The organism is Actinomycetota bacterium (genome assembly GCA_013152275.1).
Taxonomy (GTDB): domain Bacteria; phylum Actinomycetota; class Acidimicrobiia; order Spongiisociales; family UBA4744; genus BMS3Bbin01.
Genome location: JAADGS010000046.1, coordinates 1 through 41,265 on the forward strand (window position 1 = coordinate 1; position 41,265 = coordinate 41,265).

Here is a 41,265-nt window from a genome sequence, read left to right on the forward strand (position 1 = left end):
TGATCACGGTCACCTGGCTCGTATTGATCGTCAACGGAGTCTTGCTCTCCCTCGTGTTCCGCAGTCGTCTCCGGGACGACACCGCTCCCTGGACCGGACACCATCGAGTCCTTCCGTGATGATCCACGGGTGCTCAGGGTGGCTTCCCGCGCAGATGCAGTTGAGGGCACTCGTGAGCTGGTGTCCGAGCTGGCCGGTCTCATCGATGTGCTGCCGGCGATCAGCCTTGGCGTCGGGGCACTGTTCCTCGTGTCGGCCAACACCCTCGCCTGCCTCGACCGTGAGTCGGAGTTCGCTACGCTGCGCGCCATCGGCTACGGGCGCCGTCACGTGGCCACGATCGTGGGTATCGAGTCGCTGGGTAGGCCGTGATCGCCGTCGTGCTGTCGGGTCCAGCCGGTCTTCTGTTTGCTTGGCCCCTCCTGTGGAGGATCGGTCAAGCCTGGTTCCACGCTGCAATGGCGGCGAGCGCGTCGGATCATGCGCTCGTGGTCCCGGCACTCTTGCCGGCCGCCCTCGTCGAGGCCTTTTCGGCCCGTCGACTGCTTGGCGTCAACATCGCAGGTGTGGTGCGCGCCCGGTTCATCGGCTGACGGGGTCGTCGCGATCGGATCGCACTTCCCGCCAGGGCACGTCGATTCGATCCCGAAGGTGACGAGAAGGGCGCGCACCGTCGGTGACGAATGCGCCCTACGTGCTGTGACCGATGGATTCGTCGAGGTCGCCGCACCGCTGTCGTGAGCGAATGCGGTGTCGCACTCGACACAAGCCACGCAAGAGGTTGATCGACATGGAAGGCTTTCGGTCTGCGCTGAGTGGACGGCGATGGACACTCACGGATACCGGTTGGAGATCTGCGGATCTTGGGGTTCGAGTCCCTCCGGGCGTGCTGGCGAAACCCTGCTCCTGCGGGGGTTTCGCATGAGAGAGGCTCCTTGACCGTTTGACGTTTGGGAGTCGTGTTGTGGACGTCGGCGTCGGTTCGTCTGGCCCACGCTCAGCCTTGGTCGGCGAACCGGACGCGTTCTCTGAGCCACGATGCAGTCCAGGTCTCGTCGACCTCTCCGGCGGCGATGGCCAGCATCGCTTCCTCGGCCTGGTCCGATGACGGGTGGGTCGGGGTCCCAGGTGCCGTGGTTGAGGTCGATGAACTGGCCGGCGTCGCCCAAGCCGCCTGCTTGTTCCCGTCGGGGAGGGGATGGTTCCACGTCAGCCGACATACCAACACGGCGGCCGTGTCGTAGATATCTGGATAGAACTCCACGTCTCCGGACCCGGCCTGGGGGGCGTGCAACGCCGAGTCGGTCATATCGGAACGCGATCCTTTGGTGAGGGTGTCGGCGTCAACGCCCGTGACTTGTTCGGCCAGCCAGAAGTACTCGGCCAGTTGACGTATCGGGTCACCGGGCGAGGCGTTCCAACAGCTCTCGGTCGCGTTCAAGGAGCCGCTTGGCGCGGCTGGTGAAGTCCTCGTCTTGGCAGACCCGTTCGATCTCGGCTTTGAGGGCGTCGATGATCAAGGCGTTGACGCTGGTGCCCTTGACTCGGGCGACAGCTTCGGCATCGTCGGCGAGTTCTTCGGGGAGGCGGACGGTGGTTTGCTTGGCCATGACATCGCAATATCGCAATATCGCAACAATGCAACTGTGCAGACACCGGCGTCGCCGAAGAGGTATCGCTCATCAGCTCGCGCTCTCGATACGGCCCACCGCCGTGGTGCCGCGGTCGCTCTGGACGAGAGAGGGAGGACGAACTGGGAACATGGATGCGGGCTTCTTGGGAGCCATTCGCTGTGGACTGCTGCGGATGTGCGCGGACGTCAGAGGACATCAAGCCCTGGTAGGTGATGCTGCACGGACGGCTGTGGACGCCTGTGGACACCGCTTGGAGATCTACGGATCAGAAAGCTTGGGCCCGAACTCGGAGAGTTCGCCGAGTCCCGCCGGGCGTGGCACAGAAACCTCTGCGGTAGAGGCTGTCGCATGAGCGGCGTCAAGCACAATGTCCGGCATAGCGGGCCGCTATCAATGGTGTTCGATGTCGGGCCCAGATAGCGGTGCGTCGGTGGCGGTGGTTCTTGAACGTGCTGTGGACGAACGAGATGAGCTGCCATTGACCGGTGACGTCCTCGTAGTCTCGTCATAGGCACCGTCGGTATCCAAGCTTGTGTTCGATCCGGCCGAGGACCGGGCGGATGCTTCTCCCCGTTCCACCGTCACGATCAGCGAGCGCACGGCAGGCTCCCGCACCGCAACGCTGAGCCGCTATGCGGGAGCTTTCGCCCGGAGCTGTGTGACCAGCTTGTCGAGGAACTTCGATCGCAGCGGTTCGACCGCCATCGCCGCTTTCCACGGAGTCATCTGCTCGATCACCGACAGCGCATGAGAGACGGTTCGGCCCAGGCTGCTGCCGATGTTGTCGTACAGCAGATCGCCGAGCTTCCCCCGCTCGATCGCCATCATCGCGATCCGCTCCATCATGTCGGTCGGGATGTACGGTCGCTCTTTTCGTGGTTCCATGCCACGGGCCTCCCATCGACATGCGTCGTAGCAGACACCGCACCCGAGGCACCGATCCGGATCGACCACCGACCAGTTCCTCCTCAAGCCCTTGCCATGGGTGAGCACCACGTCGATGGCGTCGACCGGGCAGGCCTTGGCGCAGAGTCCACATCCACGGCACTTCGTGTGATCGACGGTCGCGAGCCAGTTCGACGGCACGATGCCGTCGTAGATGTTGTAGCGCTTGATCGAGCGCATCATCCCGCAGCAGCATCCGCAGCAGTTGCACAGGTACGAGATCTCTTCGCGAACGTTGTCGCCGGTCTGGGCGAGTCCCATCGCCTTGGCCTCATTGAGGATCTCTATCCCCTCATCGTTTGTGATGGGCTCCGCGATCCCGGCCCTGATCATGATCCGGGCCGAGTTGCCGAACGTCATGCATGTGCGGGTCGGAGCATCGCACGCCTCGCCGCGCAATCCGGCGTCGGTCCGGCACGGGCAGAGGCTCACGGCCACCGTCTCGGCGGTTCGCACTACCTCGGTGGCCCGCTCCCAATCGAGGATCTCGGTCCCCCCTTCGGGAAGGATCTCCTCGCGGACCAGGGATCGGCCGATCTGGGTGGTCTCCGTGAAGACACTTCGGACGAAATCCTCATCTTCGAAGAGAGCGTTGAACGCCTCGGCGTACTCCTCCATGGGTGCGTCGGGGCGCGGCCGCATGAAGGTGAACTCGTAGAAGCCGATCACCACCGGAGTCGCCACCACATAGCGCGTACCGTCTCGCTCGAAGTCGAGCAGGAGCCCACGTTCGGCCATCGACGTGATGTGACTACCGAGCTGTTCCGGGTCGGTTTCGAGCTTCTCGGCGAGTGTTGGCAGGCCGACCAGTTGGGGCAACTGCCGGGCGACGTGGGCATCTTCCGGTGTGAACAGGAGACGCAGAACGCGAAGCATCGCGTCGGAGCCGGGGGCACCGGTGACGTTGCGGTTGAGCCGTTCCTGCAACAGCCGGTACTCCTCGTCGACCGCGGCTTCCGAAATCGGCACCGCTTGGGCCACGAGCAGCCTCCGTCCTTGGTGGCACTCTCCTTCGAGCGTACACGGCGAGGGTCGTTGGCGCCAGACCTGGGCATCTCCGGCGATCATCCCGATCGATCACGAGATCCCGACTACCGTTCTCGGGGGACCTCGTCGTTCAGGACCGAGAGCACTCCCTGCGCTTGGCACATGGAAGGTTCATCGTGCGCTCCCTGAACCGGTGCTTCCGCGAGCATCGTGCGAGGTTGCTGAAGGCGAGCATCACCTCGTTACGTTTCTTCGCTCCGATGGTGCCGTCGCAAGAGCATCTGGCTTCTCGGCCGCGGTGGGAGCCAAGTTGGGAGCCTTTCGCTGTGGACTGCTGCGTACGCCCGTGGACACGGCTTGGAGATCTACGGATCAGAAGGTTGGGGGTTCGAGTCCCTCCGGGCATGCCACTGGGACCCTTGTGCGAGCGGGGATTTCGCTGTGAGCGGTTGATCGACGTTTGCCGGCGGGATGCGGTCCTGGAAGCCGTTGGCCCGTAGTCGGGAGCTCTCGGATCATCACAGCAAGGGAACTCCACCGCCCGCATCCGTCGATGACCGATCGGCCCGCCACCGGTTGTCAGGGAGCAATGATCTAGGCTTGGTTGCTCGCCCCCCGGAGAGGAGCAGGCGCGTGGCGGGCTGGCAGCCATCACCCGAGATTCAGGCTCTCTATGCGGATCATGTCGAGAGTCGGGCCGCGCTCGGCGTCGAGCGTGCGATTCACTACACGGAGTATTGGAAGAGCAAGGCAGGCAAACAAAGCTCCTCGTGCCTCCGGAACGCCGAAGCGCTGGCCTACCACCTGGAACGACGTTCGATCCGGATCTACCCGGGTGAGCTGATCGTCGGTTCCCATACGGAGCATCGGGTCGGCGCCATTTGTCACATCGAGAAGGCCGGCTTGTTCATGCTGGGGGATCTCTTCCGTTTCGAGAAGCGAGCGGTGAATCCACTCCGTTTGGAGCCGGGCGCCAAGAGAGCGCTCCTTCGCTCTCCGATTCCCTACTGGCTCAATCGCAATGTGGCCATGCGCTCCTTCCCGCTTCGCGAGAGGCTTGCGTACGCCAAAGACCAGCTCCGTGCCACGTCTTTCGTCATCAACGAGGCCGGAGGCGTGGCCCACTTCCTGCCCGACTACGAACAGCTCATCCGGCTCGGCACCGACGGCCTGCGGGCGAAGGTGCAGGAACGAATCGATCGGGGAGGGCTCGGTGCGGACGGGCTCGACTACCTCGAGGCAAGCCTCGTCGCCCTGACGGCAGTCGAACACTTCGCCGATCGGTACCGGGATGAGGCCCGGCACCAGGGACGAGACGACATCGTCGAGGTGCTCTCCCACGTCCCGCGCCGGCCGGCCCGGACCCTTCGGGAAGCGCTGCAATTGATCTGGTTGTTCCAACTGTTGATCCAGGTCGAGTCCCTCGATCAGGGCATCAGCCTCGGGCGCATGGACCAGTACCTGTATCCGCTCTTGTGTGAGGACAAGAAGGACCCCGGCTTCGACCCGGATCGGGTTCGTGACCTGTTTGCAGCCTTCTGCATCAAACTGTCGGAGATCGTCCCGCTCTTCTCCGAGCGCGTCACCGAGTACTTCGCCGGCCTGCCCACCGGGCAGGTCGTCACCGTCGGCGGTCTCGATGCCGATGGCAACGACTGCACCAACGAACTCACCTACCTGCTGCTGGATGTCATGGAGGGATTCAAGACCCGGCAACCCAACTGGCACGCCCGTATCGGCGCTCGGTCGGATGAAGCGTATGTGAAACGGGTTGTCGAAGTGGTGGCCGGTGGTGGGGGATCTCCGGCGCTCTACAACGACGACGCGATCATGCCCGCAATGGTCGAACGGGGAGTGGACGCTTCCAAAGTATGGAACTATGCGACGGTGGGTTGCGTGGAGCCGGCGCTGCAGGGAGAGAGTTTCACCTCCTCCGACGCGGCCATCTTCAACCTGGCGATCGGCCTCGAGCTTCTGCTGGGTGGCGGGCGTCGGCTGAAGCGGGGAGAGGTCCGTGAACGCCCCTGGTTACGCCAGATCCGATCCACGGCCGAGCTGCTGAAACAACTGGAAGAGCAGACCGACGAGCGAATCCTCGGGATGAAGCACTCGCTCGACGCCATCGAGAGGACCAACGCACGGTTCTTCCCAACTCCGCTGTCCTCGCTGACCGTCGGTGGGTGCATCGAGAACGCCACCGACTCCACTCGCGGCGGTGCCTGGTACAACGCCTCGGGGATCCAGGGGGTGGGCGTGGCCGACTTGGCGAACTCGCTCGCAGTAATCGAGAAGCTCGTCTTCCAGGATGAGAAGTGCACCTTGGAGGATCTCGCCAACGCCTGTGCGACAGACTTCGACGGCCAGGAGGCGTTGCGCGCCCGTGCCCTCAAGATCGCCGCCTTCGGCAACGACGACCCGCTGGTCGATGACCTGGCGAACGAAGTTGTCTCGATGTTCGATCGTTGCATCTCGCGGCACACCAACACACGCGGCGGACGCTGGATGCCGGGCTTCTACTCCATGACCTGCCACCAGGGTTTCGGCAAGCAGACGGCAGCTCTCCCGTCGGGCCGTCTCTCGGGACGTCCTCTGGCCGACGGTCTCGCACCGGTGGATGGCTCGGACCGGCTCGGCCCCACCGCCTCGCTCAACTCCGTGGCCAGGCTCGACCAGCGGCGCTTCGGCAACGGGATCAATCTCAATATCAAGTTCGACTCGGCAATGGTGGTGGGACGGAAAGGCCGCGTCGCCCTCGAAGCCCTGATCCGTGGCTACTTCGCCCAGGGCGGCATGCAACTCCAGATCAACGTACTCGATGTGGACATTCTGGAGCAGGCCATGCGGGATCCCGATAGCCACCGCAATCTGCTCGTGCGGATCTCGGGCTACTGCGCGTACTTCGTGGACCTCACCCCGGGCATGCAGCAGGAGTTGATCGACCGTACGCGACATCGGACGTGACGGAACCAACGGCCCCGGTCTTCGACGTTCAGCGTTTCTCGCTCCACGACGGCCCCGGTATCCGATCCCTGGTCTTCCTCAAGGGCTGTGCCCTGCACTGCCCCTGGTGCCAGAATCCGGAATCGCAGGCGGCCCAACCGGTCATTGCCTTTTATGAAGATCGCTGTGAGGAGAGCTTCGAGTGCGCCGCGGTCTGTCCCAACGGGTCGATCCGGCTCGAAGGTTTCCGGGTCGACTACGGGCGCTGCGACCGGTGTGCGCTCTGCGTCGACGCCTGTGCGTACGGCGCGCTCCGGTTGATCGGTGAGACCCTCACGCCGCAACAGCTCATGGCACGGCTACTGGCGGATCGGCCCTACTACGAGAGCTCCGGCGGCGGGGTCACCTTCACCGGTGGTGAGCCGACACTTCACCACCGCTTCATGAAGCGCGTGCTCGAGCTCTGTAAGGGGGCCGGGGTTCATACGAATCTCGAGACCGCCGGGACCTTCTCGTGGGAGACGTGGGAGGAGACGCTTCGCTTACTGGATCTGATCTACTTCGATCTCAAGATCCTCGATTCGCAACTCCACGAACGGCAACTCGGCGGCGGTTTCGACAGGATCATGGAGAACGCCGTGAAGCTCGTCGCCGACGGGTTTCCGGTGGAGTTCCGGATGGCGCTGATCCCGGGTTTCACGGATACGCAGGCCAACATCGAAGCCGTCGTCGAACTCCTTCACGTGTTGGGACGGAAAACCATCCACCTGCTCGCCTACCACAACATGGGGGAGGCGAAGATCGACATCATCCGGGGAAGGCAACCCAAGCTCGGTCTTGCGCGCTACTCCGACGAACGTTGGCACGAGTTACGGAAGACCTTCGAGCTGCGCGGCGTCGAGGTGCCGGGAGTTCACTGAGCAACGCAGTCTCGCCTCTCGACGGCGAGGTATCACCGCCCGATGCGATATCGGCTCTGCCGTCGCGACACGAGGAGTGGCGACACCTCATCCCGTTCGAGTGTTCTTCACTTCCGATGGTTCTGTCGCACGGGATCGAGCTTGCCTGCCACCAGCCTGGTCGTGGAGCGGTGCTCGGGGGCCGTCTCGGCACAGGCTCCGCTGGTGCGTACGGCATGCAGGCAGCGGTGAGGGCAGCAGCTTCGGCGACCGGAGATCCATCCCTCGATACCCGTACCTACACCGCTGGTGACCCGCGTCGACACCGTCGAGAGCAGCCTCTTCGAAGAGCACGGCTAGAGTATCCTCGAATTCCCGAGCCTCCAGGTTCGGGCGTCCTCGACAGAGCGAAGTCCGGTGTGAATCCGGCGCTGTCCCGCAACTGTGATGCCTCCTCGTGAGGATAAGCCAGGACGCCTCTCTCGATGGCGATGTGCCGAGTCCTCGGAGGAGGGACGACGCCATGGACCAAAGATTGACTCCTCCGACAACAAGGAGGAGTTATGAAACTGATCCGTTCGGTGGCGCTCTTCGGCGTGCTGATGCTGCTTGTCGCCGCATGCGCCGGTCCGACCACCGCCACCGCCCCGTCGCCTACGACGGTTCCTGAAACCACGACAACGACCGCGGCACCGACCACGTCGACCACGTCGACCACGGAACCGGCCACCACCACGACGACGGTGTTGCCGGAGGCTTTCCCGGTGACGATATCGGCCGCCAACGGGGAAGTGACCGTCGAGTCGATGCCGAAGCACATCGTGTCACTGTCGCCAACGGGCACGGAGATGCTCTTCGCGATCGGTGCAGGTGACCAGGTGACGGCGGTCGACAGCTATTCGTACTATCCGGCGGAAGCGCCGGTCACCGAACTGTCGGCGTTTCAACCGGACGTCGAGGCGGTGGTGTCCTACGGACCCGATCTGGTCGTCGTATCTCACGATCCGGATGGATTCGTAGCTGGCATGGAGGCTGTGGGCGTGACGGTGCTCATGCTGCCTGCTGCAGAGACACTGGATGACACGTACACCCAGATCGAGCAGCTGGGGGCGGCCACAGGGCATGTGGGCGAGGCGGCGCTCTTGGTGGCAGATATGCAGACAGAGATCGACGAGATCGTCTCCGGTGTACCCGAGTTCGACGAGCCGCCGACCTATTTCCACGAGCTGAGTTCGTCGCTGTATTCGGCGTCGTCGGGAACCTTCATCGGTCAGGTATACGGCCTGTTGGGATTGGAGAACATTGCCGACGCGGCAGAAGGAGGGGGCCTCTATCCGCAACTGTCGGCGGAGTACATCATCGAGCAGGATCCGGACTTCATCTTCCTGGCCGATGCCGCCTGTTGTGGCGAATCGGCAGAGACGGTGGCGGCTCGGCCGGGATGGGGAGAGATGTCGGCGGTGACCGGAGGAAGAGTGGTGGAACTCGACACGGACGTGGCATCGCGGTGGGGACCGCGCATCGTCGAGTTCCTCAAGACGGTCGCCGGAGCGGTGAGTAAGGCATCGGTGCCGACCGGGTGAACACGAAGCTCGAAGCGACGCGACTCCCGGCCGGCTGGCTCGTGTTGGCCGGAGTCGCCGTCGCCGGGGCAGTGATCGTAGGGGTGTCGTTCGGTGCCGCCGATCTGTCGCTGGGGTCGATCTTGACCGAGTTCGTCAATCGGGTTCCCGGGATCCAACTCCACTCCGGTATGGGATCTGCGGAAGCAGCGGTCTTGTGGAAGATCCGGCTACCGCGAGTCGTGTTGGGCCTCTTGGTGGGAGGGATGCTGGCGGTCGCAGGCAGTGCCTACCAAGGCGTGTTTCGGAATCCGTTGGCGGACCCTTATCTGCTTGGGGTGGCGGCGGGTGCCGGCTTGGGAGCAACGTTGGCCTTTGTGTACGGGGCGGGTTCGGGTGGTTTCCACGCGACGCTGCTGCCGGTGGCAGCGTTCGCGGGATCGATGATCGCTGTATCGGTCACCTACATGACCGGTTCGGGCGGCCGTGGCGGAACGTCGACGGCCTCTTTGATCCTTTCGGGGGTGGCAGTGGCCGCGATGTTGACCGCTGCCCAAACGTATCTTCAGCTCCGCCACACCGAGGTGCTGCGTGACGTTCTGTCGTGGGTGCTGGGGCGACTGTCGACGGCAGGCTGGCGCGAGGTGATCATCCTTCTCCCCTATGTCGTGGTCAGTGCGGGAGCTCTCGTATTGTCGCGCCGGGCACTCGATGTGCTGGCGCTCGGCGTCGAGGAGGCGTCGGCGCTGGGAGTCAATGTTCGGCAAGTCCGCATCGCAGTGTTGCTCTTCGCCAGTCTCGGTACGGCCGCGGCAGTTTCGGTGAGCGGGCTCATCGGGTTTGTGGGCATCATCGTGCCTCACGCGGTCAGGATGGCTGTCGGTACGAGCTACCGCCGCATCATTCCACTTTCGTTGTTCGCGGGTGCTGCCTTTCTGGTGCTCGCGGACGTCATCGCACGATCGTTGATGTCTCCCGCGGAACTGCCGATCGGGGTGGTCACCGCGTTCGTGGGCGGCCCGTTCTTCTTGGTCGTGTTGCGTTCAACCCGGAAGGCGCTGTTGTGACCGCCCTGTCCGTGGAGTCTCTCTCGGTTGCGTTTGGGGACGCGATCGTGCTGGACGATGTCTCCTTCGAAGTCGGGCCGGGCGAGTGGCTGACGGTGATCGGCCCCAATGGCGCCGGCAAATCAACGTTGCTGCTGGCGATCATGGGCTTGGTGAGCCATGGCGGGAAGGTGACCGTCGACGGTCACCATCGCTCGGATCTCAGGGGGAGGGAACTGGCAGGGAGGGTGGCATTCGTACCACAGCATCCGATGCGGCCCTCCGGTATGCGCGTATTCGACTACGTCCTGTTGGGCCGGACACCACATCATTCGCTCTTCGCCACAGAATCGGAGAACGACCTCGATGCAACCCGCGAGGCTCTGGTCTTGCTCGATCTCGAGTCGCTGGCCGATCGGGACGTGTCGTCCCTGTCGGGCGGAGAGGCGCAACGGGCTGCTCTCGCCAGGGCGGTGGCGCAGCGGGCGCCGCTCGTGATCCTCGACGAGCCGAACAGTGCCCTCGACATCGGAAGGCAGCAGGAGGTGATGGGCATCATCGATGACATCCGGCACCTTCAGGGCCTGACGGTGATCTCGACGTTTCACGACCTGGCTTTGGCCGGGCAATTCTCGGATCGCCTCGTGCTCCTGGACGACGGTCGAATCGTCGCGAGTGGCGACGCCCACGACGTCTTGACCGAACCGATCATCGAGTCTGCCTATGGCGCGTCCGTGCGGGTGGTTTCGGAAACCGATGGGACGATCAGTGTCACTCCGCTGCGACGACCTCGAATCGCAGAGGTGCGCCGATGAGTGTGATTGTCGCCGGGATTGTGGACTGGTGGCTGGGTGAGGCACCGGCCGGCTGGCATCCCGTCCGGTGGATGGGCAGATACTTGGAGAGAACCGGTTCCTGGATTCAACGCCCGGCGACCGACCGGGGAAAGCTGGTGGCAGGGGGAGCGGCTTGGCTGGGAGGGCTGACCGGGGTGGCCGTTGCTGCGCTTGGAATCGACCGGTTCATCACTCGGCGGCTCCCCCCGGGCATGCAGGTGCTGATTCGAGGTCTGATCCTCAAGCAGATGCTGTCGCTTCGCCTGCTGCTGTTCGAGGTCCAGTCGGTCGAGACCGCTCTCGACGTCTCGGAGGAAGAAGGGCGTCGGCAGGTGAGACGGATCGTGAGTCGTGACACTGCACGATTGACGTCTGTCGAGGTGCGAGAGTCGGCGCTGGAGAGCCTGGCAGAGAACCTGGCGGACTCGGTGGTGGCCCCGATCTGGTGGTACCTCGTGGCGGGATTGCCCGGCGCGATGGCCTTTCGGTATGTGAACACCGCGGATGCGATGTGGGGCTACCGCGGGGAGATGGAATGGCCCGGAAAAGTGGCGGCCGTCGCCGACGACATCGCCAACTTCGTTCCGGCGCGGATCACCGGGGTCCTCATCGGAGCCCCATCGGTCGGGCCGGGTCGGATCGGAGCGGAAGCGACCAAAGCGACGTCTCCCAACGGGGGATGGCCGATGGCCGCACTGGCTCTGCGGCTTGGCGTGCGCCTCTCGAAACCCGGTACCTACGTTCTGAATCCGGCCGGGCGTCCCCCGACACCCGGAGATACCCGAAGCGCGCTACGTATGGCCGCCGGGCGTTCGGCAGCCTGTCTGATGGCAGCCGCCTTGATGGAAGAGGCCGGCCGACGTGATCGGTGACACTCACGGCGGAACCGACCTCGGGCCCGCGCCCCGGCTCGACTTCTCGACGAACGCCAATCCACTTGGACCGGATCCGCACGTGATGGCCGCCCTCCGAGACGTGAACGTCTCGGCGTATCCGGAACCGAGCTACACGGCGGTTCGTGGTCGCCTCGGTGCCTTCCACGAAGTCGACCCCGCGTGCGTCGTGGTGGGCGCAGGCGCTTCGGAGCTGATCCGCCGCCTGGTGACGTGGTGGTCCGGCCCGATCGTCGTCACGGATCCCACCTTCGGTGAATACGCCGCGGCTGCATTTGCGGTAGGACGCCGAGTCATTACCGCGGGAGATGATGGTGACTTCCTTGCTGCGCTGGGCGGAGGTGCCCTCGGTTTCCTCTGCGTTCCCAACAATCCCGATGGCCGTCTGCCGCTCGAGGGGTTCGTCGAACAGGCCGCCGGGACCGCCGGCGCCTCGGGCGGCCTTCTCGTGATCGATGCCGCCTACGCGCCCTTCTGTTCACCTTGGCCGGTGTTGTCCTCCTCGGCGGTCGTGCTCCATGCACCGAACAAGGTCCACGGATGCACGGGGCTGCGCGCCGGCTACGCGGTCGTCCCTTCTCGGGAGATGGCGATCGAGCTGAGAAGGGTCGCTCCCTCGTGGGTCGTCGGCAACCACGGAGCATCGTTCCTGGCGGCATCGGTGACGTCCCAGGCCCAGGAGTGGGTGAACGAGACAACCGGGACGCTGCGGACGTGGCGGGCCGATCTGGCAGACGGATTCCGGGTGCGAGGGTTTGCCGTGATCGAAGGGCCGGCGAACTTCCTGCTCGTCGATGTGGGGCACGCCGACACCGTGACCGAGACGCTGCGCGCCGACGGTCTCCGGGTGAGGTCATGCGTGTCGTTTGGCTTGCCCCGTCATGTGCGAATCGCCGCGCTTGCGCCCGAAGCCAACACCGAGCTGCTGGCCTCGGTCGATCGATCGGTACCTGGGGGAGTCACATCGTGAGGGCGCTCATGGTCCAGGGATGCACCAGTTCGGCGGGCAAGAGCCTCCTGGTGACGGCGCTCGCCCGCATCTACCGGCGCCGGGGCTTCTCCGTCGCACCATTCAAGGCGCAGAACATGTCGAACAACGCCCGGGTGGTCGCCGGCGGTGAGATCGGTGTTGCCCAATGGCTCCAAGCGATCGCCGCGGGGGTTCCTCCGGACGTCCGCATGAACCCGATTCTGGTCAAACCCGAACGAGAGGGAAGCCAGGTGGTCGTCGATGGACAGGTGGATTTCGAAGTCTCCAACTTGCCGTGGCGCGACCGATCGCCTCGGGTGTGGCCCGCAGCCCGGCAGGCACTTCACTCCCTGCTCGAGGAGTACGCACTCGTTCTGATGGAAGGTGCCGGAAGCCCGGCCGAATTCAATCTGTGGGAGAGCGATATCGCCAACATGCGATCAGCGGAGGAGGCGGACGCCGCAGTACTGCTGGTGGTCGACATCGATCGAGGTGGTGCATTCGCGCACCTGTATGGGACGTGGCTGTTGCTTCCGGAACCGCAGAGGGAGAGGATCGTCGGGTTCATCCTCAATCGGTTCCGGGGAGATGCCTCGCTCCTGGCACCCGCCCCCGAACGAATCGAGGAGATGACGGGAGTCCCGGTGCTGGGCGTCGTACCTTGGATCGCCCACGGACTTCCCGACGAAGACAACGCTTCGCTCATCGGGCGGAAAGCGACAGGACGCCGACACCGTGTGACGATTGTTCGTTGGCCCACCATCTCGAACTTCGACGAGTTCTCGACGATGGCCGGCTTGACCGATGTCATCTGGGCGGAAGATCCGCACGATCTCGAAGGTTCCGATCTCATCATCCTGCCCGGTTCCAAGCATGTCACCTCCGACCTCGAATGGTTCCGCCGGCGCGGATTCGAACAGGCGCTGGCGGCCGAAGCAGACAAAGGGACACAGATCGTGGGGATCTGTGGCGGGTTGCAGATGCTGGGGCAAAGGCTTCGCGACCCGAATGGCATCGACGGCGAAGCAGACGGCCTGGGACTCCTCGAAATCGAGACGATCTTCGAGCACGACAAGATCCTCACCGCCGAGAGCGGCGTCTTTGGCACCTGTCCGGAACCTTGGGAGAAGCTGTCCGATCGCAGCTTCACGGGATATGAGATCAGGCAAGGGAGGTCTGTTGCGGTCGGGTCGGTGGTCGAGGTACTGCCCCGCGGGCTCGGATATGCCTCCGGCAATGTCCTCGGACTGTACGTGCACGGTGTCTTCGAATCGTCGGACGTGTTGCAGGGACTCTTGGGCGTAGCCCCGGAGGGGTCACTGGAAGAGGAAATCGACATCGTGGCGGATCATTTCGAACGGTCACTCGACATGACGCGCATCGATGAGATTCTCGGAGTGGCGCGATGACCTCTCCCTCGTCCGGCAAGCCCCTTCACCGTTCTGCATCCCGAGTCCTGGTCAACACAGGCCACGGGAAAGGCAAGACCTCGGCTGCCATGGGTGTCATGATCCGCGGAGTTGCCCGGGGGTGGAACGTCGCCGTAGTTCAGTTCATCAAGTCGGCTGACCGTCCGACCGGTGAAGCGAAGATAGGCGAGAGGCTCGGCGTCGACTGGTACACCCTTGGCGATGGCTTCACCTGGCGGTCCCAGGACCTGGACCGCAGCGCCGCCCTCGCCCGCGCCGGGTGGGAGAAGGCCCGGGCGCTCATCGAGGAGGGAAACCACGAACTGGTGATCCTCGACGAGATCACCTACCCGCTCAACTGGGGTTGGATCCCCGTGGAGGAAGCGGTGGAGACGATTCGCCAACGCCCCGGCAAGGTGAACGTCATCATCACGGGACGGGATGTTCCCTCCGAGATCATCGACATCGCGGACACCGTCACCGAGATGTGCAAGGTGAAACATGCCCACGACCATGGCATTCGCGCCAAGAAAGGTATCGAATACTGATGAGCCTCACCGTGATCCTTGGTGGTGCCCGTTCGGGGAAGAGCGGCATGGCGCAGCGCCTGGCCCGGGCGACCGGTCGCCCGGTCGTCTTCCTGGCCACCGCGACGGCCGGAGACGACGAGATGGCAGCCAGAATCGAACGGCACCGCCGTGAACGGCCCACCGACTGGGTGGTCATCGAAGAGCCGGTCGACCTTTCCGGCACGCTCGAGAGGATCGATGGTGAAGACACCGTCATCATCGACTGTGTGACGTTGTGGTTGTCCAACGTGTTGGGAATCGGTTGGAGCGAACCGACGATTCTCGCCGGCGCAGCGGAGACTGCCCAACGGGCGGGAACCCGGCCGGGAGAGACGATCGTTGTGTCAAACGAAGTGGGGATGGGCGTGGTCCCGGTGACTCCACTCGGGAGGAGCTTTCGGGATCTCGCCGGCCGGGTCAATCGAACGTGGGTCGACGCCGCAGACCGGGCCGGTCTGGTAGTGGCAGGCCGAGTCCTTCCCCTGCTGATGCCGTTGAAGTGGGACGAGTAGACGATCCGAACAGGAGCACGAGACGAAATGAACAGCGCAACCCTCACTGGTCTGCTGGCCGAAGCGCCACAGCCGGACTCTGATGCGGCCGCGGCGGTGGCGGCCCGGGTCGCCGACATCCTTCGCCCGAAGGGTGCCCTCGCCCGACTGGACGACATTGCCGTCTGGCTGGCGGGTTGGCAACGCTCGAGCCGCCCCGCGGTGAAGAGCCCCGCAGTGCTGCTCTTCGCCGGCGACCACGGGGTGTGCGTCGATGGGGTGAGCGCCTATCCCGCCGAGGTCACCGGGGCAATGTGCCATGCGATGCGCTCCGGGGTGGCAACGGTGACAGCGATGGCGGGCACCCTCGACGCGACGGTTGAATTGATCGACGTGGGAGTCGGCAAACCCACCGGCAATCTGCGAGTCGAGCCGGCGATGTCGGAGGAACGGTTTGGGGAAGCCTTCGGGGCGGGCCGTGCTGCGGTCGCGCGGATCGAGACAGACTTGCTCGTGCTTGGCGAGATGGGGATCGGCAACACGACCGCAGCCGCCACGATCGCCGCGGCGGTCACCGGAAGCGATCCAAGTCTTTGGGTCGGCTCGGGAACCGGGGTGAACAGCCGGGCACTCGAGGGCAAACGAGCGGTTGTCTCCGAAGCGGTACGACGGATTGCCGACGTGACCGATCCCCTCGAGGTGCTGCGCCAGGTCGGGGGAACCGAGTTGGTGGCCATGGCCGGCGCGGCCGTTGAAGCCCGGCTCCGATCGATCCCGGTGTTGCTGGACGGCTACGTCGTGACCGCTGCCTTGTACCCATTGGAGAAGGCGGTCCCCGGCGCTCTCGATCACACCTTGGCCGGACACGTGTCGTCCGAACCGGGACACCGCAAGCTACTCGAGCTGCTCGGCAAGAAGCCGTTGCTCGATCTTGGGCTCAGGCTGGGGGAGGCGTCTGGTGCGCTGGCCGCTCTCCCGCTGGTCCGACTGGCTGCGGTCGTGGTAACCGACGTGGCCACTTTCGCCGAGGTCGGGCTCGGCCGATGATCGGTCTGCGGCAGGCGATCGGGCTCCTCACTCGGGTTCCGGTGCGTGTCCCAGGGCCATCCGATGGTGTCCCGTCGGCCGGAGTGGCGTGGTTTCCGGCCGTCGGCATTCTGGTCGGCGCACTGGCGGGCGGGACATACGCTGCCGGTTTGCTGGTGATGCCGGCCCTTCCGGCAGCGGTCGCCGCAATAGCGATGGGGGTGCTCGTCACCGGTGCGCTGCATGAGGACGGCCTGGCCGACACCTGTGATGCTCTCGCAGGCGGGCAATCGCCGGAGCACCGGATGGAGATCCTCAAGGACTCTCGTCACGGCTCGTACGGCGTGCTGGCGCTGGTGCTCACGGTGGGCATGAGGGTGACGTTGGTGGGATCACTGGGTGCCGGTTCCGGAATGGTGGCCCTTGTGGTCGCCCACACACTGGGACGGGCACTGGTGGGAGTGGCCATGTTCGTTGGAAAACCGGCGGCGGCCGAAGGTCTGGGGGCTCGCTACCGGGCCGGACTGGGTGCTTCCCACGCCACGGTTGCAGGCGTCGGTGGTCTGCTCGTGGTGGTTGCCCTGCTCGGATGGCCCGGGCCGGCTGTGGTGTTGCTGGGAGCCCTGGCCGCGGCAGGGGTCTTGTGGTGGGCTCACGCACGGATCGGCGGGTTCACCGGCGACATTCTCGGTGCCATCGAACAGGCCGTCGAAGTGGTGTCCCTGGCAGCCGTCGTCGTGCTCGTCGGCAGCGTCAGGGCGGCTGTTCCCTGGTGGAGTACCTGATGCCTCGGGTCGAGCGGCAGCGAAAGGCCGTCGACCTGGACGCCGTGTCGGCGGATATGGGCGCCAATTCACCATGAGTGCCGGGAACGTGACGATCTGGTTACTCCGGCACGGGGCGACGGAATGGACTGCCGACCATCGCCTGTGCGGGTGGTCCGATCCGCCACTCAACGATCTCGGGCGCAGCCAGGCTCGGGCCGTCCGTGGGCGGATCGGCGAGATCCGGCCCGAGTCGGTGTGGTCTTCCGACTTGGCCCGGTGCGTGGAAACCGCAGTGCTCGTCGGAGCCGGCCACCCACGGATCGACACCCGGTTGCGGGAGTTCGATTTCGGACGATTGGAGGGACGTCGCTTCGAGGACCTGGACGAGGAAACGCGGCGTGGGCTCGCATCATTCGACGGTTTCGAAGCTCCGGGAGGCGAGACCGTCGATGCATTCGCCCGGCGAGTCGACGAGTTCATCGCCGAGCTCGAATACGGCCGCCATCTCCTGGTCACCCATGGAGGGGTCATCAGGCATCTCCTCCGCACAAAGGGGTTGGATCGGTCCATACCACCGGCAGGTCTCGAGATGATCGAAGTCTGAAGTGGGAGGGAGAACACGCGACGGAAGGCCGGTCGCTTCCGTGAGTGCCGATCTGGGAATGTCGCAGCACGAGGTTGAAGTTCGAGTCCCTCCGAGCGTGCCGCGGACCCCCTTGTAGCGCAAGAGGTCTTGGCCGAGATGGATGAGCGGGCCGTCTGACGTTCGGGAGCCATTCGCGCCGGCCATTCCGTGCGAAACATCGTCGGCCGCGAGCCTCGACTCCCGTCGTGACGTCCATGACCGACGGAGCCTTGGGTCTGACTGGATCCGTCCGGCGTTGAGCCGATCGAGCAGATTGTCGGCGAGCGTTGCCGGGTCGAAACCGTCTTTCGCCAGTTCTGGTGGGCCTACGGGTATCGAATGCCGACTTCGGCCTCGATCTCCACCGGCATCCCAAACGGCAACGCCGCCATTCCCACGGCAGAGCGGGCATGTCGTCCCACCTCGGCTCCGAACACGTCGAGAATCACGTTGGAAAAACCGTTGATGACCGTCGGCTGCCGATCGAAACCCGGAGCCGAGTTGACCATGCCAAACACGCGCAGCCAGCCCGTGACTCGATCGAGGCTGCCAAGGGATCGCTGCAGCGAACCGAGCATCGACAGGGCCGTGAGACGGGCTGCCGCCACGGCCTCGTCAAGAGAGACGTTTCCGCCCACCTGGCCGAATGGCGGTGCCGGCGGGCCCTCCGGAGACTGAGGTCCATGTCCCGAGATCAGCGCCCGGTCGCCTCGGATGTTCACGAAACTGAATGGAAGTACCACGCCTGGCGGTGCCTGGATCTCAGGTGGCAGCTCCAATCCCAGTTCTATCAGCCGATCGTCTGTCTGTCCCATGAGTCACCATCCTCAGCGAGCACTCGCGTCCGGTCTCCGAACTAGCCAAACTTGGCCGCGAACTTGCCGGACGCCCCGGACAGCAGAGGTTTGCCATGCCCGAATACTGCGGCTTCGAATTCACGATCGGCCAGCTTGGCAAGGCTGGCCCTGGCGGTTGGGAGATCGTTGTAGCCGAGCATGTAGTTGAGTCCCATCAAGTTGGCAGCGGCATCTCCGGTGATCAGAAGCCCGCGGTCTCTCTTCCACAGCAGCGAAACGTGGCCGGCGGTGTGACCGGGCGTGTAGATGACCTCGATGCCTCCTGCGACGTTGATCAAGTCTCCGTCGTTGAGAGCGACGTCAGGATCGAAGGCCGGGAATTCGGCGGGTTTCCTCGGGATGAGCAACCGAAACAGAATGCCGGTGAGCAGACCCGGTCCTGCCTTCATCGTCTGGTGGATGATCCCGGCCCGGGCGATGTCACCGTCTGCTGGGTGCAGGCCGATGGGCGTGGTCCCACCAGACAGGTGCTTGGCGCTCCCAAGGTGATCGGGGTGGGCGTGGGTGAGCAGAATGCTCGTGAGGTCGGAGGGCTCACGTCCGATCGACCGGATGTCTTTCTCGAGCGCCTCGGCATGTTTGGGGAACCCGGCATCGATGAGTGTGAGACCGTCGTCGCCTTCGTCGATGAGGAACGCGTTGATCCCTCCATTGCTCAGCTGATAGAGATCCGAAACGACTTCCTTGGCAGCCACGTTGCTCTCCTCGTCAGAGAGAGGATTGTCGCAGGAAGCCGGCGACGATGTCGTTCCAGCGGGCGGGCCGTTCGAAATAGGGTGAGTGGCCGGTGTTCTCCACGACTGCCACCTCGCTTCCGTCGATGAATCCGGCGGCAGACTCGATCAGCGGCGGAGGGAATATCGGGTCGCGCTCACCGACCACGAAGAGTGTCCGAGCTTTCACTTGCGCGGCCCGGTCGGTGTGGTCGGTTGTCATGAGCAGCGGGATGATCTCCATCGGTGGCGGAGGCTCGGTGAGGCTACCCAACTGCGTGTAGAGGAACGAATGCGCCGGGTCTTCGTCGAGTAGTTGGGACCCGATCGCCGGATGAAGGCCGAGGGCCAGTCGGTCGGTCGGCGGCCCTGCGGCGATCTCCCGTCCGTAGTCGTCGAGCGTCCGGCGGATCTGCGGCGTGAAGATCCCGGCGGTGGTATCGGCCAGAACCAGTGAGATCGTACGGTCCGGATGGTCGATCGCGAAACCGAGTGCAGACCAGCCACCCATCGACTGCCCGACAATGTGAGCCCGGTCGATATCGAGATGATCGAGTAAACGCGCCATGTCGCCCACGGATGGAACCGGCCCGATATCTCCAGTGATACGGGTCGACCGGCCGAAACCACGCTGATCCCATGTGACAACCCGATAACGCGGCGCCAGGAAGGCCACTTGCTGATACCAGACCGCGTGGCTCCCGCCCATGCCATGCCCCAGGATCACCGCTTCGTCGCCGTCTCCCCAGCACTCGAAGTAGATCCGTTCGGTACCGGAGTCGATGAAACCGCATGTCGACATCGCGTGGGAGAGTAGACGCGGGGCGAGTCGGACGCTCAACCTCTGATCCCATGACCCAGCGCGAGATGCTGTCAAGCCCCCTGGGCCTGCTCGCTCCGCCCGGCTTGATTGCGTTGAGTCCCGGATCCCGGGGGAATAGGTGCATCTTCGGACTTTCGGCTGTGACCGGCGAGGACATCTACGACGCCCTGACATGCCGCCTCGACTGGACGGCGGATAACCTCGGGCAGCGGCTCGAAGAGTCCTTCAACGGACTGCCTCTCATCGACTCGAGGCCACGAGCGCAGAGGCCGACCCACACACCACCAGCCGGGATCCACACCCGTTGTCGCGTCGGGGCGCGCAAGTGGCTGCGGACCCCCACGCGCGGCGTTTGGAGATCTACGGATCACGAGGTTGGAGTTCGAGTCCCTCCGAGCGTGCCGAGAGATCCCTGCTCCACTTCACCCTGTGTTGCGAACGCCTCCGGCAGGCGGTTGGTCGAGCCGAGTGACGGTGGAGCTTGGGTCCCGCTCGAAACTTCGAGATGTACGCGTCGATCGTGCCGAAGTGTGTCCCGCCGTCGAGTCCGATTCCGTTGCGGCGGTTCATCCATTCCCGAGATACGACACGGTCAAGGAGGTGGTGCACCATCTCGGCTGTTGTCGACATGGCTCCCTTGGTGACACGGCGCACCACTTCGCACAACAGGTCGTTGTCGTTGGCCTCGAGTTGCCTGCCTCAGGCACATCGATGCATCCGGCGGTCGATGTGCACTTCCTCACGGTCACAGCAACGGACACACGTGAGACCGACGCGATGATCCCCTGCAGGGAGGTGCCGGCGACGGATCCTCCAGGCACCGCAACCGTCGACAGAGGGGCGTGGACTCCTCAAGGTCTGTGGCGATCAGTCGATAAATAGCCAGAGATACTATGGAGCGTTACTTGGACGTGAACCTAGGCCAGAGTCCTGGCGGGCGTGTGGCTTCATCGAGTCAGTTTGCCGAGCTGGCGCGCGCCGTGGTGGCAGGATCCAAGGTGACGATGGTGTTTCAGCCCATCTTCGATCTTCGAGAACGTCGGGATGGAGGGAGGAGTCCGGTTGGTGTGGAGGCACTGGCCCGGTTCGGGATCGCGGGATCTCCACAGCTCGTGTTCGACGCCGCCGAGGGGATGGGCCTCGGAGTCGATCTCGAGATTGCGACGTTGCGTGCGGCTCTCGCGTATCTGGATCGGCTGCCGGCCGGGATGTTCCTGACTGTGAACGTGTCTGCGACGGCCCTGGCGTCGGGGCGGGTCGGAGAGGCAATCCCTGCGGAGGTGGCAGAGCGTGTCGTGTTGGATCTCGTGGCGGGCGCGCAAGTGGTCGAGACGTGTGACGAAGCCGGGCTCGACCGTTTGGTGGAGGCCATATCCGATGTGCGCAGGGCGGGAGTTCGGGTGGCGTTGGACGATGTTGCCATGGCGCCAGAGGTTGTCTCGGATCTGGTGCTGTTGCCATTTGACATCCTCAAGCTGGACCGGGCGGTCGTGAGCGGCATCGACGCCGACTCCACCAAACAGGCAGCCGCGAGAGCGATCGTAGATCTCGCCGAGACGCTCGGAGTCCCGGTGATGGCCGAAGCGATCGAAACGGAGGCGGAAGCCAAGGTACTCGTTGAACAGGGTGTGCTGTTCGGTCAAGGATTCCACCTTGGCAGACCCGCCGTCTTCGGTGGGTGGGACGAGGCACGGCCGACATCATCTGGTAAGCCATTGGAGTGGGCTGCCACAGGACACGGTGTCAGTCAACCAAATGGCGAGTTCTCGCGAGAGGGGCTGCTGGGCTTCGCTTTGGATCGTGCGCCGATCGTGGTGTGGGCGATCGACACCGACGGGGTGTTCACCCTGTCGGAGGGGGGAGCTCTCGCCGGGATGGGCGTTGCCCCCGGTGAGGTGGTCGGTCGTTCGGTGTTTGAGCTGTATGCGGGAAACGCGAGTGTGTTGGAGCCGACTCGTGCAGCCCTTCGGGGTGAGACGTCCGAATCGGTTATGCGGATGGGCTCATCGGTGTTCAGCACATCGTATGCGCCGCTGCGCGACGGCGAAGGCAGGGTGATCGGAGCTTCCGGCGTGGCGGTGAACATCAACGATGCGGTACGGGCTCGCGAGGAAGTCGAACGCAGCGAGGCTCGACGACTCGCTCTGTTCGAAACGGCACCGATCGGAGTCTGGGTCGGGACCGCCAACGGGCGACTCATCGAAGTGAACGACGGATACCTCGACATGTTCGATATCGCTTCGAAGCAAGAGGCGCTCTCTTTGGATCTGGTTCGGCTCTGGCCGTCACCGGGTCACCGCGAACGGTTTCAGGATCGACTTCGCAGAGAAGGCGTGATCCGTGGTTTCGAGACAGAACTGATCAGTGCAAAAGGGCGCCCCATCCTCGCGCGAGTGTCGGCACGGTACCTCGCGGAGACTGATGAGGTGGAAGGCATGGTCGAGGACATCACGGCAGAGGCCGCGGCGCGTTCGGCCGTTGCCGACTCGGAACGACGTTTTCGTGCCCTGTTCGAATCGGCACCGATCGCGTTGCAGGTGGAGGACTTCACCGATGTTGTCGCGTGGCTGGACGAGCTCGGCGTTGCTCCAGGCGACCTTGCCGGCTACTTCGCCGCCCACCCCGGAAAGATCAGGGAGGGGCTGGGTCTCATCAAGATCACGAACGCGAACCCCGCCGCCATGCAGCTGTTCGGTCTCAAGCGATCGGAGCATCTCGGGCCACTGTCGAAACGTTCCGCCCTCCCTGCGTTCGCAGACCCCGAAGCAGTTACGTTGCGCAGCATCGCCAACAGAATCGCGACCTTCGAACGCCGAGCTACGGCCGAGATTCCCGGAAGGGGCGTCATCGATCTCGAGATCCGCTGGACGGCACCGGATCAGGGTGGAACGCCCGACTACTCGCAGGTGATCGCAGCGTTCGTCGACGTCACGAGTCTGGTCGAAGCAACACGGCGCGCCGAGGAACTCGCCGACATCAAGGGGCGTCTCATGGCGTCCGTGTCACACGAACTCCGCACCCCGCTGGCTGCCGTCGTCGGCTTTGCCGATCTTCTCGAAGGAGGACAGTCGTCACTTTCCGAATCCGAAACGGCCGAGGCGATTCATCTCATCGCGTCGACCAGCCGACAGATGGGCGGCATCGTCGAAGACCTCCTCACCTCGGCAAGAACGGATGTCAGAACCCTGGCAACTGCGCCGACGATGATCAGTTTGGGCGATGAACTCAACGCCGCGTTGCCTACCTGCGATACGGAAGACCGGCATGTCCACATACCTGCGGTGGACGCATGGGCGTGGGCGGACAGGGGCCGCACGCGTCAGATCATCCGCAACCTGATCAACAACGCCATACGGCACGGATCGGGAGACATCCAAATCGAAACCGCCTCCAGTGACGATCAGGTCACCCTACGGGTGATCGACCACGGCAATGGGGTCCCCAACGATGACGCCGCGAAGATCTTCGATCTGTACTGGAGTGGGCACGACGCTCCTGGGCACACGAACGCGCTCGGAATCGGCCTCAGCCTCTCGCGAACACTCGCCCGACTCATGGGGGGAGACCTGACCTACCGGCGAGATAACGGACGAACCATTTTCGAACTCACCCTTCCGGCGTCACCAGCACCCGAACATTGAGCCGTCCCGATCTCGTTGAGCCCCGTCGGATGCGCATCGGAGGAGCGAGGATGCTTGGTTCGACGGGTCGGGGCAGAGACTTCGGCGAAGACACGGCATAGCCCTGTCGTCCCTGGGCCGGCATCTGCTCCCGGCTCGGAGAGACCGGTCCGATGTCCGGCGCAGGCTCCGATTGACAGGCCTTGTTACGCAGAAGGTCGGTAAGGTCCTCGATGATGCAGACCGATGACGGCGACCAAGCGAGATCCAGGGACGGTGGCAGGCGTTCGATTGGGCTCGTTGGTGCCGTGGCAATCGGGATCGGAGGGATGGTCGGCGGCGGGATCTTCGCCGTGCTCGGTGTCGCGGCAACCGATGCGGGCGGTGCCACACCGGTGGCGTTCTTGGTCGGCGGGCTGGTCAGCGTTCTGACCGCGATCAGCTACAGCAAGCTCTCCGTAGCTTTTCAGAGTGCAGGGGGCACCGTCGCCTTCGTCGACCGGATCTTCGGTATCAACGAACTCACGGGAAGCCTGAATGTCGTGTTGTGGGCCGGGTACGTGGCGACCACCGCTCTGTATGCGTCGGCCTTTGGGCACTATTCGGCAACCCTGTTCCCGGGCGGCACGGACCCTTCCGCCGTTCTGCTCCGGATGCTGATCTTCACGGGGATTCTTTTGCCGTGGCTGGTCAATCTGACGAACGCGGGGCTCGTTGCCAAGACGGAGGGCGCGATCGTCATGATCAAGTTGATCATCTTGGGTGTCGTGATCGCGGCCGGCATTCCGGCTGTCTCTCCCACGAAGCTCGCCCCCGGCTCCTGGCCGTCATTGATGGCAGTGGTGGCGGCGGGAATGCTGATCTTCGTTGCCTATGAAGGATTCGAGTTGATCGCCAATGCGTCGGCCGATGTTCGGGATCCCCGCCGGACGTTGCCGCGAGCGTTTGGTCTGTCCGTCGGGATTGTCATCGTCCTCTACGTTTTGGTGTCGGCAGTAGTGGTGGGGTCCCTGACGCCCGCACAGATCGCCAGAACGGCCGACTTCGCTCTCGCGCAGGCCGCATCCGCCACACTGGGATCGATCGGATTCAGGCTCGTCGCCGTCGCCGCCATGCTCGCGACCCTGTCCGCCATCAACGCCACCCTCTATGGGGCGGCACGCCTCAGCTACACGATCGCGACCGTAGGCGAACTTCCGGACCGGTTCGAACATCTCAGATGGAACGAGCCGATCGGGTTGCACATCACGGCCGGCGCCGGACTCGCGATTGCCATTGCCCTGCCGCTGACCAGCATCTCCGCTTTGGCGAGTGCCATCTTTCTCATTGTCTTCACCGTCGTGAACGCCGCCGCGTTTCGTGTTGGACACAAAGCCGGCGTCAGACGGGGACTGGCGGCGGCAGGTGCCGTCGGTTGCCTCGGGTCTCTCGTGGTTCTCGTCATAAGATCGACGACTCATGATCCGGTCGGGCTGCTTGCGCTGTTCGGCCTCTTGGCACTGGCCCTCGGCGCCGAGCACCTGATCCTCAAACGTCGACCGCAACGACGGAATCGTCCGATCATCAATCTCGACGGAGACTGAATCGTTCTCCAGCCCCGCCCACGTTTCTGGTGTCGCACCGTGACCGTTCGGCACGACGCGACCGAGAGAGGACTGTGGCCGGACCTGGTCGGCGACGTCTGCTCACGATCTGTCGACATCGTCCATGAGGACAGGTCCGGTCTCGAGCGGTCGCACTTGTCGAAGTCGTGGGCTTGGCGCTGCTCGCTACCGTTGCCCCGGCCGTCGATTCGATCCTCGGCGGTCCCGAAGTGGTGTTGGTCGGGCCCGGTGTCGGGCGATCCTCGGGTATCCCCCTCCTCGGGCATCCCCGGCAGCGGGAACCGAAGCGTGTCACGCGTGCCGGGCGGCCTGCCGGCACTTCGACGTACGCACCCCCCAGGTATGGTGACTGAGCGGACCCCGTCCGACTCACGATGCACGACGGCGCTCCCTGTCTCTTGCCCGGTTGCCGCCTGGAAGGATCGACCAGAGTCGTCCAATCGCCGGGCGTCGACATATGGATCACCCGGCGACCAAACGAATTGGCATGGTCGGCAGGTATCAGCCTGGGAAATCCCGCTCAATCGGTGAGGAGATGATGTCGTTGTACTCGTCCCGAGAGATGTAGGTGGGTGTGTACGTCACACCGCGCTGGGCGAGCTCCGCGACGAACAGCCGCAGGTGGTTGCGAGACGCCATCTGCGCGACCGCGTAGACGAGAGCGACGTCAGGGACATCGGTCGCTCGCTGCTGCAGGTCGAAGATATCCATCTCTTCGACGGTCGCGCCGACGGTGAGGGCGGCGACTACGGATTGACTGCCCTCGGCCAGGAACTTGTCGTACGCCTTCTGCAGATCCGCATTGGTGAACAGTCCTGTCGGCTCGCCGGCGGCGGGGTCGTCGAGGCTGTACCTCTCCAGCAGTTGTGCGATCGCATCGGTGTGTGTCTGTTCCGCTGCCGCGATGTTGGCGAAGATCGGGAGTTGCCATTTGTCGTACAGTGCCGTGTACACGTCGTGGCCGAGCTTCTCTTCTTCCCGTGTCCATAGGAGGTCGTCGATCTGTTGCGAAGTCAGTGTCGAGGTAGGCATTCTCGAGAGGTGGGCCTTCAGCTCCTCGGCACCAACCGATGTGACTCCGGCGTCATCAACGTAGACGGTGCCGGCAGTGGGGGCAGTGCCGACTTCGGTCACCGTTGTCGTCGGCTCTGTCGTGGTCGACTTCTGGGGAGTTGTCTGAGCCGAGCACGCGCTCAGTAGGAGCGTGAAAGCAACGGCCACGATCAGACCGATCTTCCACCATCTCTTGGAATCGTTGAGATCGCCGTGTTCGTTCATCTCATCGCCTCCTTACACTTCACGGAGCGACATACGAGGCGCCTCCTGCGAGGCGCCCCCTGCAGGTCTCTTCGCCCTTGGATCAATGGCCGCGGTTACCCATTCGATCACCCAGTCCTTGTTGGGGACCCGCATTGTCACGGATACCGTCGTCGGCATCCACGAAACGGTCGCCGATACGGCCGCCGTCGTTGTCAACCACATTGTCGCAGATGCCATCACTAATCGAGTCGGCGGACACATCACCGGCTCCGGTTGCGGCGTGGGCCCCCGGCGTCGCTGCGAGGATCGGCCCGGCGTTGGCGCTAAAGCGTTGCCGAACACATGTTCGTTTATGATGCAGATATGGTTGACGCGGCCACCATCCTGCATGCCGATCTCGACGCCTTCTATGCCTCGGTCGAACAGCTTTTGGATCCGACGCTGCGAGGCAGACCGATCGCCGTCGGCGGCGGAGTGGTTGTTGCGGCTTCCTATGAGGCGAAGGCGTTTGGCGTCCGTGGAGGCATGCCTGGCCGCCGCGCCCGCGAACTCTGCCCGCAGCTCACGTTCGTCGAGGGCCGTTTCAAGGAGTATCAGCGGCTGGGTGACGCCGTGATCGACGTCTATCGGGATTTCACGCCCCTGATCGAACGGATCTCGATCGATGAGGCCTTCATGGATGTGGCCGGGTCGACGCACCTCTTCGGCACACCAAGGGAGATTGCGGCTGCAATCCGGACGCGTGTTCGCGAGGAGATCGGTCTTCCGGTTTCGGTGGGTATTGCTCGGACCAAGCATCTCGCCAAGATCGCTTCGCAGGTGGCAAAGCCGGACGGACTCGTGCTCGTCGATCCCGAGCGCGAACTCGTGTTTCTTCACGCACTTCCCGTTGAGCTGATGTGGGGAATCGGGCCGGTCACCAGGGCGCGTCTCGCCGAACAGGGCATCCGCACGATCGCCGAGCTTGCGGCCGTCCCGGGGAAATCCCTCGACTATCTGTTGGGAAAGGCCGCGAGCGCCAAACTGGGCTCGCTCGCCTGGAACCGAGACCCCAGGGAGATCGAGAGGCATCAGAAAGCCGCCTCCGTGGGTGCCCAGGCGGCACTCGGGCGCAGAGACGTATCAGACGAGTTGATTGACCGCACATTGCGACAGCTCGCAGACCGAGTGGCGACTCGCCTTCGTGCCAAGCAGCGAGCAGGTCGCACGGTCACGGTGAAGGTTCGATTTGCGAACCTGAAGGCGGTTACCCGCTCGGTCACACTGCCGGCCGCCGTGGCCGTCACGGCGATCCTCGCGGAAACCGCCGAGAAACTCGTTCGCGGGGCCCTTACCGACCATCCTTCCGAAAGAGAGATCTCGTTGCTCGCGATCTCGGTCTCGCAGCTCGTCCACGAGGTGGCGCTGCAGCTCGAGTTGCCTCTCGACGTGGGTGACGGGCAGTTGCATCCGGGTACCGAGGAAGGCTCGGAACGTTGGGCACTGGACCGCGCCGTCGACAGTGTGCGTGGCCGGTTCGGGAGAGCGTCCGTCGGTTACGCATCGGTGATCCTCGACGAATCAGATTCCGTGCCCGACGAGTTTCGGGAGCTGGCAGAACACTGACTCTCTGAACCCAGGGCTCGTAGGGGTCGTGGCGACCCCCCTGAGCCCAGGGTTCAGCGTTACACGAGGTTGGCGAGTCGGTCCGAGATGACCTGAGAGGCCTCGGTCATGATGCGATCGATGAGTTCTCCCACGGTCGGGATGTCATGGATCAAGCCGATGATCTGGCCGACGGCCATCGTCCCCTCATCGACGTTGCCGTTCCGGATGACCTCTTCAAGGCCCCTGCGACCAGACACGTAAGGGATGATGTCCTGGATCGTTGCATGACCGGTCGATTCGATCTCGATCACTTTCTCCGCCGTCTTGTTGCGGAGGACGCGCTCGGTGTTGCGAAGCGTTCGCATGATCAGGGTCGTGTCGGTCTCGTTGTGGTCGAGGATCGCCTGCTTCACCGCGTCGTGGACCGGAGCTTCCTTGGTCGCGACGAAGCGCGTCCCCATGTTCATCCCGTCGGCACCCAGGGCCAGCGCTGCGACGAGCCCCCGGCCGTCGCCGAAACCTCCCGAGGCCACGATGGGGATGTCGAGAGCGTCGACCGTCACCGGGAGCAGGACCAGCGATGTGACATCGTCCTCACCTGGATGGCCTGCGCATTCGAAACCGTCGATCGATACCGCATCGCAGCCGATCGCCTGGGCTTTGAGCGCGTGACGAACCGAGGTGCATTTGTGGATCACCTTTATGCCGGCGGCCTTCAGGTGGGGCATATATGGTTCCGGGTTGCGGCCGGCCGTCTCGATGAACTCGATTCCCTCTTCAGCGCACACCCGGAGGTAGGCGGGGTAGTCGGGCTGACGCAGCGACGGCAGGAACGTGAGGTTGATCCCGAACGGCTTGTCGGTCATGTCCCTGCACTTGCGGATCTCGTTGCGAAGACCATCCGGTGTTTCGTGGCTGAGGGCAGTCATGAAACCCATGGCTCCTGCGTTGGCGACTGCGGAGGTGAGTTCCGCGGCGGCGATCCACATGAGGCCACCCTGAATGATCGGGTGCTCGACTCCGAACAGATCCGTGATTCTGGTCTTCATTCCCGACTCCCTTCGATTCCGCACAAGCGTAGATCCGTTCAGCGGAGCATGGCACGTCCTGTTGCAGAAGGGGCCGGATCTGCCTTGCCTGATATCGTGTGACCGATCAGAAGGAGTCGCCATGGCAGATGAAGGGGCGCTCGTCGACGAGCGCATCGAGAAACTCTTGTCCGGCTTCGGCCCGGACACGGATCCCAAGGAGTTCTGGGGGAGGCAGTATGACCTGGGCCTGGCGTGGGTCCACTTCAAGGAGGGATTCGGCGGTCTGGGTGTCAAACCCAAATACCAATCTGTCGTGCAGGATCGCCTCGAGGCGGCCGGCGCGCCCGTCGGGAATCGTGAGCTGAATCTCCTCGGCATCGGTATGGGCGCCGGTGTTCTCTCGGCACACGGCACGGAGGAGCAGCAGCGCCGCTGGCTGCGCCCCATGTTCACAACCGACGAGATCTGGTGTCAGCTCTTCAGCGAACCGGGTGCCGGTTCAGACCTCGCGGGCCTGTCGACGAAGGCCTATCGGGACGGGGACGAATGGATCGTCAACGGCGAGAAGATCTGGACAACGCTCGCCCATGTCGCCAAGTGGGGAATGCTTCCGGTGCGTACCGATCCGGATGCGCCGAAGCATCGCGGTATCACGTACTTCATTGTCGACATGAAGGCTGAAGGTGTCGATGTGCGCCCGTTGTATCAGATCACCGGTGAGGCCGAGTTCAACGAGGTGTTCTTCGGCGACGTTCGGATCCCCGACGATCAGCGCATCGACGCGGTCGGCGCAGGCTGGCGCGTCGCGATGACGACACTCATGAACGAGCGGGTGGCGATCGGTGGCAAGATCCTCCCCAGGGAATCGGGTGCGATCGGAATCGCCGTCGAGACGTGGCAAGAGTACGGACTCGACGATCCGGTATTGCGTGACGAGTTGGCGAGGCTGTGGGCCGAGACGGAGGCGATGCGTCTGACGACGATTCGTGCGGCTGAGATGAGAAAGGTCGGTGTTCCCGGTCCGGAGGGTTCGACCGGCAAGCTCGCGTGGGCCGATCTCAACAAGGCGATCACCGCGTTCACGCTGGACATGATGGGCTGGGACGGCACCTTGTTCCCCGGTGGCTACCAGAAGGTTCGACCCACGTCGATCGGAGACCCGAAGGCGCGGCAGAAACAGTTCCTGCGTGCCCGCGCCAATTCGATCGAAGGGGGGACGTCGGAGATCCTGCGCAACATCCTCGGAGAGAGGGTGCTCGGCCTTCCGGGCGAGCCGCGAGTCGACAAGGACATACCCTGGAAGGACGTTCGCCGTGGCTGAGATCACCTTCGCACTCACGCAAGAGCAGCAGATGCTCAGGGAGACGACTCGTCGGTTCCTCGAGGACCGTGCGGATTCGATGGTCGTGCGCGACCTGATGGAGAAGCCAGATGGCTACGACAGCGAACTGTGGAAGGCAGGCGCAGAGCTCGGATGGCATGGCCTTGCCATCCCCGAAGAATATGGTGGCATCGGATTCGGGTTCACCGAACTGAGCATCGTCGTCGAGGAACTTGGCAGGGCTCTGTTTCCGGGACCGTTCCTTTCGACCGTCGTGATGGCGGCGAATGCGATCCTGATCGCCGGTTCCGAACAGCAGAAGCAGGAGTTCCTGCCGGACATCGCCGCGGGAGAGCGCATCATGACGATGGCGCTGTTCGATGGACCGCACGGTGCCGATCCGAGCGACGTCGCGATGCGGGCGACGGCCACCAAGGAGGGCTGGGTGCTCGACGGGCTCAAGCGATATGTGGCGTACGGGAACGTCGCCGACACGCTCATCGTCGCCGCCCGGACCGAGAGTGGCGTCAGCCTGTTTCTCGTTCCTGGTGACGCGGCGGGCTTACGTGTGAGCATCGTGCCGACACTCGACGCGACGCGCCGTGAGACCGACGTGTCCTTCGATCAAGTCGTGGCACAAGGCCTTCTCGGAAGGGAAGGCTCGGCAGGGCCGGTGATCGAGCGGATTCTGTTGCTCGCCAACGTTGCGCTCGCCGTCGAGCAGGTGGGGGGAGCGCAGTGGTGTCTGGAAACGGCCGTCGAGTATGCGAAGACCCGTTTCCAGTTCGGTCGGGCGATCGGGTCGTTTCAAGCGATCAAACACAAGTGCGCCGACATGCTGGTGGCGGTGGAGCACGGCAAGTCGGCCGCACACTGGGCGGCACGCAACGCGGACGATGAAGCCGAAACGAGGATCGCGTCGCCGATGGCGAAAGCGGTCTGCTCGGATGCCTATGTCGGTGCGGCGGGAGAGACCATCCAGATCCTCGGTGGAACGGGCTTCACGTGGGAGCACGATGTTCACTTGTACCTGAAGAGGGCCAAATCAACGTCGCTCATGTTCGGTGGGGTTCGCCACCAGCGCCGCCTGTTGGCCAAAGCGCTCGGCTTCTGAGGCGGCTTCGAAAGGGCACCCGTCTCAGCCTGGTTGTTTGTGTGCGCGCTTGAATGCCTTGACGCCGGCGGTGATGGATCCGTAGATGTGGTCCTCACCGATCGCGTCGAGCACGCCGCTCGCCCGCATCACGTCCTTGACGGGATCACGAACACGAGCGAAACACAGTGAGATCTGACGGCGCTTCAGCTCGTCGTGGAGCTCGAGGAGACGTTCGGCGGCGGTGGAGTCCAGGCCGTTGATGCCTTCGGCGTCGACGAGCACCGTGTCGATGTCACCTTCGGAGGCCAGACGCTCGACCTCCTCCACGAAGAAGGAGGCATTCGTGAAGATCAACGGGGCCTCGAAGCGGAACACGACCAACCCCGGGACCGTCGTTCCCTCGGGGTGCAGCGAGAGGTCCTGAAAGACGTGACCGGCGGTCTTGCCCAGGGTGACCGCTCGGGGACGGCTCGCGCTGCGGATCAGGAGCAGCAGGTCGAGGGCGATTCCTGCCCCGATTCCGGGCAGCACACCCAATGAGAGGACTCCGAACATGGCAACGAAGGCGAGGAGGAATTCCGAGTGGCTGATGCGCCAGAGCTTGCGGAAGTAGGCGGGATCCGCAAGGGCGACCATCGCCTCGATCACGACCGCGGCAAGCGCGGCGTCGGGTAGATGCTCGAAGACCGGCATGAGATACAGCAGTGTCAGGACGACCAGGCCCGCCGTGAGGACAAACCCGAGTTGTGTCTTGGCCTTCGCTGCCAGCACCACCGAAGTCTTGGAGAAGCTTCCCACGGCAACGAAGCCGCCGCTGAGGCCTGCTCCGAGATTGGCGGGTCCCAGGGCGAGGAGTTCCTGGTTGGGATCGATGGTTTCTCCGGTCTCGGCAGCGGCGGCCTTGGCCGATCCGAGCGTCTCCGCGTAGCCGAGGAGAACGATCGCCAGTGCTCCGGAGAAAAGCGTCTTGTACACGTGGAGGCCGCCGACGGATGGCAGGCTCAGTCTGGGCAGGCCCGCGGCGATGGTTCCGACGACCGCGACCCCACGACCTTGCAGGTCGAGCAGGGTCACGGCCATGATCGCCACGACAATCGTCGCCAAGGCTGCCGGGACCCGCGGAGCGTGCTTCCTGATCCAGAAGAGCAGGAGGAGACAGCCCACGCCAACGGTGACGGTGGCCAAGTTGACGTTGTACAGGGCACCGAGGATGTCCCAGAGCTGCTGAAAGAAGTCACCCCTCGTCGGGGTGAGTCCGATCAGCGTCGGGACCTGGCCGATGATGGTGACCAGCACGACGCCGGCGATAAAGCCTTGCATGACAGGCCGGGAGATGAAGTCTGTGACCCATCCGAGGCGAAGCAGCCCGAACACCAAGAAGAGGATCCCGACCAGGATGGCGAGCGCCGCCGTGAGGGCCACGTAGTCGGCGCTGCCGCTTGCAGCCAGAGATCCGATCGTCGCGGCCGACAACAGCGCGGTCGCCGAGTCGGGGCCGACCACCATGATGCGAGAACTCCCGAAAACCGCGTACGCGAGCAATGGCAGAGGGACGGTGTAGAGACCGATGACGGGGTCGACCCCGGCGATCCCGGCATAGGCCATGGCCTCCGGTACGAGCACCGCCCACAGCGTGAGTCCGGCGAACAGGTCCGGCCGCAACCACGAGCGCCGGTAGTGAGGTAACCACGCCATGATCGGCAGGTAACGCTGAAGGGCGCTCGTCTTCCGCTCGTTGTTCCGTTCGCGCATGCTCGGAGACTAGGAGACCACCGAGTGACGCATGGCAAGCATCTCGACGACGGTGCATCGTTCATCGACACAGATCGATCCGGCATTCTCTCGGATCGGGTCGCGCCGTTCTGATGTCCGCTCGCCACGTTCTCGGCTCAACCGAACAGGCTCGAGCCGCCATCCCGCCTGCGGTCTTGCAGCAATGCTGCGTCACGCCGTGATCCCTGCCCGACAGGAGTGGCCTTGCGGGGAGTCAGGGGGGTCCATGGGACAGTTTTTTGTTCTTGTGATTGGTGTCGTGTCGGCCGATCGTGTCGATGACATCATCCGTTCCTCGCATCTGCGATCTTTCGTGGTCCAGGTCACGGTCGTTGCCGGGGTGCTCTTCCTGGCCGGGCTCGTGGTGTGGTGGGCCGTGCACGACCGGTCATCCCGGGCGAAACCTCACGAAGAGCCCACAAGACCTTCCCGGGCGGACCAGGACACCTGGTGGTCCGGCGGATAGACGGCTCCGATCCCGGTTCGCCGAGTGGGCGCGGCCCGATCAGGTATGTGCGGGTGTCGAGAAGACGTGTTACTCGAGTTCCGGTCGATTGGCCGATTCGAGACGTTCTACAAGGCGACCGACGTCCTGGGCGTTCTCGCGTGAGCACACGAGGATCGCGTCAGGAGTCTCGATGACGACAACATCGTCGAGACCGGCGATCGCGACGAGACGGCTTTCCGCTCGCACGTACGATCCTGAAGTGTCCAGAGCAAAGACATCGCCGGCCAGGATGTTGTCATTCTCGTCCCGCTCGCCGATATCCCAGAGGGCCGCCCACGAGCCGATGTCGCTCCAACCCGCGTCGAGAGGCACGACGACGGCGTCTGCCGTCTGCTCCATCACGGCGTAGTCGATCGAGTCGCCTTCGATTGCCGCAAATGACTCGAGGTCGATGCGAATCGTTCCATTGCTGCGAGCGCTGCGTGACGAAGCCGAGCGTACGGCGGCGAGCATCTCGGGACGGTGTCTGTCGAGCTCCGCGAGGAATCGGGAAGCCCGGAACACGAACATGCCGCTGTTCCACAGGTAGCGGCCCGACGCGATGTAGTTGGCAGCGATTGCGGCGTTTGGCTTCTCGACGAATCTGGCCACCCGGTACGCGTCTGCGATCGAGCCTCCCTGCTCGATGTAGCCGTATCCGGTCTCAGGTGCGGTCGGTACGATCCCAAACGTGACGAGTCTGCCGGCGTCGGCATGGGGGATCGCTCGGGCCATCGCATCGAGGTAGGCATCGAGATCCTTGATCACGTGATCGGCCGGCATGACCAGCAGGATCGGATCGGTGCCGTCGGCGGTGGAGTAGAGAGCGGCAAGGGCCGTGGCCGGCGCCGTGTTACGTCCGACAGGTTCGATGATCAGTGTGGCTCCGGGTGCCTGTTCGCGAACGGTGGCTGCCTGGGCGGCGTTTGTCACGATGATCGGGGCGCCGGCGGCTTCGATCATGTTGGCGCGCTCGACGGTCTCCTGCAACATCGTCCGAGGGCTGACGAGGGCGGTGAACTGCTTGGGGCTGGTTCGTCGTGAAAGCGGCCAGAGCCGTGTTCCGGAACCGCCGGCCAGTATCACGGGGATGATCGGTCTGGTCATCGTGCCACCTCGGCGTCGGTGACGCCTTCCTGGGTTGCGAGCAACTCTACGAGTGTCTGGGCACGCTGGACGTCGACGTCCATGCGCATCGTGCCGCCCGTGTCCCCGTGCCGCCGAAAGCTGACATCTTCGGCAGAGGGGTCGATCTTAGTTGCGATCTTCCAAACCTTCGAGAAACTCGCTGCATCATCGAGAATCACCTCGACCGTGACGAGGTTCGTCCCAAGGCGCCGTCGCAGCCGGGCGTCGATGATCCGTAGGCCGAAGAGGACCAGGAGCACGACGGCGGTGGCGACGGTGGCCAGCAGCAGACTACCGACGCCGGCGGCCATCCCGATCGCCGCCACGGTCCACAGTCCTGCTGCCGTTGTGAGACCTCGAACGGTTGCGCCTTCCTTGAAGATCGCTCCTGCACCCAGAAAACCGATACCGGTCACGATCTGTGCGGCGATACGAGCGGGATCGGCGGTCGGGCCGAAGGCAGTGAGCGAAAGGAGCGTGAACAGAGCCGATCCGATGCCGACGAGCATGTGGGTACGAAATCCGGCCGCTTGGAGGCGGACTTCTCGCTCCAATCCGATGGCGCCCGAGAGTAACGCTGCGACCAGGAGCCGACCGGCATCACCGAAAACGACGAGATCCATGTCACTCTCCCTTGAAGTTGGGTGTACGGCGTTCCATGAGAGCGGTGAGGCCTTCTACGAAGTCGTCGGAGTTGAGGAACGCCGCGTTCCAGAGGGCCACGTAGTCCAGTGCTTCCTCGATCGGCCGGCTCGCGCCGGCGCGCAGAACATGCTTGATGCCACGGATCGTGAGTGGGGAATTGGCGGCGATCGACCCGGCGAGATCCTGTGCGGCCGTGAAGAGGGCATCGCTGTCCGCGTAGACATGGTTGACGAGACCGATGCGTTCGGCCTCGGCTGCCGTGACGTCCCGTCCGGTGTAGATGAGTTCGGCGGCATACCCGGCAGGGATGATCTTGGGGAGGCGTTGCATCGTGCCGACGTCCGCGATCATGCCGAGCCGGGTCTCACGTACCGAGAACAGGGCGTCTGCGGCGGCGAGGCGAATATCGGTGGCGGTGATGAGATCCACCCCCGCACCGATGCATGCACCGTGAATCGCGGCGATGACGGGCAGGGGACTGTCTGCGAATGCGGTGAACGATCTCTGAAGGCGTTTGATCTCGTGGTAGAGGTCGTGGCGACGTTTGACGTCGGTGCCGGGTGGGAACGAGGCCAGAGCGGTGATGTCGATCCCGGCGGTGAATGCGCGGCCCCGACCTGCGATGACGATCGCCCGGGTCTCTCCGTCGTCTCCGACGGCCTGGACGGCCTTGGGGATGTCGGTCCACATCGGCAGGTTCAGAGCGTTCAGCTTCTCTGGCCGGTTCAGCCAGATCGTTGCAACATGCTCTTTGCGCTCGATCTCGATAACGTCAGAATCCACAGCAGCAGATTAGGCGAGAGACAGGAGCCGATGATGCGATACCGGCAGTTGGGCAAGTGGGGGTTGAAGGTCTCGGAGATCTCGCTGGGCGCGTGGACGACCTACGGCGATTCCGTGAAGGACAAACAGTTGATCACCGAGATCACCAGGACCGCGTACGAGGGCGGTGTGAACTTCTTCGACAACGCCGACGTGTACGCACAGGGACAGGCCGAACGGGTGATGGGCGAGGTGCTGGCTGATTTTCCGCGACATACGCTGGTGATGTCATCGAAGGTGTACTGGTCGATGTCCGAGGACGTGAACGATCGGGGTCTATCCCGCAAGCATGTGAGGGAGTCGATCGTGAAGAGCCTGGGACGGCTTCGCACCGACTATCTGGATTTGTACTTCGCTCACCGCCACGACGATGCAGTGTCCATGGAGGAGATCGTTACCACGTTCAGCGGACTCGTCGACGAAGGCAAGGTGCTGTATTGGGGTACGTCGGAGTGGCCGGCGGCCAGGATCGCCGAGGCGGTCGCGTTCGCTCGCGGGAACGGTTTGCACCCGCCGGCGTGCGAGCAGCCGCAGTACTCGATGCTGTATCGGGAGCGGGTAGAGAGCGGGATCCTGCCCGAAGTGGAAGCGGCCGGGATGGGCATGGTCGTCTGGAGTCCGTTGGCCGGTGGGATGCTGACCGGCAAGTACGACGACGGTTTCCCCGAGGGGTCGCGGTATGCACGGGATGAAGAGTTGAAGGACTGGATGTACACCGAAGAGCGGCGCGAGAAGGCCAAGGCACTGAAACCGATCGCCGAGGAGATGGGATTGACCCGGTCCCAGCTTGCGCTGGCCTGGGTGCTGCGCCGGCCGTCGCTGACAAGCGCGATCACCGGCGCGACGAAGGTGTCGCAGATCGAGGAGAGCCTGGGCGCGAGTGGGGTCGAGATTCCGGCGGAGGTGCTGGAGAAGATCGACACAATCCTGTCCTGAAGTTTCCTGTCAATGCCGGCGTCGAATAGCGACGCCGGCATTGACGAGAAACCGTTCTGGTGACGGCCAGGGGGCTCGGCGGCGGTGTATGCCCACGCAGCGTGGTCGACCGTCGGCTAAGCTCGACGGTGGAGCGATTCGCCGAAGGGGCCCGTGCTGACTGCAGTGTGGAGACGCGACTCGGGAGGATGTCGACGTTCAGTCGGTATCCCACTTTCGTCATGTTCTTGACCGTGTCGGCGCGCGCCCTCTGAGACAGGAGGGCACTGTGAAACGCAAGAGATGGACCGTACTGGCGATCTTCGCGATGGTGGTGGCACTGTTGCCTCTCAGCGCAGCGCCGGCGGCAGGGACGGCAGGGACGTCGGTATTCATCAATGAGATCCACTATGACAACACCGGCGGTGACACAGGTGAGGCAGTGGAGGTCGCCGGACCGGCCGGCACCGACCTCACGGGGTGGAGCATCGTGCTCTACAACGGAAGCGGCGGTGCCAACTACGGTACGATCGATCTCTCGGGAACCATTCCGGATCAAATGGCGGGTTATGGCACCCTTTCGTTCCCACAAGCGAGCATCCAGAATGGCGCTCCCGACGGCCTGGCACTCGTCGACAACAGCAGCACGGTGGTCCAGTTCCTGAGCTATGAGGGGACGTTCACCGCGACCACCGGTCCGGCAGATGGCATGACCAGTACCGACATCGGCGTCTCCGAAAGCTCCTCGACGCCGGTCGGTGACTCGCTCCAACTCGTCGGCACCGGTTCGATCTACGAGGACTTCACCTGGACGGGACCGACACCCGCGACCTTCGGGGCCGTCAACACGGGGCAGACTCTTACCGCGGTGCCCGCTCCGGACGTCACGAACACGATCTACGAGATTCAGTACACGACCGGTGATGCCTCGCCGCTGGCCGGGCAGACGGTGGTGACCGAGGGTGTCGTCACCGCCGTGTTTGGCAGGAAGGTCTTCATCCAGGACGGAACGGGGCCGTTCAGTGGACTGTATCTGTACAACCCGAGCCCGATCCCTGCCGTCGGCAACGTCGTTCGAGTCCAAGGCCAGGTCAAGGAGTACCACGGCAAGACGGAGATCGACGGTGGTGCACTGTGGAACATTGGTCCCGGGACGTTTCCGGCGCCCGAAGTGCTGGCCACCGGGGATATCGCCCGAGAGCAGTGGGAGTCCGTCTTCGTCCGTGCCGAGAATGCGACGGTCGTCGATCCCGATCTGGGACACGGCGAATGGTCGGTCGACGATGACAGCGGGCCGGTGCGAGTCGACGATCTCGGCTCATACGGCTACGTACCGTATGCCGGCGATCCGGTGACGTTCGTGCAAGGACCCCTCGACTATGCCTATGGCAACTTCAAGATCGAGCCACGTGACGACGGGGACCTCTTCGTCGATCTGCGTGCCTGCGGCCTCCGGTACACACCGATCTACGACATCCAGGGCAGCGGCGATGCCAGCCCGATCGAGGGTTCCATGATCTGGACCGAAGGTGTCGTGACCGCCGACTTTCAGGAATCGAGTGAGCTGAAAGGCTTCTTCCTGCAGGACGCCGCCGGTGACGGTGACGTCGCGACATCCGATGGCATCTTCGTGTACCAGAAGGCGATGTGGGGCGACGTGGAGGTCGGCCAGCATCTGCGTTTCCAGGCGAAGGTGGCCGAGTACTACGGACTGACGGAGCTGAAGTATGTGTCCGACCTGACCGTGTGCGGCAGCGGGTCGGTTACACCGACCGCCGTCGATCTGCCGGTGGCAGAGGATGATCGCGAGCCGTACGAGGGCATGCTGCTGACATTCCCGGAATCCCTCGCGGTGGCCGACAGCTACAACCTGACGAAGTATGGCGAGGTCATCCTGTCGGCCGATGGGCGGCTGTTCGCTCCGACCAATCAGTTCGCTCCGAGCTTCGACTGGTACGACTCGAACGACAGTGACGGTGTCGCGGAGATCCTCGAACCGCGTCTCCTCGTCCTCGACGACGCCAGCAACCACCAGTATCCGGATCCGGTTCCCTACATTCAGCCGTACGGAACCCTTCGCTGGGGTGACACGACGACCGATCTCACCGGGGTGCTCACCTACGCCTACGGTGCGTACAAGTTGGAGCCGACCGAGGCGGTCGTCTTCTCCGAGGACAACCCGAGGCCCGGCACACCTCCCGGCGTGGGCGGTGTGATCAAGGTCGGATCGTTCAACCTACACAACTGGTGGACGACGCTCGGAGGCCGTGGTGCCCGAAGTGAGAGCCAGTTGGAGAAGCAGGGAGCCAAACTCGTTGCTGCTATCACGGGCCTTGGAGCCGATGTCATCGGCGTTCAGGAACTCGAGAACAATGGAGACACGGCGGTTTCCGCTCTCGTCGATCTGCTGAACGCAGAAGAGGGCGCCGGGACGTGGGACTACATCCGGGATCCCGACTACCCGGGTGGCATCGAAGCCACGAACGCCATCAAGGTGGGGATCATCTACAAGCCCGCGGTGGTCAGCCCCGTCGGTGACGCGCAGTGGAGCCTCGACGCCTCGTTCGCGGAAGCGCGGCCTCCTCTGGCACAGACCTTCGAGTTCTATGGGGACGAGTTCACGCTGGTCGTGAATCACTTCAAGTCGAAGGGTTACTACGGGGATACGCTCGCCGAGGGCGATGAGGACATTGGCGACGGCCAGGGCTACTACAACGCCACGAGGGTCAGCCAAGCCCGTGCGGTCGTGGAGTTCGTATCTGCATTGGAAGATGCCGGCAAGCCGAACGTTCTCGCGGTCGGCGATTTGAACGTCTATGCGAAAGAGGATCCGGTTGTCGTGCTCGAGGCAGACCTGGAGAATCTTCTGGCAGGACTTCCGATCAACGACAAATACTCGTACACGTACTATGGGCAGGCCGGCGAGCTCGACTACGCCTTCGCCAACGACGCGATGCAGGAGTATGTGCGCGGTGCGGGGATCTGGCACATCGATGCGGCAGAACCGGTCGGGTTCAACTACTACGGAGCGAGCTCGCTCTACGCTGCGGATCCGTTCCGGGCGTCCGACCACGATCCGGTGATCGTCGGCGTCTGTGAGCTGATACCGCCGGAGATCTACCTGAGCGCCGATCCGGACGTGCTCTTCCCACCGAATCACAGGTACGTCGAGGTGAACGTCGACGTGACCGTCGTCGACAACTACCCCCAGGATGTCGAGTGGCACCTGGTCTCGGTCGTCTCGAACGAACCGGACAATGGCAGGGGTGATGGCAACACGGTTCGGGATATCGTGATCATTGACGACACGACGTTCTTGCTTCGTGCCGAGCGCTCCGGACACGGGGACGGACGCATCTACACCGCGACGTACGAGGCGACGGATTCCTGCGGGAACACGACCGTGGCCACGGTGACCATCACGGTTCCTCGCGGGCACGGCATGCGGCCGAGGATGCGGTAGCCAACACGAACGCGAGAGGGCGGGCTCTTCGGGGCCCGCCCTCCGTTTGTTTCCTGTCAATGGGAGCGTCGAATGGCGACGCCGGCATTGACCAGAATCAGTCGATCCCCTCGGGGCGGAACAGGTCGTCGTAGACGCGCAGCGCGTACCGATCGGTCATGCCGGACACGTAGTCGATTGCTCGCTCCACCGCATCGGCATCGTCGAGGCGGTAGGTGTCGGGTACCTCCTCCGGGTGTTCGATGAAATGATCGACCAGATTTCTGATCACGGCGATGGCGCGTTCCCGTTGTGGGCGCGCTTCCGGTCGCAGGTACACCCGTTCGAACATGAAGTCACGCAGCTCCTGCATGGTCTCGGCGACGGTCGATTCCATTGCGACCGATCCTTGACGTACCGACTCGTCGACGACCGCGTCGACCATCGTGTTGATCCAATCCGATCCGGGCTCGCCGAACACTTGAAGAGCGCTGACGGGAAGGTCTTCGCGGCAGATCACGTCGGCCCGGAGGGCGTCGTCG

At 63.8% G+C, this 41,265-nt stretch carries 36 protein-coding genes and 1 riboswitch; of the genes, 23 read left to right on the forward strand and 13 right to left on the reverse strand.

Going from position 1 to position 41,265, the window contains the following annotated elements; translation table 11 throughout:
- The first annotated feature begins 138 nt into the window (after positions 1-138).
- Positions 139-372, forward strand: a complete 234-nt coding sequence (locus GXP34_08480) for a hypothetical protein (GenBank protein NOY56009.1) — start codon at positions 139-141, stop codon at positions 370-372.
- Positions 369-593 (forward strand): hypothetical protein, encoded by a 225-nt coding sequence (locus GXP34_08485; protein ID NOY56010.1) that lies wholly within the window; start codon positions 369-371, stop codon positions 591-593. The genes GXP34_08480 and GXP34_08485 overlap by 4 nt, the downstream gene beginning before the upstream one ends.
- Positions 594-997: 404 nt before the next feature.
- Here GXP34_08485 and GXP34_08490 read toward each other — a convergent pair whose 3' ends face one another.
- From GXP34_08490 to GXP34_08500, 3 genes are all read right to left on the reverse strand, one after another.
- Positions 998-1,309, reverse strand: a complete 312-nt coding sequence (locus GXP34_08490; protein ID NOY56011.1) for a hypothetical protein — start codon at positions 1,307-1,309, stop codon at positions 998-1,000.
- Between the two features lie 91 nt (positions 1,310-1,400).
- Positions 1,401-1,610 carry a hypothetical protein gene (locus tag GXP34_08495; protein NOY56012.1) on the reverse strand — a complete coding sequence of 70 codons (210 nt, stop codon included), beginning with the start codon at positions 1,608-1,610 and terminating at the stop codon, positions 1,401-1,403.
- A 654-nt stretch (positions 1,611-2,264) separates the two neighbouring features.
- The gene (locus GXP34_08500) at positions 2,265-3,647 is read right to left on the reverse strand and encodes a 4Fe-4S dicluster domain-containing protein (GenBank protein ID NOY56013.1); all 1,383 of its coding nucleotides are present in this window, start codon (positions 3,645-3,647) and stop codon (positions 2,265-2,267) included.
- Positions 3,648-4,199: 552 nt separating this feature from the next.
- On the opposite strand from GXP34_08500, the gene GXP34_08505 reads away from it, so the two are divergent.
- From GXP34_08505 to GXP34_08565, 13 genes are all read left to right on the forward strand, one after another.
- On the forward strand, positions 4,200-6,527 hold the full coding sequence (locus GXP34_08505) for a formate acetyltransferase (protein ID NOY56014.1): 2,328 nt from the start codon (positions 4,200-4,202) through the stop codon (positions 6,525-6,527).
- Positions 6,524-7,426 carry a glycyl-radical enzyme activating protein gene (locus GXP34_08510; protein NOY56015.1) on the forward strand — a complete coding sequence of 301 codons (903 nt, stop codon included), beginning with the start codon at positions 6,524-6,526 and terminating at the stop codon, positions 7,424-7,426. Before GXP34_08505 ends, GXP34_08510 begins: the two co-directional genes overlap by 4 nt.
- A 347-nt stretch (positions 7,427-7,773) precedes the next feature.
- A riboswitch (cobalamin riboswitch) is annotated at positions 7,774-7,905 on the forward strand.
- 306 nt (positions 7,906-8,211) lie between these two features.
- Positions 8,212-8,988 (forward strand): ABC transporter substrate-binding protein, encoded by a 777-nt coding sequence (locus GXP34_08515; protein ID NOY56016.1) that lies wholly within the window; start codon positions 8,212-8,214, stop codon positions 8,986-8,988.
- Positions 8,985-10,034: an iron ABC transporter permease gene (locus GXP34_08520; protein ID NOY56017.1), complete on the forward strand. Its 1,050-nt coding sequence runs from the start codon at positions 8,985-8,987 to the stop codon at positions 10,032-10,034. Before GXP34_08515 ends, GXP34_08520 begins: the two co-directional genes overlap by 4 nt.
- 5 nt (positions 10,035-10,039) lie before the next feature.
- The gene (locus tag GXP34_08525; GenBank protein NOY56018.1) at positions 10,040-10,828 is read left to right on the forward strand and encodes an ABC transporter ATP-binding protein; all 789 of its coding nucleotides are present in this window, start codon (positions 10,040-10,042) and stop codon (positions 10,826-10,828) included.
- Positions 10,825-11,721, forward strand: a complete 897-nt coding sequence (gene cobD / locus GXP34_08530) for a cobalamin biosynthesis protein CobD (GenBank protein ID NOY56019.1) — start codon at positions 10,825-10,827, stop codon at positions 11,719-11,721. The genes GXP34_08525 and cobD overlap by 4 nt, the downstream gene beginning before the upstream one ends.
- A complete protein-coding gene (locus GXP34_08535; protein NOY56020.1) occupies positions 11,711-12,712 on the forward strand; it encodes a histidinol-phosphate aminotransferase family protein in 1,002 nt (333 codons plus the stop codon). The genes cobD and GXP34_08535 overlap by 11 nt, the downstream gene beginning before the upstream one ends.
- An 8-nt stretch (positions 12,713-12,720) precedes the next feature.
- A complete protein-coding gene (locus GXP34_08540; GenBank protein ID NOY56021.1) occupies positions 12,721-14,121 on the forward strand; it encodes a cobyric acid synthase in 1,401 nt (466 codons plus the stop codon).
- Positions 14,118-14,669 carry a cob(I)yrinic acid a,c-diamide adenosyltransferase gene (cobO, locus tag GXP34_08545; GenBank protein ID NOY56022.1) on the forward strand — a complete coding sequence of 184 codons (552 nt, stop codon included), beginning with the start codon at positions 14,118-14,120 and terminating at the stop codon, positions 14,667-14,669. The genes GXP34_08540 and cobO overlap by 4 nt, the downstream gene beginning before the upstream one ends.
- Entirely contained in the window at positions 14,669-15,202 is a 534-nt protein-coding gene (gene cobU, locus GXP34_08550) for a bifunctional adenosylcobinamide kinase/adenosylcobinamide-phosphate guanylyltransferase (protein ID NOY56023.1), read from the forward strand. The genes cobO and cobU overlap by 1 nt, the downstream gene beginning before the upstream one ends.
- 27 nt (positions 15,203-15,229) lie before the next feature.
- A complete protein-coding gene (gene cobT / locus GXP34_08555; GenBank protein NOY56024.1) occupies positions 15,230-16,228 on the forward strand; it encodes a nicotinate-nucleotide--dimethylbenzimidazole phosphoribosyltransferase in 999 nt (332 codons plus the stop codon).
- Positions 16,225-16,992: an adenosylcobinamide-GDP ribazoletransferase gene (locus GXP34_08560; protein NOY56025.1), complete on the forward strand. Its 768-nt coding sequence runs from the start codon at positions 16,225-16,227 to the stop codon at positions 16,990-16,992. The genes cobT and GXP34_08560 overlap by 4 nt, the downstream gene beginning before the upstream one ends.
- Positions 16,993-17,065: 73 nt before the next feature.
- On the forward strand, positions 17,066-17,578 hold the full coding sequence (locus tag GXP34_08565; protein NOY56026.1) for a histidine phosphatase family protein: 513 nt from the start codon (positions 17,066-17,068) through the stop codon (positions 17,576-17,578).
- A 347-nt stretch (positions 17,579-17,925) separates the two neighbouring features.
- Here GXP34_08565 and GXP34_08570 read toward each other — a convergent pair whose 3' ends face one another.
- The 3 genes from GXP34_08570 to GXP34_08580 are packed head-to-tail and all read right to left on the reverse strand — an operon-like array spanning position 17,926 to position 19,971.
- On the reverse strand, positions 17,926-18,414 hold the full coding sequence (locus GXP34_08570; GenBank protein ID NOY56027.1) for a RidA family protein: 489 nt from the start codon (positions 18,412-18,414) through the stop codon (positions 17,926-17,928).
- Positions 18,415-18,455: 41 nt separating this feature from the next.
- Positions 18,456-19,151: an MBL fold metallo-hydrolase gene (locus GXP34_08575; GenBank protein NOY56028.1), complete on the reverse strand. Its 696-nt coding sequence runs from the start codon at positions 19,149-19,151 to the stop codon at positions 18,456-18,458.
- 13 nt (positions 19,152-19,164) lie between these two features.
- A complete protein-coding gene (locus GXP34_08580; GenBank protein NOY56029.1) occupies positions 19,165-19,971 on the reverse strand; it encodes an alpha/beta hydrolase in 807 nt (268 codons plus the stop codon).
- A 926-nt stretch (positions 19,972-20,897) separates the two neighbouring features.
- Between GXP34_08580 and GXP34_08585 the strand changes: the two genes are divergently transcribed.
- Both GXP34_08585 and GXP34_08590 read left to right on the forward strand, forming a co-directional pair.
- A complete protein-coding gene (locus GXP34_08585; GenBank protein ID NOY56030.1) occupies positions 20,898-23,633 on the forward strand; it encodes an EAL domain-containing protein in 2,736 nt (911 codons plus the stop codon).
- A gap of 215 nt (positions 23,634-23,848) precedes the next feature.
- Positions 23,849-25,195, forward strand: coding sequence for an amino acid permease (locus tag GXP34_08590; protein ID NOY56031.1), 1,347 nt, complete (start codon positions 23,849-23,851; stop codon positions 25,193-25,195).
- Between the two features lie 522 nt (positions 25,196-25,717).
- On the opposite strand, the gene GXP34_08595 is transcribed toward GXP34_08590, so the two are convergent.
- Positions 25,718-26,494, reverse strand: coding sequence for a DUF2202 domain-containing protein (locus GXP34_08595; GenBank protein ID NOY56032.1), 777 nt, complete (start codon positions 26,492-26,494; stop codon positions 25,718-25,720).
- Between the two features lie 345 nt (positions 26,495-26,839).
- Here GXP34_08595 and dinB point away from each other — a divergent pair, with 345 nt between their 5' ends.
- On the forward strand, positions 26,840-28,081 hold the full coding sequence (gene dinB / locus GXP34_08600; protein NOY56033.1) for a DNA polymerase IV: 1,242 nt from the start codon (positions 26,840-26,842) through the stop codon (positions 28,079-28,081).
- A gap of 59 nt (positions 28,082-28,140) precedes the next feature.
- Here the strand turns inward: dinB and GXP34_08605 are convergent, their stop codons facing one another.
- Entirely contained in the window at positions 28,141-29,112 is a 972-nt protein-coding gene (locus tag GXP34_08605) for a nitronate monooxygenase (protein NOY56034.1), read from the reverse strand.
- Between the two features lie 121 nt (positions 29,113-29,233).
- On the opposite strand from GXP34_08605, the gene GXP34_08610 reads away from it, so the two are divergent.
- Positions 29,234-30,415: an acyl-CoA dehydrogenase gene (locus GXP34_08610; protein ID NOY56035.1), complete on the forward strand. Its 1,182-nt coding sequence runs from the start codon at positions 29,234-29,236 to the stop codon at positions 30,413-30,415.
- A 31-nt stretch (positions 30,416-30,446) separates the two neighbouring features.
- Positions 30,447-31,529 (forward strand): acyl-CoA/acyl-ACP dehydrogenase, encoded by a 1,083-nt coding sequence (locus tag GXP34_08615; GenBank protein ID NOY56036.1) that lies wholly within the window; start codon positions 30,447-30,449, stop codon positions 31,527-31,529.
- 24 nt (positions 31,530-31,553) lie between these two features.
- On the opposite strand, the gene GXP34_08620 is transcribed toward GXP34_08615, so the two are convergent.
- Positions 31,554-33,263 carry a SulP family inorganic anion transporter gene (locus GXP34_08620; protein ID NOY56037.1) on the reverse strand — a complete coding sequence of 570 codons (1,710 nt, stop codon included), beginning with the start codon at positions 33,261-33,263 and terminating at the stop codon, positions 31,554-31,556.
- A gap of 247 nt (positions 33,264-33,510) precedes the next feature.
- On the opposite strand from GXP34_08620, the gene GXP34_08625 reads away from it, so the two are divergent.
- Positions 33,511-33,750, forward strand: a complete 240-nt coding sequence (locus tag GXP34_08625; protein NOY56038.1) for a hypothetical protein — start codon at positions 33,511-33,513, stop codon at positions 33,748-33,750.
- A 69-nt stretch (positions 33,751-33,819) separates the two neighbouring features.
- On the opposite strand, the gene GXP34_08630 is transcribed toward GXP34_08625, so the two are convergent.
- From GXP34_08630 to GXP34_08640, 3 genes are read right to left on the reverse strand one after another with little or no spacing between them, the layout of a single operon-like run.
- Positions 33,820-34,878 (reverse strand): mannose-1-phosphate guanylyltransferase/mannose-6-phosphate isomerase, encoded by a 1,059-nt coding sequence (locus tag GXP34_08630; protein ID NOY56039.1) that lies wholly within the window; start codon positions 34,876-34,878, stop codon positions 33,820-33,822.
- Positions 34,875-35,522 carry an MgtC/SapB family protein gene (locus GXP34_08635; GenBank protein ID NOY56040.1) on the reverse strand — a complete coding sequence of 216 codons (648 nt, stop codon included), beginning with the start codon at positions 35,520-35,522 and terminating at the stop codon, positions 34,875-34,877. Before GXP34_08635 ends, GXP34_08630 begins: the two co-directional genes overlap by 4 nt.
- A gap of 1 nt (position 35,523) precedes the next feature.
- Positions 35,524-36,327 carry a crotonase/enoyl-CoA hydratase family protein gene (locus GXP34_08640; protein NOY56041.1) on the reverse strand — a complete coding sequence of 268 codons (804 nt, stop codon included), beginning with the start codon at positions 36,325-36,327 and terminating at the stop codon, positions 35,524-35,526.
- Between the two features lie 33 nt (positions 36,328-36,360).
- Between GXP34_08640 and GXP34_08645 the strand changes: the two genes are divergently transcribed.
- Positions 36,361-37,302 carry an aldo/keto reductase gene (locus GXP34_08645; protein NOY56042.1) on the forward strand — a complete coding sequence of 314 codons (942 nt, stop codon included), beginning with the start codon at positions 36,361-36,363 and terminating at the stop codon, positions 37,300-37,302.
- A 268-nt stretch (positions 37,303-37,570) separates the two neighbouring features.
- Positions 37,571-40,744, forward strand: a complete 3,174-nt coding sequence (locus tag GXP34_08650; GenBank protein NOY56043.1) for an ExeM/NucH family extracellular endonuclease — start codon at positions 37,571-37,573, stop codon at positions 40,742-40,744.
- A gap of 97 nt (positions 40,745-40,841) precedes the next feature.
- Here GXP34_08650 and GXP34_08655 read toward each other — a convergent pair.
- The coding region (locus GXP34_08655) for a deoxyguanosinetriphosphate triphosphohydrolase (GenBank protein NOY56044.1) at positions 40,842-41,265 on the reverse strand (424 nt) is incomplete at its 5' end.

Coding starts and splice junctions, on each gene's coding strand:
- cobT (NOY56024.1), top strand. CDS start 15,230: ATGAACAGCGCAACCCTCACTGGTCTGCTGGCCGAAGCGCCACAGCCG.
- GXP34_08615 (NOY56036.1), top strand. CDS start 30,447: ATGCTCAGGGAGACGACTCGTCGGTTCCTCGAGGACCGTGCGGATTCG.
- GXP34_08605 (NOY56034.1), bottom strand. CDS start 29,112: ATGAAGACCAGAATCACGGATCTGTTCGGAGTCGAGCACCCGATCATT.
- GXP34_08515 (NOY56016.1), top strand. CDS start 8,212: ATGCCGAAGCACATCGTGTCACTGTCGCCAACGGGCACGGAGATGCTC.
- GXP34_08610 (NOY56035.1), top strand. CDS start 29,234: ATGGCAGATGAAGGGGCGCTCGTCGACGAGCGCATCGAGAAACTCTTG.
- GXP34_08645 (NOY56042.1), top strand. CDS start 36,361: ATGCGATACCGGCAGTTGGGCAAGTGGGGGTTGAAGGTCTCGGAGATC.
- GXP34_08560 (NOY56025.1), top strand. CDS start 16,225: ATGATCGGTCTGCGGCAGGCGATCGGGCTCCTCACTCGGGTTCCGGTG.
- dinB (NOY56033.1), top strand. CDS start 26,840: ATGGTTGACGCGGCCACCATCCTGCATGCCGATCTCGACGCCTTCTAT.
- GXP34_08625 (NOY56038.1), top strand. CDS start 33,511: ATGGGACAGTTTTTTGTTCTTGTGATTGGTGTCGTGTCGGCCGATCGT.
- GXP34_08595 (NOY56032.1), bottom strand. CDS start 26,494: ATGAACGAACACGGCGATCTCAACGATTCCAAGAGATGGTGGAAGATC.
- GXP34_08630 (NOY56039.1), bottom strand. CDS start 34,878: ATGACCAGACCGATCATCCCCGTGATACTGGCCGGCGGTTCCGGAACA.
- GXP34_08490 (NOY56011.1), bottom strand. CDS start 1,309: ATGACCGACTCGGCGTTGCACGCCCCCCAGGCCGGGTCCGGAGACGTG.
- GXP34_08540 (NOY56021.1), top strand. CDS start 12,721: ATGGTCCAGGGATGCACCAGTTCGGCGGGCAAGAGCCTCCTGGTGACG.
- GXP34_08565 (NOY56026.1), top strand. CDS start 17,066: ATGAGTGCCGGGAACGTGACGATCTGGTTACTCCGGCACGGGGCGACG.
- GXP34_08580 (NOY56029.1), bottom strand. CDS start 19,971: ATGTCGACATGCGGTTTCATCGACTCCGGTACCGAACGGATCTACTTC.
- GXP34_08635 (NOY56040.1), bottom strand. CDS start 35,522: ATGGATCTCGTCGTTTTCGGTGATGCCGGTCGGCTCCTGGTCGCAGCG.
- GXP34_08590 (NOY56031.1), top strand. CDS start 23,849: ATGCAGACCGATGACGGCGACCAAGCGAGATCCAGGGACGGTGGCAGG.
- GXP34_08500 (NOY56013.1), bottom strand. CDS start 3,647: ATGATCGCCGGAGATGCCCAGGTCTGGCGCCAACGACCCTCGCCGTGT.
- GXP34_08495 (NOY56012.1), bottom strand. CDS start 1,610: ATGGCCAAGCAAACCACCGTCCGCCTCCCCGAAGAACTCGCCGACGAT.
- cobO (NOY56022.1), top strand. CDS start 14,118: ATGACCTCTCCCTCGTCCGGCAAGCCCCTTCACCGTTCTGCATCCCGA.
- cobU (NOY56023.1), top strand. CDS start 14,669: ATGAGCCTCACCGTGATCCTTGGTGGTGCCCGTTCGGGGAAGAGCGGC.
- GXP34_08570 (NOY56027.1), bottom strand. CDS start 18,414: ATGGGACAGACAGACGATCGGCTGATAGAACTGGGATTGGAGCTGCCA.
- GXP34_08620 (NOY56037.1), bottom strand. CDS start 33,263: ATGCGCGAACGGAACAACGAGCGGAAGACGAGCGCCCTTCAGCGTTAC.
- cobD (NOY56019.1), top strand. CDS start 10,825: ATGAGTGTGATTGTCGCCGGGATTGTGGACTGGTGGCTGGGTGAGGCA.